General features: G+C 68.3%; 47 protein-coding genes (1 of these 47 running past the window's edge). 10 read left to right on the top strand and 37 right to left on the bottom strand.

Annotation, left to right across the window (positions count from 1 at the left end; genetic code table 11):
• The 5 genes from E3O39_RS16160 to E3O39_RS16140 form a co-directional block, all read left to right on the top strand.
• Positions 1 to 326 carry the 3' end of an SAM-dependent methyltransferase gene (locus tag E3O39_RS16160; protein ID WP_134448712.1) on the top strand. It extends 496 nt beyond the left edge of the window, so only the last 326 of its 822 coding nucleotides appear in the window; its start codon lies off the left edge, out of view; the stop codon is at positions 324 to 326.
• The gene (locus E3O39_RS16155) at positions 323 to 1,312 is read left to right on the top strand and encodes a lysylphosphatidylglycerol synthase transmembrane domain-containing protein (protein WP_166787347.1); all 990 of its coding nucleotides are present in this window, start codon (positions 323 to 325) and stop codon (positions 1,310 to 1,312) included. Before E3O39_RS16160 ends, E3O39_RS16155 begins: the two co-directional genes overlap by 4 nt.
• Entirely contained in the window at positions 1,309 to 2,055 is a 747-nt protein-coding gene (locus E3O39_RS16150; RefSeq protein WP_134448714.1) for a dihydrofolate reductase family protein, read from the top strand. The genes E3O39_RS16155 and E3O39_RS16150 overlap by 4 nt, the downstream gene beginning before the upstream one ends.
• Positions 2,056 to 2,072: 17 nt before the next feature.
• The gene (locus E3O39_RS16145; protein ID WP_134542337.1) at positions 2,073 to 3,674 is read left to right on the top strand and encodes a sulfatase; all 1,602 of its coding nucleotides are present in this window, start codon (positions 2,073 to 2,075) and stop codon (positions 3,672 to 3,674) included.
• A gap of 93 nt (positions 3,675 to 3,767) precedes the next feature.
• Positions 3,768 to 5,555: an HNH endonuclease signature motif containing protein gene (locus E3O39_RS16140; protein WP_134448716.1), complete on the top strand. Its 1,788-nt coding sequence runs from the start codon at positions 3,768 to 3,770 to the stop codon at positions 5,553 to 5,555.
• A 217-nt stretch (positions 5,556 to 5,772) separates the two neighbouring features.
• Here the strand turns inward: E3O39_RS16140 and E3O39_RS16135 are convergent, their stop codons facing one another.
• Together E3O39_RS16135 and E3O39_RS16130 are read right to left on the bottom strand one after the other, a co-directional pair.
• Positions 5,773 to 7,062, bottom strand: coding sequence for a glycosyltransferase (locus E3O39_RS16135; RefSeq protein ID WP_134448717.1), 1,290 nt, complete (start codon positions 7,060 to 7,062; stop codon positions 5,773 to 5,775).
• Entirely contained in the window at positions 7,059 to 9,296 is a 2,238-nt protein-coding gene (locus E3O39_RS16130) for a glycoside hydrolase domain-containing protein (RefSeq protein WP_134448718.1), read from the bottom strand. The genes E3O39_RS16135 and E3O39_RS16130 overlap by 4 nt, the downstream gene beginning before the upstream one ends.
• A gap of 111 nt (positions 9,297 to 9,407) precedes the next feature.
• On the opposite strand from E3O39_RS16130, the gene E3O39_RS16125 reads away from it, so the two are divergent.
• Positions 9,408 to 10,436 (top strand): glutathione S-transferase family protein, encoded by a 1,029-nt coding sequence (locus E3O39_RS16125; RefSeq protein ID WP_134448719.1) that lies wholly within the window; start codon positions 9,408 to 9,410, stop codon positions 10,434 to 10,436.
• A gap of 46 nt (positions 10,437 to 10,482) precedes the next feature.
• Here the strand turns inward: E3O39_RS16125 and E3O39_RS16120 are convergent, their stop codons facing one another.
• From E3O39_RS16120 to E3O39_RS16105, 4 genes are all read right to left on the bottom strand, one after another.
• Positions 10,483 to 11,727, bottom strand: a complete 1,245-nt coding sequence (locus E3O39_RS16120; RefSeq protein WP_134448720.1) for a Dyp-type peroxidase — start codon at positions 11,725 to 11,727, stop codon at positions 10,483 to 10,485.
• On the bottom strand, positions 11,724 to 12,254 hold the full coding sequence (locus E3O39_RS16115; RefSeq protein WP_134448721.1) for a copper chaperone PCu(A)C: 531 nt from the start codon (positions 12,252 to 12,254) through the stop codon (positions 11,724 to 11,726). The genes E3O39_RS16120 and E3O39_RS16115 overlap by 4 nt, the downstream gene beginning before the upstream one ends.
• Before the next feature lie 43 nt (positions 12,255 to 12,297).
• A complete protein-coding gene (locus E3O39_RS16110; RefSeq protein WP_134448722.1) occupies positions 12,298 to 12,903 on the bottom strand; it encodes a copper resistance protein CopC in 606 nt (201 codons plus the stop codon).
• A 133-nt stretch (positions 12,904 to 13,036) separates the two neighbouring features.
• Positions 13,037 to 13,696 (bottom strand): hypothetical protein, encoded by a 660-nt coding sequence (locus E3O39_RS16105; RefSeq protein WP_134448723.1) that lies wholly within the window; start codon positions 13,694 to 13,696, stop codon positions 13,037 to 13,039.
• Positions 13,697 to 13,837: 141 nt separating this feature from the next.
• Between E3O39_RS16105 and E3O39_RS16100 the strand changes: the two genes are divergently transcribed.
• From E3O39_RS16100 to E3O39_RS16090, 3 genes are read left to right on the top strand one after another with little or no spacing between them, the layout of a single operon-like run.
• On the top strand, positions 13,838 to 14,392 hold the full coding sequence (locus E3O39_RS16100) for a hypothetical protein (RefSeq protein ID WP_134448724.1): 555 nt from the start codon (positions 13,838 to 13,840) through the stop codon (positions 14,390 to 14,392).
• 13 nt (positions 14,393 to 14,405) lie between these two features.
• Positions 14,406 to 16,493, top strand: a complete 2,088-nt coding sequence (locus E3O39_RS16095) for an ATP-binding cassette domain-containing protein (RefSeq protein WP_134448725.1) — start codon at positions 14,406 to 14,408, stop codon at positions 16,491 to 16,493.
• Positions 16,490 to 17,410: an ECF transporter S component gene (locus E3O39_RS16090; protein WP_241985112.1), complete on the top strand. Its 921-nt coding sequence runs from the start codon at positions 16,490 to 16,492 to the stop codon at positions 17,408 to 17,410. Before E3O39_RS16095 ends, E3O39_RS16090 begins: the two co-directional genes overlap by 4 nt.
• On the opposite strand, the gene metH is transcribed toward E3O39_RS16090, so the two are convergent.
• Complete coding sequence (gene metH, locus E3O39_RS16085) at positions 17,298 to 20,834, bottom strand: methionine synthase (protein WP_134448756.1); 3,537 nt, start codon at positions 20,832 to 20,834, stop codon at positions 17,298 to 17,300. The two genes, E3O39_RS16090 and metH, sit on opposite strands and share 113 nt — an antisense overlap.
• A gap of 178 nt (positions 20,835 to 21,012) precedes the next feature.
• On the opposite strand from metH, the gene E3O39_RS16080 reads away from it, so the two are divergent.
• The gene (locus E3O39_RS16080) at positions 21,013 to 21,795 is read left to right on the top strand and encodes an alpha/beta fold hydrolase (RefSeq protein WP_134448727.1); all 783 of its coding nucleotides are present in this window, start codon (positions 21,013 to 21,015) and stop codon (positions 21,793 to 21,795) included.
• 66 nt (positions 21,796 to 21,861) lie between these two features.
• On the opposite strand, the gene pyk is transcribed toward E3O39_RS16080, so the two are convergent.
• From pyk to E3O39_RS15930, 30 genes are all read right to left on the bottom strand, one after another.
• Positions 21,862 to 23,307, bottom strand: a complete 1,446-nt coding sequence (gene pyk / locus E3O39_RS16075; RefSeq protein WP_134448728.1) for a pyruvate kinase — start codon at positions 23,305 to 23,307, stop codon at positions 21,862 to 21,864.
• 106 nt (positions 23,308 to 23,413) lie between these two features.
• Positions 23,414 to 24,871 carry a glutamate synthase subunit beta gene (locus tag E3O39_RS16070; RefSeq protein ID WP_134448729.1) on the bottom strand — a complete coding sequence of 486 codons (1,458 nt, stop codon included), beginning with the start codon at positions 24,869 to 24,871 and terminating at the stop codon, positions 23,414 to 23,416.
• Positions 24,864 to 29,441: a glutamate synthase large subunit gene (gene gltB / locus E3O39_RS16065; protein WP_134448730.1), complete on the bottom strand. Its 4,578-nt coding sequence runs from the start codon at positions 29,439 to 29,441 to the stop codon at positions 24,864 to 24,866. Before gltB ends, E3O39_RS16070 begins: the two co-directional genes overlap by 8 nt.
• A gap of 125 nt (positions 29,442 to 29,566) precedes the next feature.
• The gene (gene lgt, locus E3O39_RS16060) at positions 29,567 to 30,550 is read right to left on the bottom strand and encodes a prolipoprotein diacylglyceryl transferase (protein WP_255454123.1); all 984 of its coding nucleotides are present in this window, start codon (positions 30,548 to 30,550) and stop codon (positions 29,567 to 29,569) included.
• A gap of 56 nt (positions 30,551 to 30,606) precedes the next feature.
• Positions 30,607 to 31,449, bottom strand: a complete 843-nt coding sequence (trpA, locus tag E3O39_RS16055; RefSeq protein ID WP_370294948.1) for a tryptophan synthase subunit alpha — start codon at positions 31,447 to 31,449, stop codon at positions 30,607 to 30,609.
• Positions 31,446 to 32,663 (bottom strand): tryptophan synthase subunit beta, encoded by a 1,218-nt coding sequence (gene trpB / locus E3O39_RS16050; protein ID WP_134448731.1) that lies wholly within the window; start codon positions 32,661 to 32,663, stop codon positions 31,446 to 31,448. The genes trpA and trpB overlap by 4 nt, the downstream gene beginning before the upstream one ends.
• Positions 32,664 to 33,434, bottom strand: a complete 771-nt coding sequence (trpC, locus tag E3O39_RS16045; protein WP_134448732.1) for an indole-3-glycerol phosphate synthase TrpC — start codon at positions 33,432 to 33,434, stop codon at positions 32,664 to 32,666.
• Between the two features lie 4 nt (positions 33,435 to 33,438).
• A complete protein-coding gene (locus tag E3O39_RS16040) occupies positions 33,439 to 33,666 on the bottom strand; it encodes a DUF6704 family protein (protein ID WP_134448733.1) in 228 nt (75 codons plus the stop codon).
• A 98-nt stretch (positions 33,667 to 33,764) separates the two neighbouring features.
• Positions 33,765 to 34,412 (bottom strand): Trp biosynthesis-associated membrane protein, encoded by a 648-nt coding sequence (locus tag E3O39_RS16035; protein WP_134448734.1) that lies wholly within the window; start codon positions 34,410 to 34,412, stop codon positions 33,765 to 33,767.
• Entirely contained in the window at positions 34,413 to 35,957 is a 1,545-nt protein-coding gene (locus E3O39_RS16030) for an anthranilate synthase component I (RefSeq protein ID WP_134448735.1), read from the bottom strand.
• Complete coding sequence (hisI, locus tag E3O39_RS16025; RefSeq protein WP_134448736.1) at positions 35,954 to 36,418, bottom strand: phosphoribosyl-AMP cyclohydrolase; 465 nt, start codon at positions 36,416 to 36,418, stop codon at positions 35,954 to 35,956. The genes E3O39_RS16030 and hisI overlap by 4 nt, the downstream gene beginning before the upstream one ends.
• Complete coding sequence (hisF, locus tag E3O39_RS16020; RefSeq protein ID WP_134448737.1) at positions 36,418 to 37,179, bottom strand: imidazole glycerol phosphate synthase subunit HisF; 762 nt, start codon at positions 37,177 to 37,179, stop codon at positions 36,418 to 36,420. The genes hisI and hisF overlap by 1 nt, the downstream gene beginning before the upstream one ends.
• A 68-nt stretch (positions 37,180 to 37,247) precedes the next feature.
• Positions 37,248 to 38,087, bottom strand: a complete 840-nt coding sequence (hisG, locus tag E3O39_RS16015; protein ID WP_134448738.1) for an ATP phosphoribosyltransferase — start codon at positions 38,085 to 38,087, stop codon at positions 37,248 to 37,250.
• A 66-nt stretch (positions 38,088 to 38,153) separates the two neighbouring features.
• A complete protein-coding gene (locus E3O39_RS16010; RefSeq protein ID WP_134448739.1) occupies positions 38,154 to 38,417 on the bottom strand; it encodes a phosphoribosyl-ATP diphosphatase in 264 nt (87 codons plus the stop codon).
• 12 nt (positions 38,418 to 38,429) lie between these two features.
• The gene (rpe, locus tag E3O39_RS16005) at positions 38,430 to 39,098 is read right to left on the bottom strand and encodes a ribulose-phosphate 3-epimerase (protein WP_134448740.1); all 669 of its coding nucleotides are present in this window, start codon (positions 39,096 to 39,098) and stop codon (positions 38,430 to 38,432) included.
• A 105-nt stretch (positions 39,099 to 39,203) separates the two neighbouring features.
• Positions 39,204 to 40,595: an RsmB/NOP family class I SAM-dependent RNA methyltransferase gene (locus E3O39_RS16000; RefSeq protein ID WP_134448741.1), complete on the bottom strand. Its 1,392-nt coding sequence runs from the start codon at positions 40,593 to 40,595 to the stop codon at positions 39,204 to 39,206.
• The gene (fmt, locus tag E3O39_RS15995) at positions 40,592 to 41,509 is read right to left on the bottom strand and encodes a methionyl-tRNA formyltransferase (protein ID WP_134448742.1); all 918 of its coding nucleotides are present in this window, start codon (positions 41,507 to 41,509) and stop codon (positions 40,592 to 40,594) included. The genes E3O39_RS16000 and fmt overlap by 4 nt, the downstream gene beginning before the upstream one ends.
• Positions 41,510 to 43,579: a primosomal protein N' gene (locus E3O39_RS15990; RefSeq protein WP_134448743.1), complete on the bottom strand. Its 2,070-nt coding sequence runs from the start codon at positions 43,577 to 43,579 to the stop codon at positions 41,510 to 41,512.
• A gap of 2 nt (positions 43,580 to 43,581) precedes the next feature.
• A complete protein-coding gene (gene metK, locus E3O39_RS15985) occupies positions 43,582 to 44,775 on the bottom strand; it encodes a methionine adenosyltransferase (RefSeq protein WP_134448744.1) in 1,194 nt (397 codons plus the stop codon).
• Positions 44,776 to 44,821: 46 nt separating this feature from the next.
• Positions 44,822 to 46,036, bottom strand: a complete 1,215-nt coding sequence (gene coaBC, locus E3O39_RS15980) for a bifunctional phosphopantothenoylcysteine decarboxylase/phosphopantothenate--cysteine ligase CoaBC (protein WP_134448745.1) — start codon at positions 46,034 to 46,036, stop codon at positions 44,822 to 44,824.
• A 37-nt stretch (positions 46,037 to 46,073) separates the two neighbouring features.
• Entirely contained in the window at positions 46,074 to 46,331 is a 258-nt protein-coding gene (gene rpoZ, locus E3O39_RS15975) for a DNA-directed RNA polymerase subunit omega (protein ID WP_134448746.1), read from the bottom strand.
• A 53-nt stretch (positions 46,332 to 46,384) separates the two neighbouring features.
• Entirely contained in the window at positions 46,385 to 47,305 is a 921-nt protein-coding gene (gmk, locus tag E3O39_RS15970) for a guanylate kinase (protein ID WP_134448747.1), read from the bottom strand.
• The gene (pyrF, locus tag E3O39_RS15965; protein WP_322140826.1) at positions 47,298 to 48,167 is read right to left on the bottom strand and encodes an orotidine-5'-phosphate decarboxylase; all 870 of its coding nucleotides are present in this window, start codon (positions 48,165 to 48,167) and stop codon (positions 47,298 to 47,300) included. Before pyrF ends, gmk begins: the two co-directional genes overlap by 8 nt.
• The gene (gene carB, locus E3O39_RS15960) at positions 48,164 to 51,451 is read right to left on the bottom strand and encodes a carbamoyl-phosphate synthase large subunit (protein WP_134448748.1); all 3,288 of its coding nucleotides are present in this window, start codon (positions 51,449 to 51,451) and stop codon (positions 48,164 to 48,166) included. Before carB ends, pyrF begins: the two co-directional genes overlap by 4 nt.
• Positions 51,451 to 52,587: a glutamine-hydrolyzing carbamoyl-phosphate synthase small subunit gene (carA, locus tag E3O39_RS15955; RefSeq protein ID WP_134448760.1), complete on the bottom strand. Its 1,137-nt coding sequence runs from the start codon at positions 52,585 to 52,587 to the stop codon at positions 51,451 to 51,453. The genes carB and carA overlap by 1 nt, the downstream gene beginning before the upstream one ends.
• A gap of 88 nt (positions 52,588 to 52,675) precedes the next feature.
• The gene (locus tag E3O39_RS15950; RefSeq protein ID WP_134448749.1) at positions 52,676 to 53,224 is read right to left on the bottom strand and encodes a hypothetical protein; all 549 of its coding nucleotides are present in this window, start codon (positions 53,222 to 53,224) and stop codon (positions 52,676 to 52,678) included.
• Positions 53,217 to 54,557 (bottom strand): dihydroorotase, encoded by a 1,341-nt coding sequence (locus E3O39_RS15945; protein WP_134448750.1) that lies wholly within the window; start codon positions 54,555 to 54,557, stop codon positions 53,217 to 53,219. Before E3O39_RS15945 ends, E3O39_RS15950 begins: the two co-directional genes overlap by 8 nt.
• The gene (locus E3O39_RS15940; RefSeq protein WP_134448751.1) at positions 54,558 to 55,508 is read right to left on the bottom strand and encodes an aspartate carbamoyltransferase catalytic subunit; all 951 of its coding nucleotides are present in this window, start codon (positions 55,506 to 55,508) and stop codon (positions 54,558 to 54,560) included.
• Positions 55,505 to 56,047 (bottom strand): bifunctional pyr operon transcriptional regulator/uracil phosphoribosyltransferase PyrR, encoded by a 543-nt coding sequence (gene pyrR / locus E3O39_RS15935; RefSeq protein WP_134448752.1) that lies wholly within the window; start codon positions 56,045 to 56,047, stop codon positions 55,505 to 55,507. Before pyrR ends, E3O39_RS15940 begins: the two co-directional genes overlap by 4 nt.
• A gap of 81 nt (positions 56,048 to 56,128) precedes the next feature.
• Positions 56,129 to 57,671 (bottom strand): HNH endonuclease signature motif containing protein (locus E3O39_RS15930; protein ID WP_134448753.1); only part of this gene is annotated, 1,543 nt, incomplete at its 5' end.

Below are 57,671 nucleotides of genomic sequence, written 5' to 3'. Positions count from 1 at the left end.
TCGAGGAAGCCTTCAACGCACATCAACTTCGACTGGCAGACAATCGCAGGCAGCTCGGTCCGTATGGCGCGCCGATTGCGCGCGGACTGTTCACACAGGCCGGCTGGGAGGTGCGCCAGACCGCCACGGAATGGCTGCTCGACCACAGCAGGCACCGCCTGCTCCTCGACTGGTTCTGCGGATGGGTGGACGCCGCCGTCGAGCAGGATCCCCGGCTGGGCGCTGAGGCCGCGCGCTTCCGGCGACTTCGGATGTCCCAGATCCGATGCGGGGAGCTGGCAGCGCGCATCCGCCACGTCGACCTGCTGGCCTGGCCGCGCGGATGACCCACCGCAGCCGAGCCCTGATTCGCCAGGTCTTGCGGTCGGCGGGATTCCGCCGTGCCATCCGTCCGGTCCTCGGCGCCGGGGTCCTCATCAGCGTCATCGGGCAGGTGGGCACGGGCCCGTTCCTGCAGGGCATCGTCAGCCTGGACGGAGCGACGATCGGCGCGGCGCTGCTTCTTTCGGCCGTTGCAACGGTGGCTGCCTCGTGGCGGTGGCAGCTCATCGCGACCCGCCTGGGAGTTCCGCTCCGCTTGTCGACCGCCGTCGGAATGTACTACCAGTCCCAGTTCTTGAACACGATCCTTCCGGGCGGAATCGTCGGGGACATCCGCCGGGCAGTCGACAGCGGCCCGCGCGGCACAAGCGTCAGGCCCGCCGCGCGCGCTGTCGCGGTCGAGCGCCTGTCGGGGCAGGTCGTGCAGCTCGGCCTGGCGCTGATAGTGCTGGCGTGCTTCGGAACCGAGTTCGAGGGCTACCTGCTGCCGGCGCTCGGGATCGGATTCGGCGTTGTCGTCGCCGGGCTTGCCGCGACGATAGCGCTGAGCACACGCGCCCATGCGGTGCTGCTCAGCGAGGCGCGCGAACTCCGGGCCGGCCTCGGATCACTGCGCACCTCCCTGCAGGTCGCGATCGCGTCGGTCATCGTCGTCGGCTGCCATGTCGCCACTCTCACGCTCGCAACTACGGCCGTTGGCGCGAGGATGCCGGGGCTGCGGATGCTCACTCTCGCTCTCGTCATCCTGCTCGGCGCCTCGATCCCGCTGAACATCGGCGGCTGGGGACCTCGCGAGGGCATCGCCGGCTGGGCATTCGCAGTTGCGGGATCGGGCGCGCCGGCGGGGGTGGCGGCATCCACCCTGTTCGGCGTGCTCACGATGCTCTCGATCACGCCGGGCGCGCTCGTCGCCGCCGCTGTCGCCGTTCGTCTGCGCCGACCGGAGTCCATTCTCGTTCCACACGCTCTCGACCAGGAGGAGACATCGTGACACTCACGCCATTCGTCACCCTGAGCTGCGCCATCTCGCTCGACGGGTATCTCGACACAGCGCGTCCACCGCGGCTCACCCTGTCGAATGCAGCCGACCTCGATCGTGTTGACGCCGTGCGGGCAAGGAACGACGCAATCCTGGTCGGTGCACGAACCGTGCGAGCCGACAACCCGCGATTGCTGGTGAGGAGCGCTGCCCGCCAGAACCGTCGAGAGGCGGCCGGCCTGCCGCGCTCACCGTGGAAGGTCACGGTGACGGCGACGGGCGACCTCGATCCGAACGCGGCATTCTTCACATCCGGGGACACCACTCGGCTCGTGTACTGCCCCGCGCCGCTGGCCGGCGGCCTCCGGCGACGGCTCGGACCCGCCGCCGTTGTGATCGGACTGGACGGTGGAGTGAGAATGACCGAGCTCGTCGCGGACCTGGGCCGGCGCGGGATCGGCAGGCTCATGGTCGAGGGAGGAGCGATCGTCCACACGCAGTTTCTCACCGCGAATCTGGTCGACGAGCTTCAGTTGTGCGTGGCGCCGTTCTTCGTCGGCTCGGCCGGGGGTGCCCGCTTCGTCGGAGACGGTGTGTTTCCGTGGACCAGTGACCGGCGGGCTCACCTCGCAGAAGCCAGGCCGATCGGTGACATGGTTCTGATGCGTTACGCGCTCTCAGATCGGTTCACCGAGCACGACGCGGAAGCCCACCCGGCTGTGATCACGGCGCCTCTCATGGTGGGAATGCGGTGAGCGCCAACCGTCCGCCGATGGTTCGACGACGGGTGGGCCTGATCGCCGCCCTCGTCCTGGCCGTGGTTGCCGTCCTCGCGCCTGGATGGATCAGCACGGGGTCGCTGCTGGCCCTGGTGCGCGTACCCCTGGAATCGGTCGTCGTCGTCCTGATCCTGGCGGGACTTCGGCGTCCGTTCGCGCGCCGGACCGTCTCGATCCTCGCCGCCATGGTCTTCGTCGCAACCATCGCTCTCGCGGCTCTCGATCGGGGGTTCAGAAGCACGGTCGGTCAGCCGTTCAACGTGGTGACCGGCTGGCCGGAGGTGCGGGACGCCTACGGTGTCCTCCGGGATTCTGCCGGCCCGGTCGCATCGGTCACACTGCTCATCCTGATCCCGCTATCGTTTTCGGCTGTCACTCTCATTCTCGCTGGTGCATTCCTTCGGATCACGGACGCAGTGGGTCGGCACCGCCGCCCCGCAGCGATCGGTGGCTTCGTGATCGCAGCGAGTTGGATCGCGCTCGGATTCAGCGGCGCCCAGGTCGTACCCGGCGAATCCGTCGCCGCTGCGGACACGATCCACACGGTCGTCGTGAAAGCCGAGCAGGTCAGGATCGCGGATGCCGACCAGGCCAGATTCGCACGCGCAAGCGCAACCGACGAATACGCCCGACTGCCGGCATCCTCTCTCCTCACCGGGCTGAAGGGAAAGGACGTCGTCGTCGCGTTCATCGAAAGCTATGGCCAGGTCGCCGTCCAGGACACGTTCTTCTCCGTCGGCGTCGACGACGTCCTGCGCAGGGGAAACGCGGAGCTCGCGGCCGCGGGCTACCAGGAACGCAGCGCCTTTCTCACCTCGCCGACGTTCGGCGGAATCAGCTGGCTCGCCCACTCCACCCTGCAAACCGGGCTCTGGATCGACTCACAACAGAAATACGATCAGGTGACCGCCGGAAACCGGCTCACCCTCAGCAAGGCATTCGCCGAGGCGGGCTGGCACACCATCAGTGACGTGCCCTCCGACACCGGGTCGTGGCCGATCGGCCGATCGTTCTATCATTTCGGGACAGAACTCACCTCCCAGAACGTCGGATATCAGGGTCCTCCGTTCAGCTATGCCCTGATACCCGACCAGTACACCTGGGAATACTTCCAGAAGCACGAACTGGCCGGACCACACCGTCCGCTGATGGCGGAGATCGACCTGGTGTCCTCGCACACCCCGTGGACTCCCCTGCCCCACGAGGTGCCGTGGACCGCTGTCGGGGACGGCTCACTCTACGACCCCCAGCCGGACCAGGGACTGTCTCCGAGCGAGGTCTGGCAGAACCCGCATCTGGTGCAACAGCTCTACGGACAATCCGTTGAATACTCTCTCAGCACGCTCATCTCGTTCCTCACCACCTACGACAACCCGAACCTCGTCCTCGTCGTTCTCGGCGACCACCAACCGGCGACCGTGGTCAGTGGCGAAGGCGCGAACCACACCGTGCCGATCAGCATCATCTCCCGGGATCCCGAGGTCATGAGTCGGATCGCTTCCTGGCAGTGGCAACCGGGAATGCTGCCGGATCGCGCGGCACCCGAATGGCGGATGGACGAGTTCCGTGACCGGTTTTTCGCGGCATTTGAGTGACGACCTGTCCTCAATAGTGTGCTGGTCAGAGGAAGTTTCCACACACCTGAGCCATGCTCACAGAATGTCGGTGGTCGGTCGTAACGTGGGGGCATGACCAACCTCCCGGAGTCGCCCGCCTCACCCGAAAAGCCGCACGGCGACCGGGAGCATGACGACCCGGTGCTCGGCGGCGGCGTGCTCGGCGGCGGAGTGCTCGGCGGCGGAGTGCTCGGCGGCGGAGTGCTCGGCGGGTTGCGCTCGATGGCAAATGTCGTCACCGGGTTGGGCGGTTCGTCCGCCGCCGTCGACACGCTCAGTGACGAGGCGCTGCACGAGGGACACGCACTGATCGCGAAAGCCCGGCGGGCCCTCGACACCCAGGCAGCATGGTTCGCAGCGACCCTGGCCCGCAGGTCCCGGCCCGACCTCGGCGGGAAGGGTCTTGCGGCCCGGAAGGGGTTCCGCTCCCCGGAGGACCTGCTGCAGTCGATCTCCGGGTCGAGCAAGGGCGATGCGGTCAAGCTCCTCGGGGTGGGCCGGCTGGTGGCCGAGATCGACGCCGCTGAGAAGGCCGCCCGCGACGCCGCCGAGGCCCAGAAGCTGCTCGACGGCACCCCGCCCCTCGACGGGGCCGCTCCAGATCTGCCGCCGGTCGACCAGCCGGTTCCGTCGGCAGCGGTACCACCGTGGCACGCCCCGATCGGCCGCGCCCTCGCCGAGGGCTGGCTCAGCGTCGAGAAGGCGGACGCGCTCCGTAAGGGCCTGGGCGATCTGGACCGGGCTATCACCCCGGAGAATCTCGCGTCCGCCCTGGCCCGGCTCCTCACCGAAGCACGAACCCTGAACGCAGATCAGTTGTTCAAGCGGGCCCGCCGGGTGCGGGACGTGCTCGACAAGGCCGGCATCGCCGCCCGCGAGAAAGCCGTCTACGACGACCGGTCCCTGCGGTTCTGGCGGCTCCACACCGGGCAGGTGCGCATGGTCGGCCTGTTCGCCCCCGAAGACGGCGAATACCTGATGAGTACCTACGACGCCATCACCAGCCCCCGCCGGGGCGGGGTCCGCTTCGTCGACAAGGAGCAGGCCGCGTGGGCGAAGCGCGTGCAGGACGACCCGCGCACCACTGAACAACTCACCGCGGACGCATTCCTCGCCCTGACCAAACTCGGCGTCAAAGCCGACCCCAAGCGCATCGCCGGAGGACGAAGCCCCGCCGTCCGCATGATCACCATCCGCCCCAGGAGCACCACACCGACCAGCACCACACCGACGGGGACCGCATCCACCGGCACCGCACTCATCGGCGTCGCACCGCACGGGACCGCGCCGGTCCGGACCGCGTCGATCGAGACCGCAGCCGGCAGGACTGAACCGAGCTGGCCGACTCCCGACGCGGTGACCGGACCCACGTCCGATGCCGAGGCAGGCCGCAGAGACGAGGCACCCGCGCTCCAGCCGGGCGTGATCGAGGGAACCGCGGTTACGGTCTCCACCGAGACTCTAGAACGGAACCGGTGCGACACCGGACTCCTCGACGTCACCTTCGACGACCACGGCAGCGGCGTCGACCTCGGCCGCGAACAACGCACCTTCAGCCCCGCCCAACGCGACGCCCTCGCCCTTCGCGACGGCGGCTGCATGTGGCCCGGCTGCGACCGACCACCCTCCTGGACCGAAACCCACCACATCCAGCACTGGAAAGAGGACACCGGCGCAACCAACCTGGCCGACGGGATCCTGCTCTGCCGGGCCGACCACCTCAGACTCCACAACGAACACTGGCGCATCACACGCGACGACACGGGCCACTACTGGCTCACACCACCCCCGGGACTCGACCCCGAACAGGGACCCATCCTCCTTACCAGCAAAAGCCCGATCCTCCGGGACGACGACTGAGTCGGCGAGGAAGATCGGCGGTGTAGCGGGGACGGCAGCGGCACCGACCGCCGAGTCTCCTTGTTCCGTACTAACGGTGTTCGAAACTGGACGTTTCGGACCCGGCAGTTCAGACATCGGCGTTTCAGACCTCACAGCTTCAGACCTCACCGCTTCACACTTCACGGTTTCAGACCAACCGTCTCGCCCGCGGCGGGTCCGACCGCCCGATCCGCTCCTACTGGTGCGGGACCTCGGCGGTGTCCCGCAGCGGGGCGAACATCCGGTCGAAGACGTTGCGCCGGTCGAACTGCATCGCATACTCGCGCGCACGGTCAGCCCAGTCCCTGCGCTCCTCCGCCGTGGTCTCGAGAATTGCGCGGTCGATGGCCTCGGCAATCGCCTGCGGGTCTTCGACGGGGATGATCAGGGCGTGGTCGCCCACCGCTTCGCCGATGCCGCCGGTGACGGTGGTGATCACGGGACCTCCGCCTGCCAGCATCTTTTCGGCCAGAGCGATGCCGAACGTCTCCACGAACTCAGGCCGCGGCTTGCTCGGAAGCACGAAGGCGGTGCATCCGGCCATCAGGTACGGCTTCTCCGCATCGCCGACGTCGTCGAGGAACCGGATGCGATCGGCGAGCGGCGAGGCCGCGGCGATGGCCCGGAGTGCCTCGGACTGCGGGCCGCGGCCTGCGATCACGAGGATCTTGTCCTGGCTGGCCGCGCTGATCGCGTAACCGGCGATGAGATCGTCGACGCCCTTCGCCGCGGTGAGCCGGGAGAGGAACAGGATGTACCCGTCCCGTTCGAGGCCGCGGGCGGTGAGAACGTCGTCCGTCACGCTCTCGTCGAGGTGCAGGTAGGAGTCTGCGTCGATCGCCGGGTAGGAGATCGTGATCCGTTCGCGGCACTGGGCCGCGTAGCGGGTGCCGTGGTGCTGGTCGACGAGTTCGGCCTCGGTGATGATGAGCTGCCGGGTGTACTCGGACACGGCGACGCAGTAATCCTGGCTGAGATAGCTCGACAGGATGTGCGCAGCGGCGCCGAATCGTCCCTCGTTGACCGCGGTGCGCACGACATTCGTGACGTCCGAACCCACGGCTTCCGCGATCGTGGTCACGTTGACGGGCAGCCCGGTCCCCCAGGCAGCGCGCACGGCGTCGGAGACCGCGAGCGTATGCGGCGTGAGGTAGAGCGAGAGGCAGACCGTGGGCACGCCATCGGTGAAGAGCTCGATCAGCCGGCCGGTGACCCCGGCGAGGTGGCGCCCGTCGAGCACCTTGTAGTCCCCGACCGGTGCGGGGCGGTCGACGAAGATCCCGGGACTGTACGGCAGCACGGAATCGAGCGGTTTGAGCGGCAGTCCGGACGCCTGGAGCTTGTCGATCGGCCACGTCACGATGCGCACCTCGTCGAAGCCGCGCTCGAGCGCGGTCTCAGCGAGATTACGCGCTTCGACGGAGTGGCCGCAGATGACCGGATCGGCCCGGACCACGATGACAAGCCGGTTCTCAACAGAATTCATGGTGTCTCTCCCGTGGATCGTGACGCTCGTGATGGTGACAAGGATGATGGCGTCGAGGGTGGGAAGTCCGTCGTTCCCCAGCTGCCCGGCTCAGGCCCCAACTCCACGACGAGTTCGCCACCGGCGTGGAATTCATTCCCACTGAGCCAGGTGCGCCCGAGCGGTTCCCCGTTGAATTCCATAGCCTGCACATACTGTACGGGTCCGCCCGGTGTCGGTTCAATGAATCCACGAGTACGGATGGTGAACGAGTGCTTACCGACAGAAAACGTCGACTTCTCGAAGGAGGGTGCGTTGACGAGGAAGATGTTCTGGCCGGCCACCGGGAACAGCCCGAGTGACGCCCAGACGAACCAGGAACTGAGCCCGCCGGAGTCGTCGTTTCCTGGCAGCCCTCCCCGGCCGGTGCCGAACTGCTGATGCACGATGTTGTGCACGATCTCGGCCGTGCGATCCGGCCGACCCACGTAATGGTACGACCACGGCGCTTCCATGTCGGGCTCGTTGTTGAGCCCCTCGAATCGGCCGAGTCGGTAGCCGGCGACGACTTCCTCCGGGCCGGAGCCCCGGACGAGCTGCTTCACCGGCTCGGCGCCGTAGCCGAAGAACTCGTCGAGCTGGGCGATGAACCGCTCGGCCCCTCCGCTCAGGGCGATGCGGGCATCCATGTCCTGCACCAGCCGGAACGAGTAGTTGTGCCGGGTGCCCTCGTAGTACGTGGAGTCCTTCAGGAGACCGGTGACCGGGTCGTACGCGTTCACCCAGCGTTCAGCGAGGGCGACGAACTGCTCGACGAGGGCCCTGTCGCCGACGTGCCCGGCGACCTTCGCGGTGCACCAGTATCCGAATGCCAGGTCGAGGGTGTGGCTGATCGGATGCGCCTCCCCGTGGACCAGGAACTCCTCGCCGTAGGTGCGGCGCAGGTCGTCGGACATGTGCACGAGGGCCCAGTCCCAGTCGATGCCGGGGAGGCCGAGCTGGCACAGGTCGGCGAGGAAGGTGTGGGCGAGAGCACTCGCCTGCCGTGAGAAACGGTCGCTTCCGCGGGCCATCCGGTACCCGATGGGGAAGTTGCCCTCCTCCTCCGAGATGGTGATCATCGCGTTCGCGAGCTCGACCGCTCGTTCCGGCATCAGCGCAGTGATCAGGGGAAGCTGGGTGCGGTAGATGTCCCACATCGTGCTGATGTCGAAGACGAACGGCCCGTCCGTCGGCCAGAACGGGCTCTCAGAGGGGGCCAGGCAGGGCTTGATCAGGGCGTGGTAGAGCGCCGTCGAGAACACCGTCTGGCGAGCGGCAGACGGCGTCCTGACCGTGATGCCCTTGAGCTTTTTGCGCCAGACCTTCTGGGTCCGCTCGCGGCGAGGCGTGAACTGCGCCGGTCCGGTTCCGCAATCCGCCTCGAGGTTGCGCTTGGCCTGCTCGACGCCCCGCAGGGAGAATCCGATCCGCAGCTCGATCGTCTGGCCCTCCTCGCTCGGACCGGCCCACATCAGGCCGAACGGACGCAAGGTCGTCGGCCGGATGTGGTCGAAGTCGAGCCGGGTACCACCGGGCATCAGGCGTCTGTCGTACCAGAGCATCTGACGCCACTGGGGGTTGTCGCACTCGATGTACACCGAAAGAGGGGCACCCTCCACCACGATCTCGCCGCTGGCGACTCCGGGCTCGAGGCACTCGAGATGGGCCCGCACCGGGATCGTGGCGCCGTACGGAATCGACAGGCCACCGTGCGAGAAGTCGATGACCACCCGCGCCTTGGAATGTGCGGGAAAGGTATACCGGTGCACCGCACTCTTCGGCCCGACGGTGAGCTCCGCGGTGATGCCGGAGTCGAGGGTTCCTGAATACCAGCCCGGCTCGGCCTGTTCGTCGGTCAGCTCCCAGGTCCGGCCGAGCACGTCGAGCGGTTCGATCATCGGCGTGACACGGAAGTAGTTGTAGTACTTGCGGATGGCGCCGGTACCGGACTGCTGGAAGTGCGCGAATCCCGAAGCGAGGTGACGCTCGTGCAGGAGGGGCGGGATGCCCTCGAGAGAGAGGTCGTACCGGCCGTACCCTGTCGGATAGGCCCCCGAATACGCACAGGCCGATACCATCCCGAGCGGGTAGGTAGCGCCAGGGTGCGTGTTCCCGATCTGAGGCTTCGGCCACCACCAGGTCGCCGCGAGGCCGGTCTGGGGAGGAAGGTCCGTAACCTCGGTGCCGATAAACGGGTCAACGCGACCGATCATGCAGTATCTCCTCTGAATGCCTTCCTCGGAGAGTAGCCGCTGCACTGCGTCGAAGATGACGCGACTCCGTTACCGCGAGGTAAATTCTCGCGCCGCCGCTACCGTTGAGGGATGACCACCCCAGAGCCCGAGGGCGCAGACCTGACGCCGAGCTACATCGAACCCGGACAGCCCTTCGATCGCGACACCCACTACATCGAGGACCGCATCACCCGGGACGCCCGTGACGGCTGGCCCGTCGAGCCCGGCCGGTACCGTCTCGTGGCCACGCGGGCGTGCCCGTGGGCGAACCGGACCGCGATTGTCCGGCGCCTGCTCGGGCTGGAGGCGGTCATCTCGCTGGGCCTGCCGGGACCGACGCACGACAGGAACAGCTGGACCTTCGACCTCGACCCCGGCGCCGTTGACCCGGTGCTCGGCATTGAAAGGCTTCAGCAGGCCTATTTCGCGAGATTCCCGGATTACCCGCGCGGCATCACCGTTCCCGCAATCGTGGACATTCCGAGCGGACGGGTCGTCACCAACAACTACCCGCAGATCACGATCGACTTCGAAACCGAATGGGTGGAGTATCACCGTGAGGGTGCTCCCGATCTGTATCCGGTCGAGCATCGCGCCGAGATCGACGACGTCGCCGACCTGGTCTTCCACGACGTCAACAACGGCGTCTACAAGTGCGGCTTCGCTGGCAGCCAGAAGTCCTACGAGCGGGCATACGACGCCCTCTTCGCCCGCCTGGACTGGCTCGAGGAGCGCCTCGCGACCCAGCGCTTCCTTGTCGGCGACACGATCACCGAGGCCGACATCCGGCTCTTCACGACGCTCGCACGGTTCGACGCCGTGTATCACGGCCACTTCAAGTGCAACCGCAACAAGCTCAGCGAGATGCCTGTCCTGTGGGCATACGCGAGGGACCTCTTCCAGACGCCGGGTTTCGGCGACACGATCGACTTCGAACAGATCAAGCGGCACTACTACGTCACCCACAGCGACATCAATCCGAGCGGCATCGTCCCGAAGGGGCCGGATGCCCGTGGCTGGCTCGAACCGTCTGGTCGCGAGGCCCTGGGCGGGCGTCCGTTCGGCGACGGCACCCCGCCGGGGTCTCCCCTGCCGGCAGAGCGGGTGCCGGCGCTCTGAGCACGACACCTGAGGCGCGAGAACTGAACCGCGCGACCTGAATCCGCTAGAACAGAGTGTCTCCGATGTACCCGCCGTCCTGACAGCCCGGGGGGATGGCGAACACGGCTGACCCGACCGGGGTGATCCACTGGTTGAGCAGGTCGAGAGTGTCGATCCGTCGCTGGATGGGCACGAACTGGGCATCGACATCCGCCTGGAACGATACGAACAAGAGGCCGGAATTGGAAACGCTCGCGCCGGTCGGCGCGTCGTCGTAGTTGTAGCCGCGGCGCAGGATGCGCTCCTCCCGGTTCTCCGAGCGAGCTCGGCGCAGGTGCGAGTATTCCGCGATGACCGGAAATCCGATCGGAGTGGTCGCGGTGAAGTCCGGCTCGTCGCGCTCGGCGGCACCGGTCAGTGGGGCGCCGTTCGCGAGCGTTCGTCCGACAGCCGACTCACGGCCGCCGCGGTCGAGCTTGTCCCACTTGTCGAGGTCCATACTGATGCGCCGAAGCACGAATCCGGTCCCGCCCGCGAGCCAGGCGGGATTGTCGGCCGGGCGCCAGACGAGGTGTTCGTAGTCCTCGCTCCCCGGCACCGGGTTGACAGTCCCGTCGAGTTGCCCGAACAGGTTGCGCATCGTGGTCCCCCGCTTCTCGGAACCGGGCGCCCGACGGAATCCGGGCTGCACCCAGTGCACGCTCGCGAAGCTGCGCGTGTCCTTGAGGAGCATCCGGGTGGCGTGGGCGACCGTGAGCGGATCGTCGGCGGCGATCTGGAGCAGCAGATCCCCATCGGCCCACGCCGGTTCGAGCCGGTCGACTCCGAAGGCCGGTAGCGGCCGAAGCCAGGTGGGCGTTTCCCCGCCCGCCCGGGCGACGAACCCTGGGCCGAAGCCGAAGGTGATCGTCAGCCGGGCCGGAACCACGGCGAGTTCCGGTTCGGAGTCGGCCAGCGCGGCCAGGCCCTGGGTGAGGCGTGCGGCATCGCCGCTCAGGATCACCATCATCCTGCGCAGCGCATCCCGGTCGACCGTGTCATGCAGGGTGAGCGCGACGAAGGTCGCGTGTCCTTGCGGAATCGTTTCGACTCCGGCCTGGTGGACTCCATGGAATGGCACGGTGAGCGTGCCGTTGAGTTCCATCGCCGGACCGGGTGCGTCTGACGACGACATCGTGGGCTCGCGAGCCTGACCGGCAAGCTGAATGCCGACGGCGGACGCGGCGCCGATGCCCGCTGCGGCACCCCCGAGGAGAAGGTGCCGCCTGCTGAGTCTGCGAGCCGGTTCAGGCTCCGGGCTGTCGGTCACTTTTTCGGGGTCTCCATGTTCATCTCACCGGTGTATGTCTCGTTGGCGCCGGTGTAGTCCTTGGCCACCGCGGTCCAGGACAGTGTCGAGCCGTCCGACAGCGTCAGAATGAAGCTCTCCTCATCACCGGCCTTGATCGGGTTGGTGAGGCCCATCAGCATGATGTGGCTGCCCCCGGGCGCCAACTCCAACGAGCCGCCGGCCGGAACGATGAAGCCGCCCTGTTTCTGCTGCATCACCATCTCGCCGGCCGCGTTGGATACGGTCTCGTGCAGCTGCAGCATGCTGGATGCCGGTGATTCCGCCGACACGACGGTCACGTCGACGGCACCCGCATTCTCCAGTGTGCCGAACGCAGCCGACATTCCGGAGTCTGCGGCCTTTAGCCATGGGTCGATGATGCTGAGACTGTCGGCCGCGGCTGCGGCTGCGGTTGTCGCAGCCGGTGCCGACGTGCCTGCACAGCCCGCAAGGGCCAGTGCGGCCACGACGGCGAGGCTGGCGAGGGTGGTCATTTTCTGAGTCATGTGTTGTTCTCCAAGCACGGTGTGTGGGGTCAAGGTGGAAGTTTCAGGCCGAGCGTCGCCGTGTCCAGAACCGCGTGAGCAGCAGAACGGCGGCGAAGAACGCGATCCCGCCGCCGGCGCCGAGGAGAGCGATTACCGGAAGGGGAAGTCCCTCGCCGGGAGCGCCGGGCGGCGCCTGGTCGGCTGCGGCATCCGTCGTTCCCGGTGTCGCCGGATCGGGCGTGACGGAGGCTGATCCGGCCGGGACCGTTCCGACGGAGAACGGAAAGGTTCCGGCGACGGGATGCCCGTCGGCAGACACTACGCGCCACCGCACCTCGTACGCGCCGTCCGGGAGGTCCGGTGCGAGCGGTTGGGTCGCCGTGGCGCGGTCCAGTGCCAGCGTCCCGCCTGCCCAGTTCCGACCCTGCCGGTCGACGATGAGCATGATCGCTCCGACGCTGAGGATGTCGTCCGAGAAGACGATGGCGACCTGCTTCGGCGCCGAGTCCAGGTTTTCCCCGGCATTCGGGGAGGTCGACAGCACCTGATCGTGGGCCATGGCAGCAGGAGCTGCCCCGCTCACGACGGACAGGGAGACCAGGGTCAACACTGCGAGTGCGGTCATCGCCCAGCGGGCGCGCGGAAAGGGGATCATGTTCTGCCTCATCACGAGAGTGGAACGTGCACCTGCGGAGCCTGCCGGACAGACCGGAAATCCCGGTTTGGCGGAGCCCGCGTGATCGGACGCACGCTGCGGAACCTGTGCCGGAAAGTCGGCAGCGGTTACCGCAGAAAATGGATCAGAAGGACGGCAGAGCCCTCGGCGGTCCCCTGCGCCAGACGCTCGATCGCAGAACACCGAAGTCGGTCAACGCTGCGGATCCGTTTCGAGGAACGCAGTCGCCCGGTCCATGCGGGACGACGATGAGGAGGCCATCGTGGAGATGCCAGGCAGTGTTCAGGTACGACGCCAGCAGGCCCACCAGATCGGAGAGCATTCGGAACGCCGCCTCACCGTGGCGCAGAGCGATGATCGTGACGAGCGCGGCGCCGACGTGGGCGAGCCACATCCACGCGTCCATCTGGGCAGACGCGGCGACGGCCGTCCCTGAGGAAGTCAGGCCCATCGAACCCATTGCCGCGTGCGGGTCGGGTATGACCGTCACCGAACCGTGGTGCGACCCGGCGACCACGGTCAGTGCGACACCGGTGCCGCCGCCCAACCCGAACAGGACATGGAACAGGAACTGGCTCACCAGGACCGAAGCAGACATCCGGAAGAGGGACAGCGACTTTCCAGCGAGGAAGGTGCAGACCAGACCGGAAAAGACGAGGGCGAGCATGGTTCCGAGCGCCCCTGGCCTGTTCCCCCCGGCAGCGGCGTGGGCGAACGCTGCGACGAAGACAGCGATCGAAGCCGTCAGCCAGCCGCGAACGAGCCTGGCACCCCGGGTGGTCATGGTCTCTCCTGGACGACGTGTGCCTGATTCAGGCAATACCGTTGTTTGCTGGCTTCAGCGTCTCAGGCCAACACTACCCACGATGACCCTGCGCGTCTGACGAATTCCGATTCCCGCCTGCCGCTCAGTATTCTGGGGGGCATGAAGATGCCAGTACTCGTTACGCTCACCCTGCTCGGAGCGCTGGCGCTCAGCGGTTGCGCCACCGGCCCGTCCACGTCGCCCAGCGGGACAGCCGCGCCCGGAGCCGCAGCAACGGCCGCCGCCACGGAGTCCGCCTCGCCAGAGGCCTGTTCCGGGGTGAGGGTTGTCGTCGATTTCGGAACCCTCGCCGCACCGAAGATCACCGACTGTGTGGACACCGGGACGGCGACCACGATCGCTGCAAGCGCCGTCATGAAGACCGCGGCCGTCGCGACCGAGGGAACCGTCCAGTACGGCGACCAGGTCGTCTGCCGCGTGAACGGGCGCCCTGCCGCCGACGAGACCGTCACGGTCACGGGCCAGGCCTCGTTCGTCGAATCGTGCCAGTCGATGGCGCCCGCATACGCATACTGGGCGCTGTGGATCCAGCAATCCCCCGGCGCGGCCTGGGAGTACGCCCAGGAGGGCCTCGGGAGCCTCCAGGTGACGCCGGGCCAGTCCCTCGGCCTCGTGTTCACCACCGGTACCGAGACTCCGACGCCCGGGAGCTAGGGCTCCGACCCCGGTGTTCCGCTTTCGCCTGGCCCCCCTCCGCGCGGCCGTGCTCTTCGCGCTCGGATTCGTGGTGCTTCGGATCGGATACCGGGTGCTCTTCGGCGGCGGCGGGGGCACGGGGCTGGTGCTGCTCGACCTGCCGCGAGTCCCCCTCGCCGGACCGTTCAGTCACGTCGTGCTGTTCGGCCCTGTCACGACCGGCGGCATCGGGAACGCGGCGCTGAGCGCGCTCCCGGTCGCGGCCGTGATCCTCGTGTTCGGGGTGCTCAACGCGCTCGTCGACGTGAGCCGCCTGTTCGCCCGCGGCGCCAGGCGCGGGCCGCTGCGCACGGTCTCCCGCGCGCTTGTGATCGCGTGGGCCACGTTTCCCGCACTCCTGGACTCGGTCAGGCGCGTCCGCCTGGCCGCTGCCCTCCGGGGCGAGCGGACCGTGGCAGCCCTGCTCGTCCCGGTGTTCGAGCAGACCATCGAGCGCGCCCTCGCCCTCGCTGCATCGATGGAGGCGCGGGGGTTCGCGTCCGTCGGGGCCGTCGGCGGCGCCTGTGACCGGCCCGTCGTCCTGGCGGATGCCGCGCTCGATTTCGACGGGGACTGGCGCCTCGAGCACCTCGACCTCGCTCTCGCCCCCGGCACCCTCACGGTCATCGTCGGGCCGACCGGTTCGGGCAAGTCCGGCCTGCTCCAGGCGATGAGCGGGCTGTTCCAGCACTTCCACGGCGGCCGCCAGCACGGCCGGATCGAGATCGGCGGCGTCGACAGGGCCGAGACTCCCCCGCGCGACACCGCCGGTTTCGTCGGCCTGGTGCCACAGGATGTGCGGCTTTCCTTCGTCGCGGAGACCGTGGCGGAGGAGATTGGTTTCGCCCTCACCGTGCGCGGCGTCGCCGCGGTGATCGTGGAGCAGCGTGTGCGGGAGGTGGCCGCGCAACTCCGCATCACGCCGTTGCTGGGTCGCCCCGTCTCGGCGCTCTCCGCCGGGGAGGCCACCCTCGTCTCCCTCGGTGGCGCCCTGATCTGCCGGCCGGTGCTCCTGCTCGTCGACGAACCACTCGCCGAACTCGACACCGAGGCGAGGGACAGGGTCCTCCGCGTGCTCGACCGGCTGGCCCACGAGGCCGGAGTCTGCGTCGTGGTCGCCGAGCACAACAGCCGCGAGTTCGAAACGATCGCGGATGCCTGGCTCGTGCTCGACGGGCACCGCGCGCGCATGCTGCCTCCGGGTGATCAGCCGCCGAACCGGGTCGGCGATCGCAGCGTCCCGAGCAGGAACGCACGGGCCGGGCACCGTCCGAGTCCCGGATCGGAGTCGGAGGCCGGGCTGCGCGCCGCGGTGCCGTTCGCCGGAAAGCCGCTCGCCTGCATCCGCGGGCTGACGGTTCGACACGGCGACCGGACCGTCGTCGACGCGGTGTCACTCGAGCTGGCAGCCGGCGAGATCGTCGCCCTCGAGGGCCGGAACGGGGCGGGCAAGAGCAGCCTCCTGAACGCGCTCGCGCTGCCGTCGACCCGTGGCACCGTGATCGTCGCCGGGCAGGATGTTTCGGCCATGCACAGGAGGAACCGGCGCCGGGCGGTCGCGCTCGTTCCGGAGAATTTCGACGACCTGTTCTTCGCTACGACGGTCGCGGACGAATGCCGCCGCAGTGACCGGTCGACGCGGCGACGAGCGGGACCACGCGCGGGCCTCGCACCGGGTTCCACAGCCGGGACGTTCGCGCGGCTTCTGGGGCACGACTCCGCCGCAGCAGCTCCCCTCCTCGAGCGTCACCCGCGGGACCTGTCCGCGGGCCAGCGGCTCTGCCTCGCGATCGCGATCCAGCTCGCGGACACCCCTGCCCTGCTGCTCGTCGATGAGCCGACCCGAGGCCTCGACGCCGCAGCCCGTTCGCTCGTGGGCACGGCGCTGGAACGCGCGTCCAGCCGGGAATCCGCGGTGCTGTTCGCGACGCACGACCACGACTTCTCCCGGTCTTTCGCCACCCGGACCCTGCACCTCGAGGCCGGGTGCCTGAGTGCCGAGCTGTACATCGGCGCCGGGGCGTCGGGCGCAGCCTCAGCTGTCGGTACTCCGGGCCGGGACAAGCCGGTGACGCCGTGAAGCGCCGCAGCGGGCGGTGGACATCCGCGGTGTTGTGGGGTGGCAGCCTGCTCGCCGCCGCGGGTTTCGGCTGGCCGCTGTTCGCGACCGCCGTTCCCCGGGACGCGCAGGGCGCTGTTCCGTTCGTCGCGTTCGCCCTCGTGCCCGCCGTGATCGTCGCGCTCGCCCTCGTGGTGGACCGCGAGATGTACACCGCGAAGACGGTGGCCCTGCTCGGGGTGCTCGCGGCAGTGGGAGCTGCGGTCCGGATCGCGGGCACGGGCGTCGGCGGTGTCGAGGCCGTGTTCATCCTGCTCATCCTGGCCGGACGGGTCTACGGTGCCCGGTTCGGGCTGCTGCTCGGGCTGCTGACCATCGCCGTGTCTTCGGTGCTCTGGGGCGGGTTCGGGCCGTGGACCCCGTTCCAGATGTTCGCCTGCGGCTGGGTCGGCGCGGGTGCAGCCCTGCTGCCGCGCCTGCGCGCCGGTGGGCGACTCGGCCCGCGTGCCAGGGCACGCCTCGAGATCGCGCTCCTGGCAGGGTACGGCGTCGTCGCGTCCTACCTGTTCGGGCTCGTGATGAACCTGTGGTTCTGGCCGTTCGCCGTTGGAACGGGGACCGGCATCTCCTACTCCCCCGGAGCGTCCCTGGGCACGAACCTGGCCTCCTTCGGCCTCTACTCGCTCGTCACGTCGACGCTGACCTGGGACACCGTTCGCGCCGTCACGACGGTGCTCGGCATCTTCCTGGTCGGCCCGGCGGCCCTCGCCGCCCTGCGCCGGGCGAAACTGCCCGCCGCCAGGAGCGCGCCATCGCCGGGCGACGCTAGACCGAGAAGTACTTCGCTTCCGGGTGATGGAACACGAACGCATCCGTCGACTGCTCCGGATGAAGCTGCAGCTCCTCAGACAGCACGACACCCATCCGCTCGGGCCTGAGCAGTTCGACGACCTTGCGGCGGTCCTCCATCTCGGGGCAGGCCGGATAGCCGAGTGAGAAACGGGCGCCGCGGTATTCGAGCTTGAACATGCCGGCCACGTCGGCCGGGTCCTCGGCGCCGAGACCGAGCTCTGAGCGCACGCGAGCGTGCCAGTACTCGGCGAGGGACTCGGTCAGCTGCATGGTGAGACCGTTCAGCTCCAGGTAATCGCGGTACTTGTTCGCAGCGAAGAGCTTCGCGGTCACGCTGTCGACGTTGGCGCCGGCCGTGACGAGCTGGAGGGCGACGACGTCGACCTGCCCGGACTCGCGCGGACGGACGAAGTCGGCCAGGCACAGGTGCCGGTCCCGTCTCTGGCGCGGGAAGGAGAATCGCAACCGTTCGGTGCCGACCGCTCCGCCGGAACCGCCGTCGGGCGCGAGCAGGCCCGGCGTGCCGAGGCGCCCGTCCGGGTCGTCGTCGTGGTGCAACACCACGAGGTCGTTGCCCTCGCTGTATGCGGGGAAGTAGCCGTACGCGACGGAGGCGTCGAGCATGCCCTCCGCGAGGATCCGGTCGAGCCAGTACCGCAGCCGCGGCCTGCCCTCGGTGTCGACGAGTTCCTGGTAGCTGGCGCCGTCTTCCGCGCGGCTGGGCTTGAGGCCCCACTGGCCCATGAAGGTCGCCCTCTCGTCGAGGAAGGCCGAGTATTCGGCGAGGGCGACGCCCTTGACGATCCTGGTCCCCCAGAACGGCGGAACGGGCACCGGGTTGTCTGCGGCCACGTCGCTGCGCACCGGCATGGCGTCCGGCTCGGTGACGGTGAGCAGGCTGCGCTTGTGAATGCGTTGTTTCAGCGGTGGCAGGCCGACGGATGCCGGGTCTGCGCCGCGGGCGATGGCCACGAGCGGCTCCATCAGCTTCAGGCCCTCGAAGGCGTCCCTGGCGTACCGGACCTGCCCCTCGAACAGTCCGGCGAGGTCTTCCTCGACGTAGGCGCGGGTGAGGGCCGCGCCGCCGAGGATCACGGGCCACTTCTTCGCGAGCCCCCGGTTGTTCAGTTCGAGCAGGTTCTCCTTCATCACGACCGTGGACTTGACCAGCAGGCCGCTCATTCCGATCACGTCGGCGTTGTGCTCCTCCGCGGCCGCGATGATCTCGTTGATCGTCTTCTTGATCCCGATGTTCACGACGTCGTAACCGTTGTTGGTCAGGATGATGTCGACGAGGTTCTTGCCGATGTCGTGCACGTCGCCGCGCACGGTCGCGAGGACCATCGTGCCCTTGCCCGCTGCCTCCGACTTCTCCATGTGCGGCTCGAGGAGCGCGACGGCGGCCTTCATCACCTCGGCGGACTGCAGCACGAACGGCAGCTGCATCTCTCCGCTGCCGAACCGGGCGCCGACGATCTGCATGCCGGCGAGCAGGTGCACGTTGACGATGTCGATGGCGCTCATCCCTCCGGCGCGGGCGAGGTCGAGGTCGGCCTCGAGCCCCTTGGCCTCTCCGTCGATGATGCGTCGCTCGAGGCGCTCGCCGACAGGCAGGGCCGCGAGCTCGGCCGCGCGCTCGTCCTTCAGTGCGGCGGAGTCGACACCGGCGAACAGGTCGAGGAGCGCGGCCAGTGGGTCGTACGTCAGGTTGCCGTCGACGTCGTACTCGCGGCGATCCCAGACCAGGTCGAGCGCCACCTTACGGCGGTCGTCCGGCACCGAGGCGAGCGGAACGATCTTGGCCGAGTTGACGATGGCGGAGTCGAGCCCGGCCGCTGTCGCCTCGTGCAGGAACACGGAGTTGAGCACCGACCTGGCCGCCGGGTTCAGCCCGAAGGACACATTCGAGACGCCGAGCGTGGTGTGGATGCCGGGATACTTCGCCTTGATCTGCCGGATCGCCTCGATCGTCTCGATCCCGTCCCTGCGGGTCTCCTCCTGGCCCGTGGCGATCGGGAAGGTCAGGGCGTCGACGATGATGTCTTCGACCCGCATCCCCCAGGCGTTCACGAGGGTCTCGACGAGCCTCGTCGCGATGCGCACCTTGTGCTCTGCGGTGCGGGCCTGGCCCTCCTCGTCGATGGTGAGGGCGATCACGGCGGCCCCGTGTTCCTTGACGAGCGGCATGATCCGGCCGAAGCGACTGGCGGGGCCCTCGCCGTCCTCGAAGTTGACCGAGTTCACGACCGGGCGTCCGCCGATGAGTTCCATGCCCGCCTGCAGCACCGCGGGCTCTGTGGAGTCGACGACGAGCGGCAGGGTCGAAGCGCTCGCGAGCCGGGAGACGACCTGGCGGATGTCGGCGACGCCGTCCCGCCCGACGTAGTCGATGCAGACGTCGAGCAGGTGGGCGCCGTCGCGGACCTGGGCGCGGGCGATGTCGACGCAGTCGTCCCAGCGTTCCTCGAGCATGGCGTCGCGGAATGCCCGGGAGCCGTTGGCGTTCGTGCGCTCCCCGATCGCGAGGAAGGCACTGTCCTGGTCGAAGCTGACGTGCTGGTAGAGGCTCGCCACGCCGGAGTCCTCTTCGATCGTGCGTGCACTGACGGTGGCGCCGCGCAGGCGGTCGACGACCGCGCGCATGTGCGCGGGAGTCGTCCCGCAGCATCCGCCGACGAGGCCCAGCCCGAACTCCTTGACGAACTGTTCGTGCGCCGTCGCGAGCTGGTCCGGCGTGAGCGGGTAGCTCGCCCCCGTCGCCGTCAGCATCGGCAGGCCGGCGTTCGGCATGCACATCACCGGAACGTGCGAGTAGCGCGCGAGATGGCGCAGGTGTTCGCTCATCTCTGTCGGACCGGTGGCGCAGTTCAGGCCGATCGCGTCGATGCCGAGGGGTTCGAGCGCCGTGAGCGCCGCCCCGATCTCACTCCCCATCAACATGGTGCCTGTGGTCTCCACGGTCACCTCGACGAAGATCGGCAGGCGGATGCCGGTCTCCGCGATGGCCTGCTTGCAGCCGTTCACCGCGGACTTGGTCTGGAGCAGGTCCTGGGAGGTCTCGATCAGGAAGGCGTCGGCACCGCCGCGAATGAGACCGACGGCCTGCTCGGCGAAGGTCGCCTTGAGGTGGGCGTATGTGGTGTGGCCGAGGCTCGGGAGCTTGGTGCCCGGACCCATCGAACCGAGCACCCAGCGCACCCGGCCGTCCCTGGACTCGTAGTCCTCGACGCTCTTCCTGGCGATCGCCGCTCCGCGCCTCGCGAGTTCCTCGATACGGTCCTCGATGTCGTAGTCGGAGAGGTTCGACCAGTTGGCTCCGAAGGTGTTGCTTTCGACGGCGTCGATGCCGGTATCGAGGTACGCGCCGTGGATCGCCTCGATCATGTCGGGACGGCTCACGTTCAGGATCTCGTTGCAGCCCTCGAGCTGCTGGTAGTCGTCGAGGGTGGGGTTGTGCTCCTGCAGCATCGTCCCCATGGCGCCGTCGGCGATGACGACCCGTTCCTTCATCGTGTCGAGCAGGGCCTGCGACCGGGCCGGGCGCACGGCATCCGCGAATTCGGGGTGCTGCACGGCATCGGATCTCACTGTCAGTTCGCTCACCCGTCTACAGTAGCGGCCCGGGCCAGAGACCTGGCCGCTCCCCGCAGCGCTCGCCCCGGCCGCCGGCGTGGTCAAATAGTGGACGATGAACACTCGAACAGCGCCCGCCCACCGCTTCGTCTACTCCGCGGACGGGGTCAACCTCGCGACCTACGAATTCGGTGATCCGTCGGACCCGACCGTGCTCGCCGTGCACGGCTTCGCGTCGAGCGCCGTCGCGAACTGGCACGCCACCGGCTGGACGAGGGACCTCCTGCGCGCGGGCTTCCACGTGATCGCGATCGACCAGCGTGGCCACGGCCTGAGCGACAAGCCGCACTCCCCCTCCGCGTACACGATGGACACGCTCGTCGCCGACGTGCAACAGGTCCTCGACGCCTACCTGCTCGACGAGGTCGCCTACGCGGGCTACTCCCTGGGCGCACGGGTCGGCTGGCAGGCGGCGAGGGAGCTCGAGGGGCGCGTGACCCGCGCGATACTCGGCGGCATTCCGGACGGTGACCCGCTCACGCGATTCCAGGTCGCCGATGCCCGCGCGCACATCGAACACGGCACCGAGGTGGGCGACCGGCTCACTGGCGCGTACCTCACCATGGCCAAGGCGTTGCCGGGCAACGATCTCGAGGCGCTCGTCGCGCTCGTCGAGGGCATGCGCGACGGTCCCCAGCCCGGACCAGACAACGCGCCGTCCCAGCCGCTCCTGTTCGCGACCGGGAGCGAGGATCGAATCCTCGAGGCTTCGCGGGCCCTCGCGGAGGCCACGCCTGCCGGATCGTTCTTCGAGATCCCCGGCCGCAACCACTTCAACGCCCCGACCTCCCGCGCCTTCCGCGACGCGGCCATCGCGTTCCTGGGCACGACGGGCTGATCCCGCCGGGACACAGGAAAAGCCCCGCCGACCGAAACGGTCGACGGGGCTTTCCTTCCAACGGGACTACTGCTTGACGTATGCCGGAGCAACCTCGTTGTGGGCGTCGCCGATGCGGTGCACCCGGATGTCGTTCGTCGAGCCGGCGATTCCGGGAGGGGAACCGCTGATGACGACGACCTTGTCACCGAGCTGGGCCAGGCCCTGGCCGAGCAGGATGTCGTCGACCTGGCCGAACATGGAGTCCGTGTGCGTGACCCGGTCCACGAGGTACGTCTGCACGCCCCAGGTGAGCGCGAGGCGGCGGCGGATGCCGGGCTCAGGCGTGAAGGCGAGCATCGGGATCTTCGACCGCAGGCGGGACATCCGGCGGGCGGAGTCTCCGGATTCGGTGAAGATGCAGAGGAACTTCGCGTCGACGAATTCCGCGACCTCGATCGCGGCGAGGGTGATCGCCCCGCCCTGGGTGCGCGGCTTGTTCGTGAGCGGCGCGATGCGCTCCAGGCCGTGGTCTTCGGTGGATGCGACGATCCGCGCCATGGTCTGAACCGTGACGACGGGGTATTCGCCGACACTTGTCTCGCCGCTGAGCATGACCGCGTCCGCGCCGTCGAGAACGGCGTTCGCGACGTCGGACGTTTCCGCACGCGTCGGGACCGGGCTGTGGATCATCGATTCGAGCATCTGCGTCGCGACGATGACCGGCTTGGCCATCCGGCGGGCGAGCTCGACGGCGTGCTTCTGCACGATCGGGACGGCTTCGAGCGGGAGCTCGACGCCGAGGTCGCCACGGGCGACCATGATCGAGTCGAAGGCGTCGATGATCTCTTCAAGGTGCTCGACGGCCTGCGGCTTCTCGATCTTGGCGATGACGGGGACCTTGCGGCCCTCCTCTGCCATGATCTCGTGCACGCGGGTGATGTCTGCCGCGTCGCGCACGAAGGAGAGGGCGATCAGGTCGGTGCCGAGGCGGAGGCCCCAGCGCAGGTCTGCTTCGTCCTTCTCGGACAGTGCGGGAACGTTGACGGCAACACCGGGCAGGTTGATGCCCTTGTTGTTCGAGACCGGGCCGGCGACGATGACGCGCGTCGTGACGACGATGCCGTTTGTCGCGACGACCTCGACCTTGACCTTGCCGTCGTCGATCAGCAGGAAGTCGCCGGGCTTGACGTCGTTGGGCAGGCCCTTGTACGTCGTGCCGGAGAGTTCCCTCGTGCCGAGGACATCGTCCGTGGTGATCTTAAAGATGTCGCCGACGGCCAGTTCATAAGGGCCGCCCTCGAACTTGCCGAGCCGGATCTTCGGGCCCTGCAGGTCGACCAGGACGGCGACCGCACGACCGGAATCATTCGCTGCCTTGCGGATGTTCGCGTAGACGGCCTCGTGCACGGTGTAGTCACCATGGCTCAGGTTCATCCGGCAGACATCGACACCCGCGTCGATCAGGGCTCGAATTTGATCGTAACTGGCGGCTGCCGGCCCGAGGGTAGCGACAATTTTGGCGCGTCTCATTCTGAAAGTGCTCCGTTTTCCGCGCCGGGTAGGCGCATTCTTGTTCTGTGGTTCTGGAGGCCGCTTGGTGGCGTCCTCCGGCTAATCGCTCACTTCACAGGGACCGTTAGATGGCGAAGGCATGGTCGGTCGGTTTGACCGGAGCAGGTAGTTGTGTCTCACCTTCGAGGAATCGATCGACGGCGGCTGCAGCAGCACGACCTTCAGCGATCGCCCAGACGATGAGGGACTGTCCGCGACCGGCATCGCCGGCGACGAACACGCCCTCACGGCTGGTTTGGTAGTTACCGTCTCGAACGACATTACTCCGCCCATCGAGCGGCACGTGCAGCTGGCTGGTGAGCTCCGCCGATTCCGGGCCGGTGAATCCGAGTGCGAGGAGTACGAGGTCCGCGGGGATTTCACGTTCCGTACCCGCCTTGGGCACGCGCCGGCCATCGAGGTACTCGGTTTCAGCGACGCGGATGGCGCGCACCTCGCCGGCCTCGTTGGAGAGGAACTCGATCGTCGAGGCGAGGTATTCGCGGGTGCCGCCCTCTTCGTGGGCGCTCGAGACCTCGAACAGGGTCGCGGACATCGGCCACGGCTGGTGTTCGGGCCGTTCTGTGCCGGGCTGCCTGCCGATCGCGAGGTTCGTGACGGATGCCGCGAGCTGGCGGTGCGCCGTGCCGATGCAGTCGGCGCCGGTGTCGCCACCACCGAGGACGACAACATGCTTGCCCTCTGCGGTGATCTGGCTGTCGACCGTGTCCCCAGCGCCCGTGCGGTTCTGCTGCACGAGGTATTCCATCGCGAAGTGCACGCCGGGGAGGTCGCGGCCGGGGACGGGCAGGTCGCGGGGTACGAGCGCACCGGTCGCGACGACCACGGCGTCGTACCTGGCTCTGAGGTCGTCCCAGGTGATGTCGACGCCGATGTTCACGCCGGCGCGGAACCGGGTTCCCTCCGCCGTCATCTGCGCAAGGCGCAGGTCGAGGTGCTTCTTCTCCATCTTGAAGTCGGGGATGCCGTAGCGGAGCAGGCCGCCGATCCTGTCGTCGCGTTCGAACACGGCGACCGTGTGACCTGCACGGGTGAGCTGCTGGGCCGCGGCGAGACCGGCGGGCCCCGATCCGACCACGGCGACCGTCTTGCCGGTCAGGCGCCCCGGCGGCTGCGGCTGCACCCAGCCGTTGGAGAAGGCCTGGTCGATGATCGAGACCTCGACCTGCTTGATCGTCACGGCAGGCTGGCTGATCGCGAGGACGCACGCAGACTCGCACGGGGCCGGGCACAGCCGTCCGGTGAACTCAGGGAAGTTGTTCGTGGAGTGCAGGCGCTCGATGGCCTGCCTGCCTTCCTCCCGCCAGGTGAGATCGTTCCACTCCGGAATCAGGTTGCCGAGCGGGCAGCCCTGGTGGCAGAAGGGAACGCCGCAGTCCATGCAGCGGCCTGCCTGCCGTTTGAGAACGGCGGCGTCACCCTGTTCGTAGACCTCTTTCCAGTCCATCAGGCGCACGGACACCGGGCGACGCGGCGGCAGTTCGCGCGCCTTCGTCGTGAGGAATCCCTTCGGATCAGCCATTGGTAACCTCCAGGATGCGGTTCCAGACGACGTCGCCGTCGGGGTCGAGACCCTCGGCGACGGCGTTCTGCCTGGTCGCCAGGACGGCGGCGTAGTCCCGCGGCAGAACCTTGACGAATGTGGACATGGTTGTTTCGAGATCCGACAGGAGAGCCGCGGCGAGCACGGAATCCGTCTGGTCCCGGTGTTGTTCGAGGAGATCGCTGACGATCTCCCTGTCGGCGCTTCCGAGCGGGAGAAGAGTGAGTTCCCCGGACTCGAGCGCCTGGCTGTTGACGTCCTCCGTGCGGAGTCCGTAGACATATGCGGTGCCGCCGCTCATGCCCGCACCGAGATTGCGCCCGGTCTGGCCGAGGATCAGGGCGAGCCCGCCCGTCATGTATTCGAGGGCGTGGTCCCCGACGCCTTCGACGACCGCGGTCGCTCCGGAGTTGCGCACCAGGAACCGTTCGCCGACGATGCCGCGGATGAACATGCTGCCCTGGGTGGCGCCGTAGCCGATCACGTTGCCGGCAATGACGTTCTCCTCGGCGGAGAAGATGCTCGAACGGTCGGGGCGGACCACGATCTGACCGCCGGAGAGGCCCTTTCCGACGTAGTCGTTCGAGTCGCCTTCCAGCCTGAGGGTGATCCCGCCCGGCAGGAAGGCCCCGAACGACTGTCCCGCCGAACCGGTCAGCGTCACGTCGATCGAGCCGGCCGGAAGGCCGTTCTCGCCGTGCCGGATCGTCACCTCGTGGCCGAGCATCGTGCCGACGGCCCGTTCGGTGTTGCGGATCGGCAGGGCGATCTCGACCCGGCCGCCGTGCTCGAGCACGCTTCCCGCGCGCCTGATGAGCTCGTTGTCGAAGTGCTTGTCGAGTTCGTGTTCCTGGGGTCGACCGAACTGTCTCGGCTCGGAATCCGGGAAGTCAGGTCCGTCGAGGATCGGCGCGAGGTCGAGGCCCGCTGCCTTCCAGTGTTCGAGTGCGCCGTCGACGTCGAGGATCTCGTGGTGGCCGACGGCCTCCTGGAGGCTGCGGAAGCCGAGCTCCGCGAGATACTCGCGCACCTCCTGGGCGATGAACTCGAAGAAGTTCACGACATGGTCTGCCTTGCCCGTGAAGCGCTTCCGCAGCTCGGGGTTCTGGGTGGCGACGCCGACAGGGCAGGTGTCGAGGTGACAGACCCGCATCATGACGCAGCCCTCGACGATCAGGGGCGCGGTCGCGAAGCCGAACTCCTCCGCTCCGAGCAGCGCGCCGATGATGACATCCCTGCCGGTCTTGAGCTGGCCGTCGACCTGCAGGACGACGCGGTCACGCAGGCCATTGAGCATCAGGGTCTGCTGGGTTTCCGCTAGTCCGAGTTCCCAGGGCGTCCCCGCGTGCTTGAGCGAGTTGAGCGGGCTCGCCCCGGTGCCGCCGTCATGGCCGGAGACCAGGATCACGTCCGACAACGCCTTGGCGACGCCGGCAGCGACAGCGCCGATGCCGGACTGGCTGACGAGCTTCGTGTGGATGCGAGCATCCGGGTTCGCCCGTTTGAGGTCGAAGATGAGCTGCTTGAGGTCTTCGATCGAGTAGATGTCGTGGTGCGGCGGCGGCGAGATCAGACCGACGCCCGCCGTGGCGTGCCGGGTGCGCGCGATCCAGGGATACACCTTGGTCGGCGGCAGCTGGCCGCCCTCACCGGGCTTGGCTCCCTGGGCGAGTTTGATCTGGATGTCGTCGGCGTGCGACAGGTACATGCTCGTCACGCCGAACCGCCCGGAGGCGACCTGCTTGACGGCGCTGCGGCGCTGCGGGTCGATCAGCCGGTCGAGGTCCTCGCCGCCCTCCCCGGTGTTCGACTTGCCGCCGATCCGGTTCATGGCGATCGCAAGGGTTTCGTGGGCCTCCGGGGAGATCGAGCCGTAGCTCATCGCACCGGTCGCGAAGCGCGCGACGATCGACGCGACCGATTCGACCTCGTCGAGAGGCACGGGGTGCCGCTTGTGCGTGTCGAAGGTGAACATGCCGCGGAGCGTCATGAGGCTCTCGGCCTGGTCGTCGACGAGTTTGGTGTACTCGCGGAAGATGTCGTAACGGCCGGTCCTGGTCGCGTGCTGGAGCCGGAAGATCGTCTCCGGGTTGAACAGGTGCGGGGAGCCGTCGCGGCGCCACTGGTACTCGCCGCCGGTGCTGAGTCTTTCGTGCGCCGTGACCGCTGCATCTTCCGGGTAGGCCGAGGCGTGGCGTGCTTCGTTTTCCGCGGCGATGACATCGATGCCGATGCCGCCGAGCTTGCTCGTCGTCCCGGTGAAGTACTGGGCGACAAAGTCCTGGCTCAGGCCGACGGCCTCGAAGGTCTGGGCTCCCGCATAGGACGACACCGTCGAGATGCCCATCTTGGACATGATCTTGAGCACGCCCTTGCCCAGGGCCTTGATGACGTTGCGCACGGCCTTCTCGGGTGAGACGTTCGTGATGTACCCGCTGCGGACCAGGTCCTCGCAGGTTTCCATCGCGAGGTACGGGTTGACCGCTGAGGCGCCATAGCCGATCAGGAGCGCGACGTGGTGCACCTCGCGCACGTCACCGGCCTCGACGACAATGCCGACCTTCATCCGGTTCTCCGTGCGGATCAGGTGGTGGTGCACGGCGGCGATCATCAGGAGCGACGGGATCGGCGCGAGATCCTTGTTGGAATCGCGGTCGGAGAGCACGATGAAACGGGCTCCGGCCTCGATGGCGTCGTCGACTTCGAGGCACATCGCGTCGATGCGGTTGGCCAGGGCGTCCGGGCCATCGTCGAAACGGTACAGGCCCCGGATGGTCGAGGTCGTCCGGCTGCCGGGGGCGGGGTCGATGTGCTGGATCTTGGCGAGTTCGTCGTTGTCGATGACCGGGAAGTCCAGGACCACCTGGCGCGCATGCTCCGGTCCGACGGACAGGAGGTTCCGCTCCGGCCCGAGTCCGAGCTTGAGGGAGGTCACGACCTCCTCCCGGATCGAGTCGAGGGGCGGGTTTGTCACCTGGGCGAACTGCTGGGTGAAGTAGTCGAAGATGAGCCGGGGCCGGTCGCTCAGAACGGCGATCGGCGTGTCGCTGCCCATGGCGCCGAGGGGTTCCCCGCCGGTGCGGGCCATCGGGGCGAGCAGGATGCGCACTTCTTCTTCGGTGTAGCCGAAGGTGCGCTGGCGGCGCACGACGGATGCCGGCGGGTGCACGATGTGCTCGCGCTCAGGGAGATCCTTGAGGTTGATCCGGCCGGCGTCGAGCCAGTCCCCCCACGGTTCCATCGCGGCGAGTTCTGCCTTGATCTCGTCGTCCTCGATCAGCCGGCCCGCGACGGTGTCGACGAGGAACATCTTGCCGGGGCGGAGCCGGCCCTTGCGGACCACGCGGGCGGGGTCGATGTCGAGCACGCCGATCTCGCTCGCGAGCACGACGAGGCCGTCGTCGGTGATCAGGTACCGGCCGGGGCGGAGCCCGTTGCGGTCGAGCGTGGCGCCGACGAGGGAACCGTCGGTGAAGACGATCGCCGCGGGACCGTCCCACGGCTCCATCAGCATCGAGTGGTACTCGTAGAACGCGCGTCGTTCCTCGTCGAGCGCGGTCTGGTTCTCCCAGGCCTCAGGGACCATCATCATGACGGCGTGCGGCAGGGAGCGGCCGGAGAGGCTCAGGAGCTCGACGACCTCGTCGAAGGACGCGGAGTCGCTGCCGCCGGGGGTGACGATCGGCAGCAGCGGGGCGAGGTCTCCGAGCAGGGAGGATTCGAGCTGGGACTGGCGCGCGCGCATCCAGTTGCGGTTGCCCTGCACGGTGTTGATCTCACCGTTGTGCGCGATCATCCGGAACGGCTGCGCGAGCGGCCACGACGGGAAGGTGTTGGTCGAGTACCGGGAGTGCACGAGGGCGAGCTTCGAGACGAAGCGCGGGTCGGAGAGGTCCGGGTAGAAGGGTTCGAGCTGGAGGGTCGTGACCATGCCCTTGTAGACCAGGGTGCGGCAGGAGAGCGACGCGAAGTACGTCTCGAGTTCCCGCTCCGCGCGCTTCCGCAGCCGGACGGTCTGGCGGTCGAGCGCGATGTCCGCGACGCGTTCACCGTCGTCCTCCGTGCGCGAACTCTGGACGAAGAGCTGCTGGATCGCGGGCATGGCCGCCCTGGCCAGGTTTCCGACCTCGTCGGGGCGCACGGGGACTTCGCGCCAGCCGAGGATCTCGAGGCACTCCTCCTGGGCGATCCGGCCGATCTGGCGCTTGACGGCGCTGCGTTCGGTCGGGTCTGTCGGGAGGAACACGTTGCCGACGGCGTACCGCCCGGCGGCGGGGAGCTCGAATTCGACGACCTGGCTCAGGAAGTCGTGCGGGATCTGGGTGATGATGCCTGCGCCGTCGCCGGTTCCGGCGTCTGACCCGACCGCGCCGCGGTGTTCGAGGTTCCGGAGGGCGTCGAGTGCGATCGTGATGATGTCGTGCCCGGCGGTTCCGCGGAGTGTCGCGACCATGGCGAGCCCGCAGGCGTCCCGCTCGTCGGCAGGGTTGTACAGCCCCTGGGGCTGGGGAACGGTGCTGAAGCGGGAAAAGAGGGGTGACTGCGGCATGGGACCGTCCTCAGAGATAGCTGGCAAGTGGGGACGACGCTGGCCCGCGGGGGTGGAGATCATCTGCGTACAGTTGCGCGCCGACCCGTCGTACCGGGAGGGAGGCGGGAGCCGGGTGTACGGTCTCAGGCCTGGAGGCGCGGGTTGCTGGTGCTTGTGGCTGCAACGTCGCCCGATGCGGCGGGTTCGACGGCCTCATCACCGTGGTCCTCGAAATCCGTATCAAACTCTTCAGATTCTACCTCAGGGACGGGGCGCTTCCATTCCCGACCTGGGCGATAGACGCTGACTTCGAGTCCGGGGTGCCTGCGGCCCTGCACCACGATGAGGATGATGCCGAGGACCACGGCGATGATCGCGGCCCAGACGTTGGTGCGGATGCCGAAGAAGATCTCGCTCGGGTCGATGCGGATCGATTCGAAGAAGGTGCGGCCGAGACCGTACCAGACCAGGTAGACGCCGAAGGCGCGTCCCCAGCGGAGCGTGATCCGGCGCTCGATGAGGAGGATCAGGATCACACCGATCGTGTTCCAGATCATCTCGTAGAGGAAGGTCGGGTGGAACAGGGTGCCGGCGGGGAGCCCAACCGGGAAGGCCGCATTGGTCGACGGCACCTCGAGTCCCCAGGGCAGGGTCGTCGGCAGGCCGAAGAGTTCGGTGTTGAACCAGTTGCCGAGGCGTCCCATCGCCTGCGCGATGAGCATTCCGGGGGCGAGGGCATCCGCGAAGGACCAGAATTTCACGCCGGAGATCCGGCAGCCGATGTATGCGCCGACGGCCCCGCCGATGAGCGCTCCGAAGATGGCGTTTCCGCCGTTCCAGATCGCGAAGACTTCCCAGGGGTTCGCACCGGCGAAGAAGTAGTCGGAGGGGTGGGTGAGCACGTGGTACGCCCGGGCGCCGACGATGCCGAGCGGGACGGCCCAGAGGATGATGTCGAGCACGACGCCCGGCTCGGCGCCGCGATTACTGAGGCGCCTGCTCGTCATGACCGTTGCCGCGATGATGCCGGCCAGGATGCACAACGCGTAGGCGTGGACCCGGAACATGCCGAGGTCGAAGTAGCTCCACTCGGGGCCTGGGCTCGGAATGCTCAGCAGAAAAGACACCTGGGTATTACCTTTCGTAGCGGGGAAGCGTGGGAGCTCGCCTCGGTCAACTTACCCTAAACGGCGGCGCGGATCCCGGTCGCCCCGGCTGCAAGCCGGGCGGCGAGGGCCCCGAGGGCCGGGACTCCCCCGTCGGACAGCGCCTTGACCAGCGCGGAACCGACGATGGCGCCGTCCGCGTAGCCGAGGATCTCGCGCACCTGCTCCGGAGTCGAGATTCCGAGGCCCACGCACGCGCTCGTCGCACCGGCGAGGCGCAGCCGGTCGACCAGGACGCGGGCTGCGGAGTCGACGTCGGAACGCGCCCCGGTGATGCCCATGGTGGAGACGGCGTACACGAAACCACGGCTGACCTCGACCGCGTGGGCGAGCCGTTCGTCTGACGACGAGGGCGCGGCGAGGAAGACCCGGTCGAGGCCGGTGCGGTCGCTCGCCGCGAACCAGTCTGCTGCGTCGTCGGGGATGAGGTCTGGGGTGATCAGGCCTGCGCCGCCCGCGGCGAGCAGGTCGTCGGCGAAGCGGTCGACCCCGTACTGCAGGATCGGGTTCCAGTAGGTCATCACGAGGACCGGAGCGTCGACGCGTGCGGTGATCGCCGCGACAGCTTCGATTCCGTGGCGGAGCCGGAAACCGTTGGCGAGGGCCTGCTGGGTGGCCGCCTGGATCACGGGGCCGTCCATCACGGGGTCGGAGTACGGCAACCCGAGCTCGATGATGTCGACGCCGTTCTCCGCGAGGGCGACGGCGGCCTCGATGCTCTCAGCGAGGGTGGGGAAACCGACGGGAAGGTAGCCGATCAGGGCACCGCCGCCCTCTGCCTTGCGCCGGGCGATCGTGGCTTCGACCCTGCTGGTGCGGTTGGGCGTCATCGGTGTGCTGGTCTTCGTCGTTGCGGTCATAGCTGCTGTGCACCCTCGTCGAGCAGGTCGAAGTATCGGCCCGCCGTTTCCATGTCCTTGTCCCCGCGACCGCTGAGGCTGACCAGGATGGTCGCCTCCGGTCCGAGCCGTTTGCCGAGCTCGAGGGTTCCGGCGAGGGCATGGGCCGACTCGATCGCCGGGATGATGCCCTCCGTGCGGCTGAGGAGGCGGAACGCGTCCATCGCCGCGGCGTCGGTGACGGGCAGGTACGTCGCCCGTCCGATGGTCGAGAGCCAGGAGTGCTCTGGTCCGACCCCCGGGTAGTCGAGTCCGGCCGAGATGGAGTGCGACTCGACCGTCTGGCCGTCCTCGTCCTGCAGCATGAGGCTGCGCGCCCCGTGCAGGATCCCCGGGCGTCCCTTGGTCAGGGTCGCGGCATGGCGCGGGGTCTCGACGCCCTCTCCGCCTGCCTCGTACCCGTAGAGGGCGACAGCAGGATCGTCCAGGAAGGCGTCGAAGATTCCGATGGCGTTGGAACCGCCGCCGACGCACGCCGTGACGGCGTCGGGGAGGCGCCCGGTGAGTTCAAGCACCTGGGCGCGGGCCTCTTCTCCGATGATCTTCTGGAAGTCGCGCACCATCGCGGGGAAGGGGTGCGGACCTGCGACGGTGCCGAAGATGTAGTTGGTCGTCTCGACGTTCGTGACCCAGTCGCGCATGGCGTCGTTGATCGCGTCCTTCAGGGTGCGCGACCCGGTGCGGACGGAGACGACCTCTGCACCGAGGAGGCGCATCCGTGCGACGTTGAGGGCCTGCCGTTCGGTGTCTACCTCGCCCATGTAGACGACGCACTCGAGCCCGAACAGCGCGGCGACGGTCGCGGTCGCGACGCCGTGCTGGCCGGCGCCGGTCTCGGCGATGACCCGGGTCTTGCCGATGCGCTTGGTAAGAAGCGCCTGGCCGAGGGCGTTGTTGATCTTGTGTGACCCGGTGTGGTTGAGGTCTTCGCGCTTGAGGATCACCCGGGCGCCGCCGGCGTGCGCGGCGAACCGCGGCACCTCCGTGATGATCGACGGTCGGCCGGTGTAGCTCCTGTGCAGTTCCATCAGCTCAGCGGCGAAGGCCGGGTCGACCTTGGCCAGCGCATATTCGTTCGTGAGCTCGTCGAGGGCTGCGACGAGCGACTCCGGGACGAACCGGCCTCCGAAGTCGCCGAAGTACGGGCCTGTCTCGGTTCGAAGGGACGTGGACATTTAGACCGCCAGAAATTCGGTAAGGGTGAGGATGGGATCGTTCGTGACGAGCGCTTCGCCGACGAGGACGACGTCGGCGCCGGCGGCACGATAGTGGGCGACGTCCGCGGCCGTCTTGACCGCTGATTCGGCGACGCGGATGACACCGGAGGGGATCCGGTCTGCGAGGCGGCCGAAGAGCTCCTGGTCGAGCTGGAACGTCGACAGGTCGCGGGCGTTGACCCCGACGAGGCTTGCACCGATATCCAGCGCACGGTCGACTTCTTCGGCGCTATGGGTCTCGACGAGGGCCGTCATGCCGAGTTCGCGGACGAGGGCCTGGAGGGACCCGAGGGTGGCCTGGTCGAGTGCCGCGACGATGAGGAGCACGAGGTCTGCGCCCGCGGCCCTGGCCTCGAGGACCTGGTACGGCTCGCCGATGAAGTCCTTGCGGAGGACAGGGATGGACACGGCGGATCGCACCTGTTCGAGGTCGGCGAGGGACCCGAGGAAACGGCGTCCCTCTGTGAGCACGCTGATGGCGCTCGCCCCGCCGAACTCATAGGAGACGGCGAGGGCGGCAGGGTCCGAGATCTCGGCGAGGGTGCCCCGGGAAGGACTCGCCCGCTTCACTTCCGCGATGATCTTGACCCTGTCGGCCGGTGCGAGGGCGTGCAGTGCGTCGATGGCGGGGGCGCGATCGAGGGCCGCCGATTCGACGGCGGCGAACGGACGGGTGAGGCGCCGTTCAGCGGCGTCTGACAGTGCCCCGGCGAGGAGTTCGGACAGCACTCGGCTAATGACTTTCGTGCGGCGCTGCGTCGGCGACGCCGTAGCCCAGCCGGCTCAGTACGAACCCGGCGATCGGGCCGAGGACGAGGAGGACGACAGAGGCCCACACCAGCCACGGCACATCGAGGAAGAAGGCGACGGTGCCGATCGTGATCGCGACGAGCATGACGACGACAGCCGTCCAGGCCGCGATCGAGTGGCCTTCGCCTGGGTCTACCGACTCGAAGCTCATGGTTCTCCTTCTGGGCGTCAACTGCGTACGCATGGGCGTCATCTGCGGACGCGTGGATTGTGGGTCCTGGTGCGGCTCAAGTCTAGCGGCGGCGCCGATCACCGGTCACCGGCCGTTTCGGTGGGATCATCGCCGCGCGTGAGCCCGTCCCAGGTGATGACGGCATCCTCTCGCGCGTCTTCACCGGCGGAAGCAGCCGGCTGGCCGCCGGGTGCACCGTCCGCGGGCTCGAAGCGCACGGCCTGGTATCGACTCGTCGCGCCGGGCCAGCGGCGATTCGTGACGAGGATGCCGACACCGGCCGCGGCCATGATGACACCGGCCGCGAAACCGGCGAAGGCCCACGGTGTGAGGGCGGCCGCGGTGACGCCGTCCTGGATCGAGGCGTTACCCGCGATGCCCGTCGCTTTGGTGATCGCGGCCGCGCTCGCTGCGGCGGGGTTGCCGATGGCGAGGCCGGCACCGAGGGAGACCGAGAAGCCGAGAAGCACCTCGAGGGCGCCGAGCACGACCCGGATCACGGGGCCCGCGATCGTGAGTGCGCCGGCGAGGGCGAGCCCGGCGAGGGCGAGGGCGCTCAGCGCGCCCGCTGCGGTCGAACCGCTGATCGGCAGGTCGACGGTCGATGACCCCTGCACGACGCGCACGTCGATCCAGACCTGGCTCCAGGCGAGGAGCGCGAGTCCGCTCGCGGCGATGACGAGGAGCACCAGCCGGAGCTTGAGGGTGCGACCGGTTCGCTTCACCTAGTGCACCCGCTTCATGGCGTTGGCGATCGCGACGGCGCGCAGCGGTGCCGCGGCCTTGTTGACCGATTCCTGGAACTCGCTCGCGGGATCGGAGTCTGCGACGAGGCCTCCCCCGGCCTGCACCCTGGCCACACCGTTGCTGATCGTGGCGGTGCGGATGGCGATGGCCAGGTCCGCGTCCCCGGCGAACCCGAAGTAGCCGACCACTCCCCCGTAGACACCGCGCTGGGTGGGCTCGAGATCGTCGATGATTTCGAGCGCCCGCGGCTTCGGCGCCCCGGACAGGGTTCCGGCCGGGAAGGTCGCCCGGAACACGTCGATGGCCGTCTTCCCCTGCAGCAGGTTGCCCTCGACGGACGAGACGAGGTGCATGATGTGGCTGAATCGCTCGATGCGTTTGAACTCGGTGACCTCGACGGAACCGGGTGCGCAGACCTTGAGCAGGTCGTTCCTGGCGAGGTCGACGAGCATCAGGTGTTCCGCACCTTCCTTGGGGTCACCGGCGAGCTCGGTCTCGAAGTCGGCGTCCTGCTCCGGGGTGGTACCGCGCGGCTTGGATCCGGCGATCGGGTGGGTGAACACGCGCCCGTTCTGGACCTTGACGAGGGCCTCAGGGGACGATCCGACGATCCAGTACGGTTCCCCTGTCGCGGACTCGAGGCCGAGCAGGTACATGTACGGGCTCGGGTTGAGGCTGCGGAGCACCCGGTAGACGTCGATCGGGTCGGCCGTGCACTCCTGGTCGAAACGCTGGGAGATGACGACCTGGAAGATGTCCCCGTCGACGATGTGCCGCTTGGCGGTGTCGACGGAGGCCAGGAAGTCGTCGCGGGTGGTGCGGGCGCGCATCGTCGCGGGGGCCGACATGTCGACCTCGGCGAGCCAGGCCTCCGCAGGCACGGCGAGCCTGGCCTGCATCGAATCGAGCCTGGCCTGGGCGGTCGCCCAGAGCGTGTCCGCGGCGTCGATCCCGTCGTTCAGGACGTTGGCGATCAGCTGGACCGTGCCGAACTTGTGGTCGATCGCGACGAGGTCTGCCACGAAACTGAAGGCCTGGCCTGGTACGTCATAGTCTGCGGTGGGCTGGTTGGGCAGGCGTTCCAGCTGACGAACGGCCTCCCAGCCGATGAACCCGACGAGACCGCCGGTCAACGGCGGGTGCCCGGGAAGCCGCGGCGTCTGCCAGCGGGCGTACAGGGTGGCGAGGGCCTCGAGCGGCGGCTGGGCCGCTGCCGGGCCGAGGACGCGTGCGGCGTCGACGCCGTAGGGGATCCACCGGGTTTCCGAACCCTGCTGGGTCAGGACGCCGAACGACGACACCCCGACAAAGGAGAACCGCGACCAGATGCCGCCCTGTTCCGCCGACTCGAGCAGGAAGCTGCCCGGTTGACCGGCCGCGAGTTTGCGGTAGATGCCGACGGGGGTCTCCCCGTCCGCGAAGAGTTCGCGGATCACGGGGATGACGCGGTGCCCTGCTACCAGCGCGTCGAACTGCGCGGCCGTCGTCGTGCCGGCCGTACTCGTCTGGGAATCCGTCGTCATGCGTGTTCTCCGTCTGTCGCGTCGGGGTCTGTCGCATCGGGGTCTGTCGCGTCGGGGTCTGTCGCATCGGGGTCTGTCGCGTCGGGGTCTGTCGCATCGGGCCTGGCGCCGTGGGCGACGTCGATGTCCCGCCCGTCGAAGCACGTGTGGGTTCCGGTGTGGCAGGCCCCGCCGACCTGGTCGACCTGGACGAGCAGGGTGTCTGCGTCGCAGTCGAACGCTGCGCCGCGCACGTACTGAGCGTGCCCGGACGTGTCGCCCTTGCGCCAGTATTCCTGGCGCGAACGTGACCAGAATGTCACGCGGCCCTCTGAGAAGGTCCGCCGGAGGGCTTCCTCGTTCATCCAGCCCAGCATGAGCACCTCGCGGGTGTCCCACTGCTGGATCACCGCGGGCAGGAGGCCGTCCGCATTGAAGACGGCGCACCCGAGGGCATCCTCGATGGTCTGCAGGGGTGTCATCAGCGCACCACGAGTCCTTCCCTGGCGAGTTCGTGTTTGACGTCTCCGATACTGAGTTCGCCGTTGTGAAAGACGGATGCCGCGAGGACGGCGTCTGCGCCTGCCCGGATCGCGGGCGGAAAATCTTCGACCCGTCCAGCGCCGCCGGAGGCGATCACGGGTACGCTGCTGATTTCGCGCATGAGGCCGATCAGCTCGAGGTCGAAGCCATTCTTGGTCCCGTCCGCGTCGATGGAGTTGACGAGCAGCTCCCCCGCTCCGAGTTCGATCGCGAGCCTGGCCCAGGCGAGGGCGTCGAGGTCGGTCTCTGTGCGGCCGCCGTGGGTCGTCACGACGAACCCGGATTCCGTGCGGTCGCTGCGCTTCACGTCGAGGGACAGCACGAGCACCTGTGAACCGAAGCGGTCGGCGATCTCGCCGATCAGGGCAGGGCGGAGGATTGCGGCGCTATTGACGCCGACCTTGTCAGCGCCGCTCGCCTGCAGCCGCGAGACGTCTTCGACTCCCCGGATCCCGCCGCCGACGGTGAGCGGGATGAAGACCTGCTCCGCTGTGGCGCGCACGACGTCGTACGTCGTCGCCCGGTTGTCGACGGTCGCGGTGACGTCGAGGAACGTGAGTTCGTCTGCACCCTGCTCGTAGTACCGTCGCGCCAGTTCGACCGGGTCGCCCGCGTCCCTGAGGTTCTGGAAGTTGACGCCTTTGACGACCCGGCCGTTGGCCACGTCGAGGCACGGGATGACCCGCACGGCAAGACTCACGATTGCACCTCCGGGGCTCTGCTGCCCAGTGTTGTTCCGCCCGTTGCTATTCTGCCCACAATCGGGTTCTACAGGCGGGCGTTGTGGATGGCGCTGATCAGGATGGCCCGGGCGCCGAGCTCATAGAGGGCGTCCATGATGTGGTTGCTGTCGTGACGCGGGACCATCACGCGCACGGCGACCCAGTCGGGGTCGTGCAGGCTCGACACCGTGGGTGACTCGATTCCGGGGGCGAGCAGGCAGGCCGCGTCGAGTTTGACGAGCGGGATGTCGTAGTCCATCAGCACGTACTGGCGGGCGACGAGCACGCCCTGCAGACGGCGGAGGAGCGTGTGGATGCCGGCGTTCTCGTTCTCGGAGGTGATCAGGACCGCCGTCGATTCGAGGATGACGGGGCCGAAGATCTCGAGGCCGGCCTTGCGCAGGGTCGTTCCGGTCGAGACGACGTCGGCGACAGCATCCGCGACACCCAGCTGGACGGCGGACTCGACGGCGCCGTCGAGGGTCACGAGGGTGACCGTGACGGAGTGACGGGCCAGGAAGGCTTCGACGAGACCGGGGTAGCTCGTCGCGACGCGGAGCCCTTCGAGGTCGCTCAGCTCGCCGAAGCGTCCGGCGGGGCCCGCGAAGCGGAAGGTCGAGTCGCCGAAGTCGAGGCTCGCGATCTCCCGTGCCGGGGAGCCGGAATCAAGCAGAAGGTCCCGGCCGGTGATTCCGACGTCGAGCGCCCCGCTGCCGACGTAGGTGGCGATGTCCCGCGGACGCAGGTAGAAGAACTCGACGCCGTTGCGCGGGTCCGACACGACGAGGTCGCGCGGGTCGCGACGCCCGGTGTACCCGGCCTCGTGCAGCATCTGCGCCGCGGTTTCGGACAGGGAGCCCTTGTTAGGCACGGCAATTCTCAGCATCTCAACACTCTCAGCAGGTCAGTTCTCGGGGTAGGGATGGCGGCGCCGGCCGCTGCGGCGGCCGGTTCAGAGGTGCTTGTAGACGTCGGCGAGGGTGAGCCCCTTCGCCAGCATCATGACCTGCACGTGGTAGAGCAGCTGGCTCATCTCTGCGGCGGTTTCCTCGTCGCTCTGGAACTCCGCTGCCATCCAGACTTCGGCAGCTTCTTCGACGATCTTCTTGCCGATGGCATGCACTCCCGCGTCGAGTTCACGGACGGTTCCGGAGCCTTCCGGCCGGTTGAGTGCTTTTTCGCCCAGTTCAGCGAAGAGGTTGTCGAATGTTTTCACTCCCCTAGGTTACTAGTGCGCGTGCGAGTGCGCGGTCGCAGCAGTCCTCAGGAGAGCGATCCGGGCCTCGGGATCCGGGAAACCGAACACGCTCGAGCCGGCGACGAAGGTATCCGCGCCCGCCTCTGCGGCCACGACGATGGTCTCCTCCGTGATGCCGCCGTCGACCTGCAGCCAGATGTCCCTGCCACTGGCCCTGACGGCATCCGCCACCGTGCGGAGCTTGCGCATGGTCGACGGCAGGAAGCTCTGGCCGCCGAAACCGGGCTCGACGGTCATCACGAGGACCTGGTCGAATTCGGCGAGGAACTCGAGGTACGGCTCGATGGCGGTGCCCGGCTTCAGGGCGATGCCCGCGCGGGCGCCTGCTGCCCGGAGCTTGCGGGCAAGCGCGACCGGGTTGGTCGTCGCCTCACCGTGGAAGGTCACGGAGAACGCTCCGGCCTCGGCGAATTTCGGTGCCCACCGTTCCGGATCCTCGATCATGAGGTGCGCGTCGACGGGCAGCGCAGAGACCTGCATGATGCGCTCGGCGACGGGGAGCCCGAAGGTGAGGTTCGGCACGAAATGGTTGTCCATCACGTCGACGTGCACGAGGTCGGCGGTGCGGATGCGACCGAGGTCGCGTTCCAGGTTCGCGAAGTCTGCGGCGAGAATGCTGGGGCTGATCCTGATCGGCATGCCTTCACCCTATCGCCGCAGGCATGCCACCCCACTCCGTGAGGTGTCGCACATCGACCTTCATTCGCCCGGCGAACGTCGATATGCGACACCTCACGAGTATTGCTAAGCGGTGCGCTCGAGCAGGGTGATGAACATCGCGTCGGTTCCGTGGCGGTGCGGCCACAGCTGCACGCTCGTTCCGTCGCCCGGCAGGTCGAGCGGGGTGCCGCTGAATCCCTGGACGACCGCGGCCGTGTCGACGGCCCGCACCCGGTCTCCCCACTTCTTCAGCGCCGTGGCGACAATGCCGCGGCTCTCCGCGATATGCGGGGAACACGTGACGTACGCGAGGAGGCCGCCGGGCTTCAGTGCGCCGAGCGCCGCGTCGATGAGGCCGGACTGCAGGTCGGAGAGTTCGGCGACGTCGCGCGGAAGCTTGCGCCAGCGCGCCTCGGGCCGGCGTCGCAGGGCACCGAGACCCGTGCACGGTGCGTCGAGCAGGATGCGGTCGAATTCCTCGGAGTGGTTGACGGCGATGCGGGTCCCGTCGAGTTCCCAGACCGGAACGGTGCCCGGGACCGCGGAGAGGGCGCGGCGCACGAGCGTGGCCCTCGCCGGAACGAGCTCGTTTGCAACGAGTTCGGCGCCACCCGCGCGCGCTTCTGCGGCGAGCAGGGCCGCCTTGCCGCCGGGTCCGGCGCAGAGGTCAAGCCAGCGTTCTCCCGGCGTGATGGGGCGGGCCCGGCTCAGGGTGAGTGCTGCGAGCTGCGAACCCTCGTCCTGCACCCGGATGCGGCCGTCGTGGTCGGTGACGAGGTGAACGGGGTCTCCGCCCGCGAGCATGAACCCGACCGGGGAGTACTCGTTGGGTCGGCCGAGGCCGGCGGTCTCCTCTGCTGTCGTGATGCCAGGCAGCGCGACCATGTTGACCCGGGGGGCGGCGTTATCGGCGATAAGCAGGTCTTCGAGTTCGTCCTCACGGCCTTCGAGGCGCAGCGACTGCCTGAATGCGCGCACGACCCACACCGGGTGCGAGTGTTCGGCGGCGAGCCGGTCGTCCGCGGAGCCTGCTCCGGCGAGGACCCGTTCGCGCCACTCCTCCGGGGTCGAGCGGGAGATGGTGCGAAGCACGCCGTTGGTGAAGCCCGTCGCTGCACGGGAGCCGACCTGGCGGGCCAGTTCGACGGATTCGTTGACGGCGGCGTGGGTCGCGACGCGCGTCGCGAGCAGCTGGTGGGCGCCGAGGCGCAGTACGTCGAGAATGGCCGGGTCGATCGCGGAGACCGGCCGGCCGGCCGCTTCCGCGATCACGAGATCGTAGTAGCCCTGCATGCGCAGGGTGCCGTAGGTCAGTTCGGTGGCGAGGGCGGCATCCGCCGTGCTGAGGGCGGCCCGCTGGATACGGGTCGGCAGCAACAGGTTCGCGTAGGCGTCCGACTCACGGACGGCCGCGATGACCTCGTAGGCGACGCGGCGGGCGGGCTGAACGAAGCCCTGGTGCTGTTGGACGCTCATGAGGCGACCACGTCCGTCGCCGCCATGCCGCGCCACCAGTCGATTGCCTTCATCTGTGTCTTTCCAGCCGGTTGCACCGTGACGAGCTCTAGCGGCTCCGTCCCGGTTCCAACCAGCACTTTCTTGTCGAATTCGCGAATCACGCCCGCCGGAAGCGGCTGGGCGCCGTGGGTCGGCGCGAGGTCGAGGACCTTGAGGCGCGCTTCGCCGAGCATGGTGAAGGCTCCGGGTTCCGGCGTCACGCCGCGCACCCGGTTGTAGACGACCTCAGCGGATGCGGCCCAGTCGATCCTGGCGTCGGCGAGGCCGAGCTTGGCGGCCGTGGTCGGCTCGCCCACCTGGGGCACCGCCTCGATCGTGCCGGCCTCGAGCTGGTCGACGACGTTCCTGAGCAGCACGGCACCGCTGTGACTCAGGGACTCGAGGAGCCCGCCGGCGGTCGCGTGCCGGGAGATCGGTTCGGAGAAGCTCGCGAACACGGCGCCGGCGTCGAGCTCGGCGACGAGCTGGAAGACCGCGGCTCCCGTCCGTTCGTCTCCGGCCATGATGGCGCGCTGCACGGGCGCTGCCCCGCGCCAGCGCGGCAGCAGGGAGAAGTGCAGATTGATCCAGCCGAGGCGGGGAACGGAGAGCAGGGGTTCCCGCACGAGCCCGCCGTATGCGACGATGACGCCGAGGTCGGGTTCGATGGCTTCGATTCGTTCCGTCGCCGCAGCGTCGAGGCGATTGGTCTTGAGCAGCGGAAGTCCGAGCCCGGCAGCGGCCTGCGCGAGGGGTGACGGGGTGAGCACGCGCTTCCGGCCGAGGGGGGCATCCGCCCGGGTGATGACCGCCGCGATGGAGTGCGGCGAGTCGGCAAGGGCCTGGAGACTGGGCACCGCCACCTGGGGCGTGCCCGCGAATACGAGTTTCATTTAGAGCAGCTCCGGGTCGTCGAATCGTACTTTGAGTGTAGGTGCCGGGCGGAAGGCGGCGCCCTTGGCCCGTCGGCGGCGCGCTGCATTGCGCACAATCGCAGCCTTCACGAGCCTCGCCACGTCGTCGCCGTCGACGTAGTTGAACCGCACGACGGCCCGGACGAGGGGGTCGACGGTTGTGACAGGACCGAGCACATCGAGGCCGGGAACGTCCGTGAGATCCTCGACCGCCGCTGCGACATCGGCGGCGGTCCCCGTCACAGAGGCGACGCGCACGGCGGGCGGGAAGCGCAGCTGCCTGCGGTCAGCGAGTTCTGCCGCTGCGAAGGCACCGGGCTGCCACGCGTTGAGCGCCGTCGCGAGTGCCCCGCCGACGCCGGCGAGCATGACGGACGCGCCGGGGGCGGCGAGGGCTGCTGCGTTGCTCCACCAGCGCAGGCAGTCCTCTGCGACGCCGAGGGACTCGCGGGCGAGCATCTTCTCACCGTCGAGCAGGAGGATCGCCCGGTAGCCGCCTTCGGGGATCGGCTCGGCACCGCGCGTCGCGACGACGAGGGCAGGGGCGGCCCCGATCTGCTGCAGCGGATGCTCGCCGTCGGCGACGAGGACCAGCGCGCCGGGAAAGGCGCGGCCCAGTTCCTCGGCGGTGCGCCCGGTTCCGAGGGACACCACCCGCAGGGACCTGCCCTCACAGTGCAGGCAGCTCCAGCCTGCCGCAAGCTTGCCGCACCAACGGCAGGACGGCACGGCGTTCGCGCTCGCGAGGGCGAGCGGTCCCTGGCAGTGCGTGCAGCGGGCCGATTTCTTGCAGGTCTGGCAGGCGAGGGTCGGCGCGTACCCGGGGCTCGCGACCTGGACGAGGACGGGTCCGTCAGCGAGGGCGGCCCTGGCCACCTGCCAGGCGGCGGAGGGGATCCGGTTGGTCCGCTCCTGGCGGTCGGGACTGAGCTGGAATTCAGTAGGGATCACCCGGGGATGCCGAGGGCTCAGGGGGTGCGCCTCGCCGAGAAAGCCCAGTTCGAGGAGCCGCTGCACGGGCACGCTGCGGGTGTGCCCGAAGAACATCAGTGCGCACCCGCTCAGGGCCTGGCGGACCAGTGCTGCGTCGCGGGCATGGACGTAGGGGCTGAGCGGTTCGGAGTGCAGGGGGTCCCCGTCGTCCCAGAGCAGGATCGCCCCGAGGTTGTGCGCCGGCGCGTAGACCGCAGACCGGTTGCCGAGGATGATCCGCGGGGTGGGTTCCAGGCAGGCGAGGAAGGCGCGGTAGCGCTCGGGGTTGGGCTGGCGGGCATCGACCCTGCTCACGGTTCCCGCGGGCGCGCAGGCATCGAGGGCGGCCTGGAGCTGGTCCTGGTCGCGGTAGTCGGGAACGCAGAGGATGGCGCTTCGCCCGCTCCGAACGGTTGCCGTGGCGAGTTCGGCCATCGTGGTGGCCCAGTGGCCGACGGTGCGCCCGTCCGGCAGGGCGACGAGGGCGGGTACGGCGGCCACGCTGAGGCGCCTCTGCTCGGCCAGGGCCGCGTCGAGCAGACCGGCCGGGTAGTCAGCGAAACCGGCGGATGCCGCCGGTTCGGCTTCCGGAGCAGGTTCGGCTTCGTCCTGCGCGGCTTCGTCCTGCGCGGCTTCGTCCTGCGCGGCGAGCCAGGCCTTCTCGACCCGCACAGCGCGAGGGGGGATCGCGAGCCGGAGCACGTCGCTCGCGTTGCCGGCCGCGCGGTCGGCGACGCGACGTGCGAGCCGCCAGACCTCCGCCGTGAGCACAGGGGCAGCGGACACGATGGCCTCGACCGGGCTCAGGGCGCCATGGAAGTCGGCGGCGGCGTCCTTCGGGGGCTCGATGCCGGACACCGGTGCGTTCAGGGTCGCGAGGACGGCTCCCCCGGCATCGAGGACCTCGATCAGGTAGCCGTCGGCGACGCGTCCGGCCGAGCGCAGGGGCACCCGGACCCGCACTCCCGGCCGCGCGGCCGCGGCGAGGTCGTCCGGGATGCCGTAATCGAAGAGATGGTCGAGCTGGGGCAGTGTCGACTCGATCAGGACGCGTGCCACGAGGCCCGTGCGTCCCATGATCAGATCCCGGAGGCGCTTCTCAGCTCGTCGACGCGGTCCAGCCTCTCCCAGGTGAACTCGGGGAGCTCGCGACCGAAATGACCGTATGTCGCCGTCTTCTGGTAGATCGGGCGGAGCAGGTCGAGGTGGTGGATGATCGCGGCCGGTCGCAGGTCGAAGACCTCGCGGATCGCCGCGGTGATCTCCTTGTCCGGCAGTGCCCCTGTTCCGAAGGTCTCGACGTAGAGCCCGACGGGCGCTGCTTTGCCGATCGCGTATGCGACCTGGATCTCGAGCCGTTCGGCCAGCCCGGCTGCCACGGCGTTCTTGGCGACCCAGCGCATCGCGTAGGCGGCGGAGCGGTCGACCTTGGACGGGTCCTTGCCGCTGAAGGCGCCACCGCCGTGACGGCTGGATCCGCCGTAGGTGTCGATGATGATCTTGCGGCCGGTGAGTCCGGCGTCGCCCTGGGGGCCACCGATCTCGAAGCGGCCCGTCGGGTTGATCAGCATGGTCAGGCTCGAGGAATCGAGTTCGACGCGGGACAGCACCGGGCGGATCACGAGCTCTTCGACCTCGGCGCGAAGACGCTCCGTCGTGACGGAAGGGGCGTGCTGGGTGGACAGGACGACGGTCTCGACGGTGCGCGGGATGATGCCGTCGTAGCCGATCGTGACCTGGGTCTTGCCGTCGGGGCGGAGGTAGTCGAGTTCGCCGGACTTGCGGACTTCGGCGAGGCGTTCGGCGAGGCGGTGCGCGATCCAGATCGGGATCGGCATGAGCTCGGGGGTCTCCCGGGTGGCGTAGCCGAACATGATGCCCTGGTCCCCGGCACCCTGGCGGTCGTAGTCTTCGGCACTCGCCTGTTCGCGGTGCTCGAAGGCGTCGTCGACGCCCTGGGCGATGTCGGGAGACTGGCCGCCGATGGAGATCTCAACGCCGCAGGAGCGGCCGTCGAACCAGACGTCGGAGGAGTCGTAGCCGATGTCGGTGATGCACTTGCGCACGATCGACGGGATCTCGACGTACGCTTCCGTCGAGACTTCGCCGGCGACGTGGACGAGGCCGGTCGTGACCAGGGTCTCGACGGCGACGCGGCTGTTCGGGTCCTCGGTGAGGAGGGCGTCGAGGATGCTGTCGGAGATCTGGTCGCAGATCTTGTCCGGGTGACCTTCGGTGACGGATTCGGAAGTGAAGAGGCGAAGATCGCTCATCTGGCCTGTCTCTGTGTCGTTGGTAGAAAAGTATGGATGGAGGGGATCAGCCGAGTCCGGCGACCACAACGTCAAGGATGCGTCCGGCCACCGACATTTTTGTCCCCGCGGCCTCCGCCACTATAACTCCGGCAGAATCGAGGATCCGAACCTCGTTACGTTCCGCGGCGAACCCTTCGGTCCAGCCGACCCTGTTGAGAACAAGGTAGTCGGAGCCCTTGCGCGCGAGCTTCTCGCGGCCGAGGGAGAGGAGCCGGTCGGGGTCCGCCTCCGTCTCTGCCGCGAATCCGATCACGAGCTGACCGGTGGTCTTCGCCGCGGCGAGGCCCGCGAGGATGTCCGGGTTCCTGACGAGTTCGAGGGTGAGGGTGTCCCCCTCGTCGTCTTTCTTGATCTTGTCGCCGCGGACCGTGGCCGGGCGGTAGTCCGCGACCGCTGCGGCCATGATGACGGCGTCCGCGCCCGCAGCCGCGTCGGTCACGGCGGACTGGAGTTCGAGTGCGGTGCCGACGAGGCGGGTCTCGATGCCCGCGGGTACCGGGATCTCGAGGTTCGCCGCGATGAGCACGACCGACGCTCCCCGCGCGGTGGCGGCTTCGGCGAGGCGGACGCCCTGCTTGCCACTCGATCGATTGCCGAGGAAGCGGACGGGGTCGAGGGGTTCCCTGGTGCCGCCGGCTGTGATGACGATGCGCCTGCCGGAGAGGTCTCTGGCCGGGGTTCCCGGGTGCAGGGCGGCGAGGGCCGCAGCGACGATGACGTCGGGTTCTTCCATCCGGCCGGCACCGGAATCCGATCCGGTCAGGCGTCCCACGCCGGGGCCGACGACGATGACGCCGCGGTTCCGGAGGGTCTGCACGTTGTGCACGGTCGCCGGGTTGTTCCACATCTCGGTGTGCATCGCCGGGGCGATCACGAGTGGCGCGGTGCTCGCGAGGATCGTATTGCCGAGCAGGTCGTCGGCGAGGCCGGCCGCGAGCTTGGCGATCGTGTTCGCCGTCGCAGGGGCCACCACGATCAGGTCCGCCGACTGCCCGATCGCGACGTGGCGTACTTCGGCGACGCCCTCGTAGAGGTCGGTGTGCACCGGGTTCCGGGAGATCGCCTCGAGTGTCGGCCTGCCGACGAAGCGCAGGGCCGCTGGGGTCGCCACCACGTGGACGGAGTCCCCGAGCAGCACAAAAGCGCGCACGATGTTGACCGCTTTGTACGCGGCGATGCCGCCGGTGATTCCGACGACGATCGTGCGTCCTTGCGACATCCTGCGCGCTTCTGGTGTGCTTCTGGTCTGCTTCGTGTTACTCGACGATCGGTCGGGAAACGAGCTTGTCTTCGTTGATTTCGCGGAGGGCGACGGAGAGCGGCTTGTCGTCAACGGTCGAGTCGACGAGCGGTCCGACGTTGTCGAAGAGGCTGCCTTCGTGCAGGTCAGCGTAGTAGTCGTTGATCTGACGAGCGCGCTTGGACGCGAAGATCACGAGCGCGTACTTGGAGTCGACCTTGGTGAGCAGGTCGTCGATGGGCGGGTCAATGATACCGGTGGGCTTGTTGGCCAAGGTGGCACTCCTTCAGAGCGTTTGCGGCGAGTAGACGGATAAGTCGGAGTGCGTTAAAGCAGCGAGGGTGCTTTACGCAGATTCATCAAGTCTACGACTTCCCGGGCCGCCACATTGACCTCCTGGTTGACCACACGGAAATCGAACTCGTCCTGGGCCGCCAGCTCGAGCTTCGCGGTCTCCAGGCGGCGTGCCTGTTCCGCGGGGCTTTCGGTGCCGCGGCCGATGAGGCGGCGGACCAGTTCATCCCAGCTCGGCGGAAGCAGGAAGACCATTCGCGCTTCGGACATGGCCGCGCGCACGGAGCGTGCGCCCTGAAGGTCGATTTCGAGGAGGACGCTGTGTCCGCTCGCGAGTGCCTGTTCCACGGGCTCGCGAGGGGTCCCGTAGCGGAAGGCATTGTGGACGACGGCCCACTCGAGCAGCTCCCCCGACGCGACCATACGGTCGAATTCGGCGTCGGAGACGAAGAAGTAGCTCTTTCCTTCGACTTCGCCCGGCCGCGGGGCACGGGTCGTCGCCGACACGGAAAGATGCACATCGGGGTAGTTCTCGCGGATATAGCCGGCGACGGCACCCTTACCGACCGCCGTCGGCCCGGCGAGCACGACGAGGTGTGCGTCGGTGGATCCACGACGGGACACGGTCCGGTTCGCGAGGAATTCGCGCAGGCGGTCGCGCTGGTGCTTGCCGAGGCCGCCGAGCCGTTTGGACGGCGAGATCTCGAGCTGGGTCATGATCCGGCGCATCTTCGTGACACCGATGGCCGGGATGCTGACGAGGAACTCCGTCGCGCGCAGGCGTCCTTCGACGCCGTCCGGATGCTCGATGGCGGCAGAGAGCACGGCAAGCGGCGTGCGCTTCCCTGCTGCGATCTCGGCCTTGACCGCTGCGCGCGCTCGGCGCGCTGCCACGGCTGCGCGCGATGCGGCAACCCGATCGACGTCTGGTGGGGTAGGGCGATTCTCAGCCACGGGCCGCTCCTGCTTCAAGTACTCGGCGTGCGATCGCCTGTCCGATTCGTTCCGGGCCTGCTGACAACACGCTACGAGATTCACTCACTATTACGGAATGAGCGTACCCCCCAAAGAGGTTTCCCAGATCAGCGACATGCGCACCCTGGTGACCAAATCCGGGAGCGAGGATCGGGGTGGCTCCTCCGACGGGTGCAACCGAGAGGTCGAGGCCGAAATCGGCGAGGTCGAGTGTCGCACCGAGCACGACGCCGATCGAGCCGAGCCGACCCGTTCCCCCCGCCCTCGCGTTGCGTTCGGCGACGTCGTCGAAGACGGCACGGGCCACTGTGGCACCGGCGTGCGGGCCGTCGGGGACGCGGGCGCGCTGGATGGCGCTCGCCTCCGGATTCGAGGTTGCCGAGAGCACGAAGAGCCCCTTGCCCGCAGCGGCGGCCCGTTCGAAGACGGGCTCGAGCGAACCGACGCCCATGTACGCGTTGACGGTGATCGCATCCACTTCGAGCGGGGAACCGGGGGTGAGCCAGGCCTCACCGTACGCAGCGACGCTTGTTCCGAGATCGCCGCGCTTCACGTCCGCGATCACGAGCAGTCCTGCTGCGTGGGCATCCGCGAGCACGCGTTCGAAGGCGAGGTACCCCCGCGACCCGAAACGCTCGTAGAAGGCGAGCTGGGGCTTGATGAGGCCGACCCTGCCTGCGCACGCGGCGACGACGAGACGCCCGAAGGTCTCGGCGCCGTCAGCGGTGTCCGGCAGGTTCCAGTCCGATAACAGCCAGGCGTGGGGGTCGATACCCACGCAGAGCTGGCCCCACCGGCCGAACGCGGCCTCGACGCGGTCGCCGAACGTGGAGTCGATCACAGGGCGGCTTCCCGCGTGAGTGCATATTCCTGGAGCGATGTCACCTCGAACCCGCCTCGAATCGCGTCGATGGAGGCGACGGCAGCGCTGAGCTCCGCGATCGTCGTGAACAGCGGCAGGTCCGCGGCGACGGCCGCCGCCCGGATCTCGTAGCCGTCGGCACGGGCGGTGCGACCGCCGGGGGTGTTGATGACGATCTGAACCTCTTCGCGGCGGATCAGCTCGACGATCGACGTGTCTTCCTCATCGTGCTTCTCGCTGAACTTCGTGACGACCCTCGCGCGGATTCCGTTGCGCTGCAACACCTCCGCGGTGCCCTCCGTGGCGGCGATCTCGTAGCCGAGCTGCTGCAGGCGCAGCATCGGCAGGATGATCGCACGCTTGTCGCGGTCGGAGACCGAGACGAACACGGTTCCGCTGAGCGGGATTCCACCGTACGCGGCGAGCTGGCTCTTGGCGAAGGCGCGGGGGAAGTCACGGTCGATGCCCATCACCTCTCCGGTCGAGCGCATCTCCGGGCCGAGCACGGAATCGACGACGTGGCCTTCCGGGGTGCGGAACCGGTTGAAGGGAAGCACGGCCTCCTTCACGGCGACCGGCGATTCCATCGGGACGCGGGAGCCGTCGATGAGCGGCAGCTTTCCACTCGCCTTGAGTTCGGCGATGCTGGTTCCGACCATGATGAGCGCGGCGGCCTTGGCGAGGGTGATCCCGAGAGCCTTCGCGACGAAGGGCACCGTGCGGGAGGCCCGCGGGTTGGCCTCGAGCACGTAGAGCACGCCGGCCCCGATGGCGAACTGCACGTTGAGCAGGCCGCGCACGCCGATGCCCTGCGCGATCCCGAGGGTGGCCTCGCGGACCCGGTTGATCTCGGCACGGCCGAGGGTCACGGGTGGCAGGGTGCAGCTCGAGTCACCGGAGTGGATGCCGGCTTCCTCGATGTGCTCCATGACGCCGCCGATGTACAGCTCGGTGCCGTCGTAGATCGCGTCGACGTCGATCTCGATGGCGTCGTCCAGGAACCGGTCGACGAGCACGGGGTGCGACGGGCCGATGATGCCCTGGCCCTGCATCCGCTCGAAGTAGTCGGCGAGGGACAGGGAATCGTAGATGATCTCCATGCCGCGGCCGCCGAGCACGTAGCTCGGGCGGACGAGGACGGGGTAGCCGATCTCCTCAGCGACGACGACGGCACCGGTGAAGTCGGTGGCGACGCCGTTGCGGGGGGCGAGAAGGCCGGCCTCGTCGAGGATCTTCGAGAACAGGCCGCGCTCCTCCGCGAGGTCGATCGCGGTGGGCGAGGTGCCGAGGATCGGGATTCCCTCCGCCTCGAGCCCCTTCGCGAGCCCGAGGGCCGTCTGGCCGCCGAGTTGCACGACGACGCCGACGAGTTCGCCGCTCTGGCTCTCCGCGTGGATGACCTCGAGCACGTCCTCGAGGGTGAGCGGCTCGAAGTAGAGCCGGTCGCTCGTGTCGTAGTCCGTCGAGACGGTCTCGGGGTTGCAGTTGATCATGATGGTCTCGTAGCCGGCCTCGGAGAGGGCGAACGAAGCGTGCACGCACGAGTAGTCGAACTCGACGCCCTGGCCGATGCGGTTCGGGCCTGAACCGAGGATGACGACCTTGCGGCGGTCGCTGGGGACGACCTCCGTCTCCTCGTCGTAGCTCGAGTAGTGGTACGGGGTCAGGGCCGGGAACTCCCCCGCGCAGGTGTCGACGGTCTTGTAGACCGGGCGCACGCCGAGGATGTGTCGGACCTTGCGGACATCTGCTTCGCCGAAGCCGCGGAGCTCGCCGATCTGGGCGTCGGAGAAACCGTGGTCCTTCGCGGTACGGAGGATGTCCATGTCGAGCCGTTCGGCGGCGGCGACGTCTGCGGCGATCTCGTTGATCAGGACGATCTGGTCGATGAACCACGGGTCGATCTTGGTGGCTTCGAAGACCTGGTCGATCGTGGCGCCCTTGCGGAGGGCCTGCTGAACGGTGACGATGCGGCCGTCCGTCGGGATCGAGGCAACCTCGAGGAGTTCCTCGAGCGTGCGGGTCTCCTCACCCCAGTGGAAGGACGATCCGCGCTTCTCGAGCGAACGCAAGGCCTTCTGCAGGGCGGATGCGTAGGTGCGGCCGATCGCCATGGCCTCGCCGACGGACTTCATGGTCGTGGTGAGGCGCGGGTCTGCGGCGGGGAACTTCTCGAACGCGAAGCGCGGGACCTTGACCACGACGTAGTCGAGGGTCGGTTCGAAGCTCGCCGGGGTGACCTGGGTGATGTCGTTCGGGATCTCGTCCAGGCGGTAACCGAGGGCGAGCTTCGCCGCGATCTTCGCGATCGGGAAGCCGGTGGCCTTGCTCGCGAGGGCGGACGAACGCGACACGCGCGGGTTCATCTCGATCACGATGATGCGCCCGTCGGCCGGGTCGATCGCGAACTGGATGTTGCAGCCGCCGGTGTCGACGCCGACGGCGCGGATGATGTCGATGCCGATGTCGCGGAGCTTCTGGTACTCGCGGTCCGTGAGGGTGAGCGCGGGGGCGACGGTGATCGAGTCACCGGTGTGCACGCCGACCGGGTCGACGTTCTCGATCGAACAGACGACGACCGTGTTGTCGGCCGTGTCGCGCATCATCTCGAGTTCGTATTCCTTCCAGCCGAGGATGGATTCCTCGAGGAGGACCTCGGTGGTCGGGCTCTGGTGCAGGCCGTCGCCGACGATGCGGCGCAGTTCCTCTTCGGTGTACGCGAATCCGGAGCCGAGGCCGCCCATCGTGAAGGAGGGGCGCACCACGAGCGGATAGCCGAGGTCTTCGGCGAAGCCGATGGCCTCATCGACGGTGTGCGCGATGTGCGAGCGGGCGACGTCTGCGCCGGCGTCGAGCACGAGCTGCTTGAAGATCTGGCGGTCTTCGCCCTTCTGGATGGCCTCGAAGGACGCTCCGATCAGTTCGACGTCGTACTTCTCGAGGATGCCGCGCTCGTGCAACTGGATGGCCGCGTTGAGCGCGGTCTGGCCGCCGAGGGTCGGCAGGATGGCGTCGGGGCGTTCCTTCGCGATGATCGTCTCGAGGATCTCCGGAGTGATCGGCTCGATGTAGGTCGCATCCGCGAAGTCGGGGTCCGTCATGATCGTGGCCGGGTTCGAATTGACCAGGATGACCCTGACGCCCTCTGCGCGCAGCACGCGGCAGGCCTGGGTTCCTGAGTAGTCGAATTCGCAGGCCTGGCCGATGACGATCGGCCCGCTTCCGATGACCAGGACGCTGTTGATATCGTCGCGCTTGGGCATTACTTGGCGTCTCCTGCTCCGGTGGCCGCCGTGTGGGCGGTCACCATGTCCCTGAACCGATCAAAGAGGTAGTTGGCGTCGTGCGGGCCTGCCGCAGACTCGGGGTGGTACTGCACGGAGAACGCGGGGATGTCGAGGCAGCGGATGCCCTCGACGACCTGGTCGTTCAGGCTGTAGTGGCTGACCTCGACGCGGCCGAAGCCGGTGCGGGAGTCGCTGACGCCTTCGATCGGCATGTCCACGGCGAAGCCGTGGTTCTGCGACGTGATCTCGACGCGGCCGGTGGTCTTGTCGAGCACGGGCTGGTTGATGCCGCGGTGGCCGAAGGGGAGCTTGTAGGTGCGGAAGCCGAGCGCCCTGCCGAGGAGCTGGTTGCCGAAGCAGATGCCGAAGTACGGCACGCCGGCGCGGAGGACCTCCTGCAGCAGGGTGACGTGAGCATCGGACGCCGCAGGATCACCGGGTCCGTTGGAGAAGAAAAGCGCGGTCGGATTGAGCGAGAGCACGTGCTCCGCCGTGACCGACTGGGGCAGCACGAGCACTTCGAAGCCGCGTTCGGCGAGGTAGTTCAGCGTCGACGTCTTGACGCCGAGGTCGAGCACCGCGACGGAGCCGATCCGTTCGCCCTTCGCCGGAATCTGGAACGGTTCGACCGTCGACACCTGGTCTGACAGGTTGCGGCCGCGCATGGGGGCGCCGCCGCGGACGAGTTCGAGCTGCTCGCCTGCCGACAGGTCGAAGGCGGGCCCGGAGAAGATGCCGCTCTTCATGGCGCCGGCCGAGCGGATGTGCCGGGTGATCGCCCGGGTGTCGATGCCGCTGATCCCGACGACCTCGTTGTTCGTGAGGTCCTCGTCGAGGGTGCGCGTCGAGCGGAAGTTCGAGGCGATCCTGGCCGGTTCGCGCACGATGAACCCGGCGACCCAGATCCGGGAGGATTCCATGTCCTCGTCGTTGGCCCCGGTGTTGCCGATGTGCGGGGCGGTCATCAGGACGATCTGGCCGGCGTACGACGGGTCGGTCAGGGTCTCCTGGTAGCCGGTCATTCCGGTCGCAAAGACGATCTCGCCGAGGGTCTGTCCTCGGCTGCCGTATGCGTGGCCGACGAAGCGCCTGCCGTCCTCCAGGACGAGCACGGCGGGAGCCGTGGTCGGCGTGGTGGGTGTCTCCGGTGTCGTCGGTGTCGTCTCGTCGGGTGCCGCCTGGGCCTCGGTGTCGCTCACGCTACGCCTCGCTTTCGTCGTGCGCGTCCGGGTGCAGGGCACCCGCCGCTTCGGTTCGGATCGACGCGCTCACGCGGGCGCGGTCGGTGGGGTCAAGGATGCGGAAGTAGCTGTCGACGACCTGGCCTGCGGCATCCGCTTGCGGCTGGAGGCGCCAGCGGAGCAGGAGCAGACCGCCGGTCTCGACGGCGCGGTCGATGGTCCAGGTGGCGTCCTCGAGTCCGGTGACGGCCGCCATCGGGATGAAGACCGGGTTCTCGCCGACGAGATCGAGCAGAACGCCGGTCCCGGTCACGGTGACCAGGGCGCGGGCCCGAAAGCCGAGGCCGCGGATGTTCAGGCGTTCGAGCTGTCGGCCTTCCCGTGTGGTCGCGACGTAGAACGCTTCGGCCGTTGCGAGCACGGCATCGGCCGATTCCGGTCCTGGGAGCGGGTAGCCCGCGGCCAGCGCGGCATCGCGGCGGGTACGTGCACGCCAGCTGCGGAGCATGAGCGCGAGCACGGCGACGAGGACCAGACCGATCAGGATGGCGGGGATGGTGCTATCCATGCTGGGGTTCCTCTCGTCCGCCGAGTTCAGCGGGGGCCCTGAGGACCCCGTCGAGCACGGTCGCCGTGCCGCGGTGGAAGACGGCGACGACCCGACCGGGCAGGGTCATCGCGAGGTATGGCGAGTTGGTGCTCTTGCCGGCGAGGTCGTCCCTGCCGAACTCCCGGCTCGCTGCCGGGTCGTAGAGGGTGACGTTGGCGGGGGCGCCGACCTCGAGCGGCCTGCCCTGGCTCGCGAGGCGCCCGATCCGTGCCGGGGTGGCCGAGAGCACCCGGGACACGTCCCGCCAGTCGAGAAGTCCGGTGTCGACGACGGATGCCTGCACGACCGAGAGCGCGGATTCGAGTCCGACCATCCCGTTGGCGGCCGCATCCCATTCACAGTCCTTGGACTCGACGGGGTGCGGGGCGTGATCGGTTGCGACGATGTCGATCGTGCCGTCGGCGAGGCCGGCGCGGAGGGCGTCGACGTCTTCGCGGCGGCGCAGCGGCGGATTGACCTTGTAGCGGGCGTCGTAGCCGCGGACCAGGTCCTCGGTGAGGAGCAGGTGGTGCGGGGTGGCCTCCGCGGTCACGTTGATGCCGCGCGCCTTGGCCCAGCGGATCACGTCGACGGCGCCTGCTGTCGAGACGTGGCAGACGTGCAGGCGGCTCCCGACGTGCTCGGCGAGCAGCACGTCGCGCGCGATGATGGATTCCTCGGCGACGGCAGGCCAGCCGGCGAGGCCGAGTTCGCTCGAGAGTGCGCCCTCGTTCATCTGGGCCTTCTCGGTGAGGCGCGGTTCCTGGGAGTGCTGGGCGATGACGCCGTCGAAGGCCTTGACGTATTCGAGGGCGCGACGCATCAGCAGCGGGTCGGAGACGCAGAAGCCGTCGTCGGAGAAGACCCGGACCCGGGCGCGGCTGGTCGCCATGGCGCCGAGCTCGGCGAGCCGCTCCCCCGCGAGCCCGAGGGTGACGGCGCCGATCGGCTGGACCGTGACGTACCCGGCCCGTTCACCGAGGGCGAGTACCTGTTCGACGACGCCGGCGGTGTCCTGCACCGGCGAGGTGTTGGCCATTGCGAAGACGCTCGTGAAGCCGCCGATCGCGGCGGCCTGGCTGCCGGTGAGGATCGTCTCGCTCTGCTCGTAGCCGGGTTCGCGCAAGTGGGTGTGCAGGTCGACGAGTCCGGGAAGGGCGACGAGGCCGTCGGCGTCGATCACCGTCGCGCCGGCGTGTGAGAGCGCGGTGCCGATTTCCTGGATGCGACCGCCGAAGAGCAACAGGTCGGTGCGGGTGCCGTCGGCGAGGCTCGCGTTTCGGATCAGATAGCGGGTGGCCGTGTTGTTCATTTAGCTTTCCTCCCGGTCGCCCGACATGAGCAGGTACAGTGCCGCCATACGTATCGAAACACCGTTCGCGACCTGCTCGAGCACGGTCGATGCGGCCGAATCTGCAGCGGCTGAGGAAATCTCCAGGCCGCGGTTCATCGGGCCGGGGTGCATGACAATGCTAGTCGGCGCGAGCCGGGCGAAGCGCTCATCGTCGAGTCCCCAGCGCCGCGAGTACTCGCGGCTGTTGGGGAAGAAGGCCGCATTCATGCGTTCCTGCTGGATCCTGAGCATCATGATCACGTCCGGCCCTGCGTCGATCGCGTCGTCGAGATCGAAGCTCACCGCCGCCGGCCAGCCGGTCATGTCCATCGGGAACAGGGTGGGTGGCGCGACCATCGTGACGTCGGCTCCGAGCGTCGTCAGCAGCCACAGGTTGGAGCGCGCGACCCGCGAGTGCAGCACGTCGCCGACGATGGTCACCGTGACGCCGTCGAGGCCTTTGCCGCGCGACGCTGTTTTGTGCAGGCGACGGCGGATGGTGAACGCGTCGAGGAGCGCCTGGGTCGGGTGTTCGTGGGTGCCGTCCCCGGCGTTGATGATGCCGGCGTCGATCCAGCCGCTCGTCGCGAGTACCTGGGGGGCACCGGATGCCGGATGCCGGATCACGACGCCGTCTGCGCCGATCGCGGCGAGCGTCTGGGCGGTGTCTTTGAGGCTTTCGCCCTTCGAGACGCTCGAGCCCTTGGCGCTGAAGTTGATCACGTCAGCGCTCAGGCGCTTCGCGGCGGCTTCGAAGGAGATCCGGGTGCGGGTGCTGTCTTCGAAGAAGAGGTTCACCACGGTCTTGCCGCGGAGTGTCGGGAGCTTACGCACCTCGCGCGTGGAGACATCCGCCATGTCTTCTGCGATGTCGAGGAGCGTGATGGCGTCGTCGCGACTAAGGTCCTTGGTGGAGAGCAGGTGCTTCATTCTGCGCTCCCCCCGTCGATGCTCACGAATTCGTCGCCGTCGACCTCGAGGAGGTGCACGTTGATGCGTTCCTCCGTCGAGCTCGGGAGGTTCTTCCCGACGAAGTCCGCGCGGATCGGCAGCGCCCGGTGGCCGCGGTCGACGAGGACTGCGAGGCGCACGATCGCGGGACGGCCGTGGTCGCCGAGAGCGTCAAGGGCCGCGCGGATGGTGCGGCCGGAGTACAGCACGTCGTCGACGAGCACCACAGTCGCGCCGTCGATGCTCGCGGGTACGAGGGTGCGGGACGGTGTGCGGGTGCGGGTGTGGGCGAGGTCGTCGCGGTACATCGTCACGTCGAGGGAACCCGAACTCACGGGTGCCGCGGCGGGTTCGATCCGCTCGATGATGTCGGCGATCCGCCGGGCGAGTGCAACGCCCCTGGTCGGGATGCCGAGGATGACGAGATTGTCCGGTCCCCGGTTGGACTCCAGGATCTCGTGGGAGATCCGAGTCAAAGCCCGGGTTATTTCAGCCTGGTTGAGCACAATGCGTGACAAAACGAAGGCCTCCTTCCCCGCCTCACCGGACGGTTGTTAAAGGATGGCTGTTACCGCTGTTCAGCCTAGCAGCAGCCCCGGTCAGTCGCGGTTGGGTGGTCCGGTGAGGACCTGGTGGGCGCGGTGCCTGTTCGGCGGCCGCCAGAGTCGTTGCGGATCGATCAACCCAGGGGCCCGCACTTGCGGTGAGCCTTTCACCATCCGGATCTCCCACCCGGAGGTATCGATCGTGTGGTGATGGAACCAGCACAGTAGGACACCGTTGTCGACGGTGGTGGGCCCGTCTTTCGCCCAGGGCTTCACGTGGTGTACTTCGGCCCAGTGCGCCGGGGCTTTGCAGCCGGGGATGATGCAGCCGCCGTCGCGGGCGGTGATGGCCCGGCGTTGCGCCCGGTTGAAATAGCGCCGCTCCGGACCAAGTTTGATGACTTCGTTGTTCGCCCCGAACAGGACCCCTTGGAAGCCGCCGTCGCAGATGCGCTGGTGCACCGTCTTCAAAGACACGGGGGCCTCGACGCCGTCGATCCACCCCACCCCGACCCCGGAGGCGAGGTCCGCAGCGTTCACGTGCACCATCACCGTCGGGGCTGACCCGCCCATGCTGGGCGTGTCCTCGTCGCGGGCCGCGTGTTCGAACAACGCCCGGAGGATGTCCGCGCGTTTCTCCCCGCCCGTGCGGGTGTCCGCGCGCCGCTCCCGCAGCTCCGCCTCGATCACGTCCAGATCCGGGCCCGTGTCGGCGTCGGTACCCGCGGTCTCGGCGCCGGGGATCATCTGCCCCGAATCCATCAGGGCCTGTTCCTCGGCGGTGGGGAACGCCGGGCGGGCGTGGAAGCTGAGGAAGGCGTCGAAGAGGGTGTTCATCACGCCGAACAGTTCCGGCGTCACCCCGCCCTTGACGGGGTACAAGCCGTTCTTCAACTGGCCGAAGCCGATGTTGGATTTCGCCTCGAAAAGGTCCTCCTGGGGCAGTATCCCGTCGGGGTCCAGGGCCGCCTGCCACTGCGCGACCATGCCCCGGATCAGATCCGTCGTCACCGGGACACCCGCCCCCGCCAGGTTCTCCGTCTCCGGGGTGATCAGCCCGGCCGCAGACGCGACCAGGGCCCGCTCCGCCGTGAGTAAGTCATCCGGGGCCACCCGGTGACTGATCACCTGCAACCCCGCCACGATCAACTCCGCCGTCTCCACCCCGATCTCCCCCGCCGTCAGCGCCGCCCCAACCGTCGGGAACAAGGGCGGCAACCAGGCACTGCCGCCACACGGCCGCGGCAACACCGCGTCGCCGAGCTTCGTGCGCCGCTTCACTTCCCGGGCCGACACCCGCGTCACCCGGGTGAGTACATCCCACGGGCCCGTGCAGCCCATTTTCCACGCCAGGCCCTCCCGGCCGAGCACCCGGGCCCTCCGGTCCACATCCGTCGCCGTGCTCACCCGGGCCGCATCCACTGTCCGCCCGATCGCCTCCACGGTGCTCAGCGCCGTGACAGCTTCTGTGTCGCTGAGCAGCCCCACCGGGATCGCCGCCAGGGCGTCTGCGAGAACCGCCTGCGCCTCGGCGAGCCGGGCGACAGCATCCGCATGAACCGATGGCACCGACCCGGCCAGACCCTCCGCGCCCTCG

This window comes from Cryobacterium sp. MDB2-A-1, from assembly GCF_004402675.1.
In the GTDB taxonomy this organism is placed as follows: Bacteria; Actinomycetota; Actinomycetes; order Actinomycetales; family Microbacteriaceae; genus Cryobacterium; species Cryobacterium glucosi.
Note: the sequence above shows the minus strand (reverse complement) of the source record. Positions and strands in the feature narration are given on the sequence as shown.

What these genes read in the sequence shown, in the direction of transcription:
- E3O39_RS16155 (WP_166787347.1), top strand. Translation starts at nt 323, where the DNA reads ATGACCCACCGCAGCCGAGCCCTGATTCGCCAGGTCTTGCGGTCGGCG.
- E3O39_RS16145 (WP_134542337.1), top strand. Translation starts at nt 2,073, where the DNA reads ATGGTTCGACGACGGGTGGGCCTGATCGCCGCCCTCGTCCTGGCCGTG.
- E3O39_RS16140 (WP_134448716.1), top strand. Translation starts at nt 3,768, where the DNA reads ATGACCAACCTCCCGGAGTCGCCCGCCTCACCCGAAAAGCCGCACGGC.
- E3O39_RS16135 (WP_134448717.1), bottom strand. Translation starts at nt 7,062, where the DNA reads ATGAATTCTGTTGAGAACCGGCTTGTCATCGTGGTCCGGGCCGATCCG.
- E3O39_RS16130 (WP_134448718.1), bottom strand. Translation starts at nt 9,296, where the DNA reads ATGATCGGTCGCGTTGACCCGTTTATCGGCACCGAGGTTACGGACCTT.
- E3O39_RS16125 (WP_134448719.1), top strand. Translation starts at nt 9,408, where the DNA reads ATGACCACCCCAGAGCCCGAGGGCGCAGACCTGACGCCGAGCTACATC.
- E3O39_RS16115 (WP_134448721.1), bottom strand. Translation starts at nt 12,254, where the DNA reads ATGACTCAGAAAATGACCACCCTCGCCAGCCTCGCCGTCGTGGCCGCA.
- E3O39_RS16110 (WP_134448722.1), bottom strand. Translation starts at nt 12,903, where the DNA reads ATGAGGCAGAACATGATCCCCTTTCCGCGCGCCCGCTGGGCGATGACC.
- E3O39_RS16105 (WP_134448723.1), bottom strand. Translation starts at nt 13,696, where the DNA reads ATGACCACCCGGGGTGCCAGGCTCGTTCGCGGCTGGCTGACGGCTTCG.
- E3O39_RS16100 (WP_134448724.1), top strand. Translation starts at nt 13,838, where the DNA reads ATGAAGATGCCAGTACTCGTTACGCTCACCCTGCTCGGAGCGCTGGCG.
- metH (WP_134448756.1), bottom strand. Translation starts at nt 20,834, where the DNA reads ATGAAGGAACGGGTCGTCATCGCCGACGGCGCCATGGGGACGATGCTG.
- E3O39_RS16080 (WP_134448727.1), top strand. Translation starts at nt 21,013, where the DNA reads ATGAACACTCGAACAGCGCCCGCCCACCGCTTCGTCTACTCCGCGGAC.
- pyk (WP_134448728.1), bottom strand. Translation starts at nt 23,307, where the DNA reads ATGAGACGCGCCAAAATTGTCGCTACCCTCGGGCCGGCAGCCGCCAGT.
- E3O39_RS16070 (WP_134448729.1), bottom strand. Translation starts at nt 24,871, where the DNA reads ATGGCTGATCCGAAGGGATTCCTCACGACGAAGGCGCGCGAACTGCCG.
- gltB (WP_134448730.1), bottom strand. Translation starts at nt 29,441, where the DNA reads ATGCCGCAGTCACCCCTCTTTTCCCGCTTCAGCACCGTTCCCCAGCCC.
- trpA (WP_370294948.1), bottom strand. Translation starts at nt 31,449, where the DNA reads ATGACCGCAACGACGAAGACCAGCACACCGATGACGCCCAACCGCACC.
- trpB (WP_134448731.1), bottom strand. Translation starts at nt 32,663, where the DNA reads ATGTCCACGTCCCTTCGAACCGAGACAGGCCCGTACTTCGGCGACTTC.
- E3O39_RS16040 (WP_134448733.1), bottom strand. Translation starts at nt 33,666, where the DNA reads ATGAGCTTCGAGTCGGTAGACCCAGGCGAAGGCCACTCGATCGCGGCC.
- E3O39_RS16030 (WP_134448735.1), bottom strand. Translation starts at nt 35,957, where the DNA reads ATGACGACGGATTCCCAGACGAGTACGGCCGGCACGACGACGGCCGCG.
- hisI (WP_134448736.1), bottom strand. Translation starts at nt 36,418, where the DNA reads ATGACACCCCTGCAGACCATCGAGGATGCCCTCGGGTGCGCCGTCTTC.
- hisG (WP_134448738.1), bottom strand. Translation starts at nt 38,087, where the DNA reads ATGCTGAGAATTGCCGTGCCTAACAAGGGCTCCCTGTCCGAAACCGCG.
- rpe (WP_134448740.1), bottom strand. Translation starts at nt 39,098, where the DNA reads ATGCCGATCAGGATCAGCCCCAGCATTCTCGCCGCAGACTTCGCGAAC.
- E3O39_RS16000 (WP_134448741.1), bottom strand. Translation starts at nt 40,595, where the DNA reads ATGAGCGTCCAACAGCACCAGGGCTTCGTTCAGCCCGCCCGCCGCGTC.
- fmt (WP_134448742.1), bottom strand. Translation starts at nt 41,509, where the DNA reads ATGAAACTCGTATTCGCGGGCACGCCCCAGGTGGCGGTGCCCAGTCTC.
- E3O39_RS15990 (WP_134448743.1), bottom strand. Translation starts at nt 43,579, where the DNA reads ATGGGACGCACGGGCCTCGTGGCACGCGTCCTGATCGAGTCGACACTG.
- metK (WP_134448744.1), bottom strand. Translation starts at nt 44,775, where the DNA reads ATGAGCGATCTTCGCCTCTTCACTTCCGAATCCGTCACCGAAGGTCAC.
- coaBC (WP_134448745.1), bottom strand. Translation starts at nt 46,036, where the DNA reads ATGTCGCAAGGACGCACGATCGTCGTCGGAATCACCGGCGGCATCGCC.
- carB (WP_134448748.1), bottom strand. Translation starts at nt 51,451, where the DNA reads ATGCCCAAGCGCGACGATATCAACAGCGTCCTGGTCATCGGAAGCGGG.
- E3O39_RS15950 (WP_134448749.1), bottom strand. Translation starts at nt 53,224, where the DNA reads ATGGATAGCACCATCCCCGCCATCCTGATCGGTCTGGTCCTCGTCGCC.
- E3O39_RS15945 (WP_134448750.1), bottom strand. Translation starts at nt 54,557, where the DNA reads ATGAACAACACGGCCACCCGCTATCTGATCCGAAACGCGAGCCTCGCC.
- E3O39_RS15940 (WP_134448751.1), bottom strand. Translation starts at nt 55,508, where the DNA reads ATGAAGCACCTGCTCTCCACCAAGGACCTTAGTCGCGACGACGCCATC.